The organism is Marinobacter sp., assembly GCF_041595835.1.
Taxonomy (GTDB): Bacteria; Pseudomonadota; Gammaproteobacteria; order Pseudomonadales; family Oleiphilaceae; genus Marinobacter.
This window is the reverse complement of the sequence record NZ_JBFHJO010000003.1, coordinates 1-56,709: the sequence shown is the minus strand read 5'-3', so window position 1 is coordinate 56,709 and position 56,709 is coordinate 1. Positions and strand designations below refer to the sequence as shown.

The 56,709-nt window shown below is 53.0% G+C and carries 56 protein-coding genes (1 of these 56 only partly in view); 25 read left to right on the top strand and 31 right to left on the bottom strand.

Annotation, left to right across the window (positions count from 1 at the left end):
• Positions 1 to 1,753, top strand: partial view of an acyl-CoA dehydrogenase C-terminal domain-containing protein gene (locus ABYA77_RS02340; RefSeq protein WP_372964328.1) — the 3' portion only. Its footprint begins 38 nt before the window's first position; 1,753 of the gene's 1,791 nt are visible here — the last part of the coding sequence; its start codon lies off the left edge, out of view; it ends in the stop codon at positions 1,751 to 1,753.
• A gap of 121 nt (positions 1,754 to 1,874) precedes the next feature.
• On the opposite strand, the gene ABYA77_RS02335 is transcribed toward ABYA77_RS02340, so the two are convergent.
• From ABYA77_RS02335 to leuS, 5 genes are all read right to left on the bottom strand, one after another.
• Positions 1,875 to 2,510, bottom strand: coding sequence for an endonuclease (locus ABYA77_RS02335; protein WP_372964327.1), 636 nt, complete (start codon positions 2,508 to 2,510; stop codon positions 1,875 to 1,877).
• A 188-nt stretch (positions 2,511 to 2,698) separates the two neighbouring features.
• Positions 2,699 to 2,962, bottom strand: a complete 264-nt coding sequence (locus ABYA77_RS02330) for a hypothetical protein (protein ID WP_372964326.1) — start codon at positions 2,960 to 2,962, stop codon at positions 2,699 to 2,701.
• Between the two features lie 112 nt (positions 2,963 to 3,074).
• Complete coding sequence (gene holA / locus ABYA77_RS02325; protein WP_372964325.1) at positions 3,075 to 4,085, bottom strand: DNA polymerase III subunit delta; 1,011 nt, start codon at positions 4,083 to 4,085, stop codon at positions 3,075 to 3,077.
• Positions 4,082 to 4,660, bottom strand: coding sequence for an LPS assembly lipoprotein LptE (lptE, locus tag ABYA77_RS02320; protein ID WP_372964324.1), 579 nt, complete (start codon positions 4,658 to 4,660; stop codon positions 4,082 to 4,084). Before lptE ends, holA begins: the two co-directional genes overlap by 4 nt.
• A 1-nt stretch (position 4,661) precedes the next feature.
• Entirely contained in the window at positions 4,662 to 7,247 is a 2,586-nt protein-coding gene (leuS, locus tag ABYA77_RS02315) for a leucine--tRNA ligase (protein ID WP_372964403.1), read from the bottom strand.
• A 201-nt stretch (positions 7,248 to 7,448) separates the two neighbouring features.
• On the opposite strand from leuS, the gene ABYA77_RS02310 reads away from it, so the two are divergent.
• Positions 7,449 to 7,997: a zinc ribbon-containing protein gene (locus tag ABYA77_RS02310; protein ID WP_372964323.1), complete on the top strand. Its 549-nt coding sequence runs from the start codon at positions 7,449 to 7,451 to the stop codon at positions 7,995 to 7,997.
• A gap of 12 nt (positions 7,998 to 8,009) precedes the next feature.
• Here the strand turns inward: ABYA77_RS02310 and lnt are convergent, their stop codons facing one another.
• The 5 genes from lnt to miaB all read right to left on the bottom strand — a co-directional run bounded on the left by lnt (position 8,010) and on the right by miaB (position 13,293).
• Positions 8,010 to 9,557: an apolipoprotein N-acyltransferase gene (lnt, locus tag ABYA77_RS02305; RefSeq protein ID WP_372964322.1), complete on the bottom strand. Its 1,548-nt coding sequence runs from the start codon at positions 9,555 to 9,557 to the stop codon at positions 8,010 to 8,012.
• Positions 9,547 to 10,392 carry an HlyC/CorC family transporter gene (locus ABYA77_RS02300; RefSeq protein ID WP_372964321.1) on the bottom strand — a complete coding sequence of 282 codons (846 nt, stop codon included), beginning with the start codon at positions 10,390 to 10,392 and terminating at the stop codon, positions 9,547 to 9,549. The genes lnt and ABYA77_RS02300 overlap by 11 nt, the downstream gene beginning before the upstream one ends.
• Positions 10,389 to 10,862: an rRNA maturation RNase YbeY gene (ybeY, locus tag ABYA77_RS02295; protein WP_372964320.1), complete on the bottom strand. Its 474-nt coding sequence runs from the start codon at positions 10,860 to 10,862 to the stop codon at positions 10,389 to 10,391. The genes ABYA77_RS02300 and ybeY overlap by 4 nt, the downstream gene beginning before the upstream one ends.
• Entirely contained in the window at positions 10,859 to 11,845 is a 987-nt protein-coding gene (locus ABYA77_RS02290) for a PhoH family protein (RefSeq protein ID WP_372964319.1), read from the bottom strand. Before ABYA77_RS02290 ends, ybeY begins: the two co-directional genes overlap by 4 nt.
• 101 nt (positions 11,846 to 11,946) lie before the next feature.
• The gene (gene miaB / locus ABYA77_RS02285) at positions 11,947 to 13,293 is read right to left on the bottom strand and encodes a tRNA (N6-isopentenyl adenosine(37)-C2)-methylthiotransferase MiaB (RefSeq protein WP_372964318.1); all 1,347 of its coding nucleotides are present in this window, start codon (positions 13,291 to 13,293) and stop codon (positions 11,947 to 11,949) included.
• Positions 13,294 to 13,638: 345 nt separating this feature from the next.
• Between miaB and trmH the strand changes: the two genes are divergently transcribed.
• Entirely contained in the window at positions 13,639 to 14,451 is an 813-nt protein-coding gene (trmH, locus tag ABYA77_RS02280) for a tRNA (guanosine(18)-2'-O)-methyltransferase TrmH (RefSeq protein WP_372964317.1), read from the top strand.
• Here the strand turns inward: trmH and ABYA77_RS02275 are convergent.
• The 4 genes from ABYA77_RS02275 to ABYA77_RS02260 form a co-directional block, all read right to left on the bottom strand.
• Positions 14,399 to 15,415, bottom strand: coding sequence for a nucleoid-associated protein (locus tag ABYA77_RS02275; RefSeq protein ID WP_372964316.1), 1,017 nt, complete (start codon positions 15,413 to 15,415; stop codon positions 14,399 to 14,401). The genes trmH and ABYA77_RS02275 overlap by 53 nt on opposite strands.
• Positions 15,416 to 15,558: 143 nt before the next feature.
• Positions 15,559 to 17,199, bottom strand: coding sequence for a sulfate adenylyltransferase subunit CysN (gene cysN / locus ABYA77_RS02270; protein ID WP_372964315.1), 1,641 nt, complete (start codon positions 17,197 to 17,199; stop codon positions 15,559 to 15,561).
• A gap of 1 nt (position 17,200) precedes the next feature.
• On the bottom strand, positions 17,201 to 18,109 hold the full coding sequence (gene cysD, locus ABYA77_RS02265) for a sulfate adenylyltransferase subunit CysD (RefSeq protein WP_372964314.1): 909 nt from the start codon (positions 18,107 to 18,109) through the stop codon (positions 17,201 to 17,203).
• A 171-nt stretch (positions 18,110 to 18,280) separates the two neighbouring features.
• A complete protein-coding gene (locus tag ABYA77_RS02260; protein WP_372964313.1) occupies positions 18,281 to 18,736 on the bottom strand; it encodes a PilZ domain-containing protein in 456 nt (151 codons plus the stop codon).
• A 261-nt stretch (positions 18,737 to 18,997) separates the two neighbouring features.
• On the opposite strand from ABYA77_RS02260, the gene rimO reads away from it, so the two are divergent.
• Positions 18,998 to 20,338 carry a 30S ribosomal protein S12 methylthiotransferase RimO gene (gene rimO, locus ABYA77_RS02255; RefSeq protein WP_372964312.1) on the top strand — a complete coding sequence of 447 codons (1,341 nt, stop codon included), beginning with the start codon at positions 18,998 to 19,000 and terminating at the stop codon, positions 20,336 to 20,338.
• A 48-nt stretch (positions 20,339 to 20,386) separates the two neighbouring features.
• On the opposite strand, the gene ABYA77_RS02250 is transcribed toward rimO, so the two are convergent.
• The 4 genes from ABYA77_RS02250 to gatC form a co-directional block, all read right to left on the bottom strand.
• Positions 20,387 to 21,052 (bottom strand): carbonic anhydrase, encoded by a 666-nt coding sequence (locus ABYA77_RS02250; RefSeq protein WP_372964311.1) that lies wholly within the window; start codon positions 21,050 to 21,052, stop codon positions 20,387 to 20,389.
• Positions 21,053 to 21,143: 91 nt separating this feature from the next.
• Positions 21,144 to 22,595 carry an Asp-tRNA(Asn)/Glu-tRNA(Gln) amidotransferase subunit GatB gene (gene gatB / locus ABYA77_RS02245; RefSeq protein WP_372964310.1) on the bottom strand — a complete coding sequence of 484 codons (1,452 nt, stop codon included), beginning with the start codon at positions 22,593 to 22,595 and terminating at the stop codon, positions 21,144 to 21,146.
• Between the two features lie 22 nt (positions 22,596 to 22,617).
• The gene (gatA, locus tag ABYA77_RS02240; protein WP_372964309.1) at positions 22,618 to 24,075 is read right to left on the bottom strand and encodes an Asp-tRNA(Asn)/Glu-tRNA(Gln) amidotransferase subunit GatA; all 1,458 of its coding nucleotides are present in this window, start codon (positions 24,073 to 24,075) and stop codon (positions 22,618 to 22,620) included.
• Between the two features lie 72 nt (positions 24,076 to 24,147).
• The gene (gene gatC / locus ABYA77_RS02235; RefSeq protein WP_372964308.1) at positions 24,148 to 24,435 is read right to left on the bottom strand and encodes an Asp-tRNA(Asn)/Glu-tRNA(Gln) amidotransferase subunit GatC; all 288 of its coding nucleotides are present in this window, start codon (positions 24,433 to 24,435) and stop codon (positions 24,148 to 24,150) included.
• 420 nt (positions 24,436 to 24,855) lie between these two features.
• Between gatC and ABYA77_RS02230 the strand changes: the two genes are divergently transcribed.
• Genes ABYA77_RS02230 through ABYA77_RS02200 form a run of 7 tightly spaced genes read left to right on the top strand, consistent with a single transcriptional unit; the run spans position 24,856 to position 33,957 of the window.
• Positions 24,856 to 25,899 carry a rod shape-determining protein gene (locus ABYA77_RS02230; RefSeq protein WP_372964307.1) on the top strand — a complete coding sequence of 348 codons (1,044 nt, stop codon included), beginning with the start codon at positions 24,856 to 24,858 and terminating at the stop codon, positions 25,897 to 25,899.
• A gap of 29 nt (positions 25,900 to 25,928) precedes the next feature.
• Positions 25,929 to 26,795 (top strand): rod shape-determining protein MreC, encoded by an 867-nt coding sequence (gene mreC, locus ABYA77_RS02225; protein WP_372964402.1) that lies wholly within the window; start codon positions 25,929 to 25,931, stop codon positions 26,793 to 26,795.
• Positions 26,795 to 27,271, top strand: a complete 477-nt coding sequence (mreD, locus tag ABYA77_RS02220) for a rod shape-determining protein MreD (RefSeq protein WP_372964306.1) — start codon at positions 26,795 to 26,797, stop codon at positions 27,269 to 27,271. The genes mreC and mreD overlap by 1 nt, the downstream gene beginning before the upstream one ends.
• Positions 27,272 to 27,275: 4 nt before the next feature.
• Entirely contained in the window at positions 27,276 to 27,878 is a 603-nt protein-coding gene (locus ABYA77_RS02215) for a nucleoside triphosphate pyrophosphatase (RefSeq protein ID WP_372964305.1), read from the top strand.
• Positions 27,875 to 29,356 carry a ribonuclease G gene (gene rng / locus ABYA77_RS02210; protein ID WP_372964304.1) on the top strand — a complete coding sequence of 494 codons (1,482 nt, stop codon included), beginning with the start codon at positions 27,875 to 27,877 and terminating at the stop codon, positions 29,354 to 29,356. Before ABYA77_RS02215 ends, rng begins: the two co-directional genes overlap by 4 nt.
• 41 nt (positions 29,357 to 29,397) lie before the next feature.
• Positions 29,398 to 33,117 (top strand): YhdP family protein, encoded by a 3,720-nt coding sequence (locus ABYA77_RS02205; RefSeq protein WP_372964303.1) that lies wholly within the window; start codon positions 29,398 to 29,400, stop codon positions 33,115 to 33,117.
• A gap of 15 nt (positions 33,118 to 33,132) precedes the next feature.
• Entirely contained in the window at positions 33,133 to 33,957 is an 825-nt protein-coding gene (locus ABYA77_RS02200) for a carbon-nitrogen hydrolase family protein (RefSeq protein ID WP_372964302.1), read from the top strand.
• Positions 33,958 to 33,969: 12 nt separating this feature from the next.
• Here the strand turns inward: ABYA77_RS02200 and yjgA are convergent, their stop codons facing one another.
• From yjgA to ABYA77_RS02140, 12 genes are all read right to left on the bottom strand, one after another.
• Entirely contained in the window at positions 33,970 to 34,497 is a 528-nt protein-coding gene (gene yjgA / locus ABYA77_RS02195) for a ribosome biogenesis factor YjgA (RefSeq protein WP_372964301.1), read from the bottom strand.
• Positions 34,498 to 34,514: 17 nt separating this feature from the next.
• Positions 34,515 to 35,876 (bottom strand): magnesium transporter, encoded by a 1,362-nt coding sequence (gene mgtE, locus ABYA77_RS02190; RefSeq protein WP_372964300.1) that lies wholly within the window; start codon positions 35,874 to 35,876, stop codon positions 34,515 to 34,517.
• A gap of 86 nt (positions 35,877 to 35,962) precedes the next feature.
• A complete protein-coding gene (locus ABYA77_RS02185) occupies positions 35,963 to 36,232 on the bottom strand; it encodes an HPr family phosphocarrier protein (RefSeq protein WP_372964299.1) in 270 nt (89 codons plus the stop codon).
• 6 nt (positions 36,233 to 36,238) lie between these two features.
• Positions 36,239 to 37,123, bottom strand: coding sequence for an RNase adapter RapZ (rapZ, locus tag ABYA77_RS02180; RefSeq protein WP_372964298.1), 885 nt, complete (start codon positions 37,121 to 37,123; stop codon positions 36,239 to 36,241).
• Between the two features lie 41 nt (positions 37,124 to 37,164).
• Positions 37,165 to 37,635, bottom strand: a complete 471-nt coding sequence (gene ptsN, locus ABYA77_RS02175) for a PTS IIA-like nitrogen regulatory protein PtsN (protein ID WP_372964297.1) — start codon at positions 37,633 to 37,635, stop codon at positions 37,165 to 37,167.
• Between the two features lie 102 nt (positions 37,636 to 37,737).
• Positions 37,738 to 38,040, bottom strand: coding sequence for a ribosome hibernation promoting factor (gene hpf, locus ABYA77_RS02170; protein ID WP_372964296.1), 303 nt, complete (start codon positions 38,038 to 38,040; stop codon positions 37,738 to 37,740).
• 73 nt (positions 38,041 to 38,113) lie between these two features.
• Positions 38,114 to 39,649, bottom strand: a complete 1,536-nt coding sequence (locus tag ABYA77_RS02165; protein WP_372964295.1) for an RNA polymerase factor sigma-54 — start codon at positions 39,647 to 39,649, stop codon at positions 38,114 to 38,116.
• 171 nt (positions 39,650 to 39,820) lie between these two features.
• The gene (gene lptB / locus ABYA77_RS02160; protein ID WP_372964294.1) at positions 39,821 to 40,546 is read right to left on the bottom strand and encodes an LPS export ABC transporter ATP-binding protein; all 726 of its coding nucleotides are present in this window, start codon (positions 40,544 to 40,546) and stop codon (positions 39,821 to 39,823) included.
• Between the two features lie 14 nt (positions 40,547 to 40,560).
• Positions 40,561 to 41,082 (bottom strand): lipopolysaccharide transport periplasmic protein LptA, encoded by a 522-nt coding sequence (lptA, locus tag ABYA77_RS02155; RefSeq protein ID WP_372964293.1) that lies wholly within the window; start codon positions 41,080 to 41,082, stop codon positions 40,561 to 40,563.
• A complete protein-coding gene (gene lptC / locus ABYA77_RS02150; protein WP_372964292.1) occupies positions 41,066 to 41,665 on the bottom strand; it encodes an LPS export ABC transporter periplasmic protein LptC in 600 nt (199 codons plus the stop codon). The genes lptA and lptC overlap by 17 nt, the downstream gene beginning before the upstream one ends.
• Positions 41,662 to 42,231: a KdsC family phosphatase gene (locus ABYA77_RS02145; protein ID WP_372964291.1), complete on the bottom strand. Its 570-nt coding sequence runs from the start codon at positions 42,229 to 42,231 to the stop codon at positions 41,662 to 41,664. The genes lptC and ABYA77_RS02145 overlap by 4 nt, the downstream gene beginning before the upstream one ends.
• The gene (locus ABYA77_RS02140) at positions 42,231 to 43,220 is read right to left on the bottom strand and encodes a KpsF/GutQ family sugar-phosphate isomerase (protein WP_372964290.1); all 990 of its coding nucleotides are present in this window, start codon (positions 43,218 to 43,220) and stop codon (positions 42,231 to 42,233) included. Before ABYA77_RS02140 ends, ABYA77_RS02145 begins: the two co-directional genes overlap by 1 nt.
• A 204-nt stretch (positions 43,221 to 43,424) precedes the next feature.
• Between ABYA77_RS02140 and ABYA77_RS02135 the strand changes: the two genes are divergently transcribed.
• From ABYA77_RS02135 to ABYA77_RS02085, 11 genes are all read left to right on the top strand, one after another.
• Positions 43,425 to 44,237 carry an ATP-binding cassette domain-containing protein gene (locus ABYA77_RS02135; RefSeq protein ID WP_372964289.1) on the top strand — a complete coding sequence of 271 codons (813 nt, stop codon included), beginning with the start codon at positions 43,425 to 43,427 and terminating at the stop codon, positions 44,235 to 44,237.
• Positions 44,234 to 45,016, top strand: coding sequence for a lipid asymmetry maintenance ABC transporter permease subunit MlaE (gene mlaE, locus ABYA77_RS02130; protein WP_372964288.1), 783 nt, complete (start codon positions 44,234 to 44,236; stop codon positions 45,014 to 45,016). The genes ABYA77_RS02135 and mlaE overlap by 4 nt, the downstream gene beginning before the upstream one ends.
• Before the next feature lie 22 nt (positions 45,017 to 45,038).
• A complete protein-coding gene (gene mlaD / locus ABYA77_RS02125) occupies positions 45,039 to 45,488 on the top strand; it encodes an outer membrane lipid asymmetry maintenance protein MlaD (protein WP_372964287.1) in 450 nt (149 codons plus the stop codon).
• Positions 45,489 to 45,507: 19 nt separating this feature from the next.
• Entirely contained in the window at positions 45,508 to 46,161 is a 654-nt protein-coding gene (locus ABYA77_RS02120; RefSeq protein ID WP_372964286.1) for a phospholipid-binding protein MlaC, read from the top strand.
• Positions 46,158 to 46,475, top strand: a complete 318-nt coding sequence (locus tag ABYA77_RS02115) for a lipid asymmetry maintenance protein MlaB (protein WP_372964285.1) — start codon at positions 46,158 to 46,160, stop codon at positions 46,473 to 46,475. The genes ABYA77_RS02120 and ABYA77_RS02115 overlap by 4 nt, the downstream gene beginning before the upstream one ends.
• A 60-nt stretch (positions 46,476 to 46,535) precedes the next feature.
• On the top strand, positions 46,536 to 46,784 hold the full coding sequence (locus ABYA77_RS02110; RefSeq protein WP_372964284.1) for a BolA family protein: 249 nt from the start codon (positions 46,536 to 46,538) through the stop codon (positions 46,782 to 46,784).
• A 19-nt stretch (positions 46,785 to 46,803) separates the two neighbouring features.
• On the top strand, positions 46,804 to 48,066 hold the full coding sequence (gene murA / locus ABYA77_RS02105) for a UDP-N-acetylglucosamine 1-carboxyvinyltransferase (RefSeq protein WP_372964283.1): 1,263 nt from the start codon (positions 46,804 to 46,806) through the stop codon (positions 48,064 to 48,066).
• 30 nt (positions 48,067 to 48,096) lie between these two features.
• The gene (gene hisG / locus ABYA77_RS02100; RefSeq protein WP_372964282.1) at positions 48,097 to 48,741 is read left to right on the top strand and encodes an ATP phosphoribosyltransferase; all 645 of its coding nucleotides are present in this window, start codon (positions 48,097 to 48,099) and stop codon (positions 48,739 to 48,741) included.
• A gap of 35 nt (positions 48,742 to 48,776) precedes the next feature.
• Positions 48,777 to 50,081, top strand: coding sequence for a histidinol dehydrogenase (gene hisD / locus ABYA77_RS02095; protein ID WP_372964281.1), 1,305 nt, complete (start codon positions 48,777 to 48,779; stop codon positions 50,079 to 50,081).
• A gap of 84 nt (positions 50,082 to 50,165) precedes the next feature.
• The gene (gene hisC, locus ABYA77_RS02090) at positions 50,166 to 51,227 is read left to right on the top strand and encodes a histidinol-phosphate transaminase (protein WP_372964280.1); all 1,062 of its coding nucleotides are present in this window, start codon (positions 50,166 to 50,168) and stop codon (positions 51,225 to 51,227) included.
• Positions 51,228 to 51,292: 65 nt separating this feature from the next.
• Complete coding sequence (locus ABYA77_RS02085) at positions 51,293 to 52,036, top strand: Nif3-like dinuclear metal center hexameric protein (protein WP_372964279.1); 744 nt, start codon at positions 51,293 to 51,295, stop codon at positions 52,034 to 52,036.
• 29 nt (positions 52,037 to 52,065) lie between these two features.
• Here the strand turns inward: ABYA77_RS02085 and ABYA77_RS02080 are convergent, their stop codons facing one another.
• Positions 52,066 to 52,500, bottom strand: coding sequence for a YhcB family protein (locus ABYA77_RS02080; protein WP_372964278.1), 435 nt, complete (start codon positions 52,498 to 52,500; stop codon positions 52,066 to 52,068).
• 233 nt (positions 52,501 to 52,733) lie between these two features.
• On the opposite strand from ABYA77_RS02080, the gene zapE reads away from it, so the two are divergent.
• From zapE to ABYA77_RS02065, 3 genes are all read left to right on the top strand, one after another.
• Positions 52,734 to 53,831 carry a cell division protein ZapE gene (zapE, locus tag ABYA77_RS02075; RefSeq protein ID WP_372964401.1) on the top strand — a complete coding sequence of 366 codons (1,098 nt, stop codon included), beginning with the start codon at positions 52,734 to 52,736 and terminating at the stop codon, positions 53,829 to 53,831.
• Positions 53,832 to 53,888: 57 nt separating this feature from the next.
• On the top strand, positions 53,889 to 55,073 hold the full coding sequence (locus ABYA77_RS02070) for an acetyl-CoA C-acyltransferase (protein ID WP_372964277.1): 1,185 nt from the start codon (positions 53,889 to 53,891) through the stop codon (positions 55,071 to 55,073).
• A 329-nt stretch (positions 55,074 to 55,402) separates the two neighbouring features.
• A partial coding sequence (locus ABYA77_RS02065) for a DUF1302 domain-containing protein (RefSeq protein WP_372964276.1) occupies positions 55,403 to 56,709 on the top strand: 1,307 nt, incomplete at its 3' end.

Below are 56,709 nucleotides of genomic sequence, written 5' to 3'. Positions count from 1 at the left end.
CGTATTGAACGAAATGTTTGATGCACCCGCATTGTGGGCATCACTGCCAAGAATTGCCGAGAATGTTGATCCGGAAACGGCTGATGCCATTCTGGAGGAAGCTGGAAAAATTACCAATGGCGTTCTGGCTCCCTTGAATCGCGAAGCCGACGAGCAAGGTTGTAAGTGGAACGAAGGTGAAGTGACCAGCCCTGAAGGCTTTAAAGAAGCTTACCAGACTATTGTTGAAGGTGGCTGGAATGGTTTGGGTGGTAACCCGGAGTTTGGCGGCATGGGTATGCCGAAAACGCTGGTCGCGCAATTTGAAGAAATGATGCAGGGTGCCAATATGGCTTTTGGCCTGGCCCCCATGCTGACAGCTGGCGCTTGCCTGGCGTTGAACGCCCACGGCAGCCAGGAGCTGAAAGAGAAATATCTGCCCAATATGTACTCCGGTGTCTGGTCTGGCGCTATGGACCTGACTGAGCCGCACGCCGGTACCGACCTGGGTATTATCCGCACCAAGGCTGAGCCAAATGACGATGGTTCTTTCAATGTTACTGGCACCAAGATTTTCATCACTTGGGGCGAGCACGACATGGCGGAGAACATTATCCACCTCGTTCTGGCCAAGTTACCGGATGCACCGAAAGGGCCGAAAGGCATTTCCCTGTTCCTGGTGCCGAAGTTTATGGTGAATGACGATGGTTCCTTGGGCGAGCGCAATAGCTTCAGTTGTGGTTCCATCGAGAAAAAAATGGGCATCAAAGCCTCCGCGACCTGTGTGATGAACTTTGACGGCGCGAAAGGCTGGTTGGTCGGTGAGCCAAACAAAGGTCTGAATGCCATGTTCACCATGATGAACTATGAGCGCCTGGGCGTGGGCATCCAGGGTGTCGGTGCTGCTGAGGCATCTCTGCAGAACGCCCGTGAATATGCAAACGACCGTATTCAGAGCCGCGCGCCTACCGGCGCCCAGCAGCCTGAAAAAGCAGCTGACCCGATTCTGGTACACCCGGACGTACGCCGGATGCTGCTGACCATGAAGAGCTACGTAGAAGGTGGTCGCGCTTTCTCTACATACGTTGCCAAATGGCTGGACATCTCAAAGTATTCTGACGATGACGAACAGCGCAAGCATGCCGAAGGTATGGTTGCCTTACTGACGCCTGTCGCCAAAGCCTTCCTGACCGACCGTGGCCTGGAAACAACTATCATTGGCCAGCAGGTCTTTGGTGGTCACGGGTTCATTCGTGAGTGGGGCCAGGAGCAGTTAGTTCGCGACTGCCGTATTACTCAGATCTACGAAGGCACCAACGGCATCCAGGCGATGGACCTGATGGGCCGTAAAGTTGTTGCCAGTCAGGGTAAGCTGTTTGAGTTGTTCGCGCAGGACGTTGGCGCATTCATCGAAGAGAATGCTGGTGACGAAGCTCTGAAACCTTATCTGGAGCCGCTGGCAGCCGCCTTGGAACGTCTGGCCGATATCACCGAAAACGTAATTGCCCAGACAGCTAAAACCCCCAACGCCATTGGGGCTGCTGCGGTCGACTATCTCGATATGTTCGGCTATACCGCATTAGCATTCATGTGGGCAAAAGCGGTTAAGGCTGCTGCTCCGAAGGCTGAAGGCGACACTTCCGGTTTCTACACTGGAAAGCTGAAAACAGCGCGGTTCTACTTCGAGCGTTTGTTGCCGAAAACGGTGTCTCTGGCTGAAGGGATCCGTAGTGGTAGTGATGCCATGATGGCGCTGGAAGCTAACGAAATCTAAGCAGATTTCCGATCTCTGGTAAGAAAAAAAGCAGGCCGTGATGGCCTGCTTTTTTTTATGGGCGTTACTGACGAATCTGTTTGAAAGAGCCAGGAACCCCTCGCTCTTTCAAGCGAATTACTCAGAGCCTGTTAATAAGATCCGGGTTGGTCACAAACGGATTCTCGTTACCCTGAATTTCGGCAATTCTCCGGTGTCGGGTCAGTTCCTGATCATCCGGAGGGTCAAGGCGGCTCCAGTCTTTAAACACTGGAGGCGAACCGAGCCATGGCAAGCCATAAGTATCTGCCATATAAGCCATAGTCCGGGCTACATCGCCTTTAATGCGCTCCGGCGGCTCAAAAAACAGATGACTTTCCCGAATGCCACACTCATCCATCGCGATTGTTTCCCCGAGATTTTCGTAGCGAGCGGTGCGACGTCGCATTTCCAGGCGATTACGCACAGGCACCATGTTGTGCAAATCAGAGGCAATCTGGCGATAACGGTTATCCTGTTTGCACTGCGAGTTCGTACCGCAATCCAAAGCCGTACGAATGTCGGCCAGAGGATAGATATGCCCGTCTGTCATCATAAAACCTTTGGTTTTAAACGGCGTATTGCAGAAAAACGAGGTTCCGCCTTCGGAATAGAGGTTGCCCCAGAACTCGTCTTTAACGACCGTCTCGGGATCACTGAAACGAGTATTCTGGCCAATCACCAGACCCGTGGAGAGTATTAAGGAAAGTGTGGTAGGGATAGAGATTATTTTTTTCATAGGACCCATATACCTCACAAAATACGTCTTGTACCTTACCAGTCAGATACCTGGTTGGTGGCAAAATGATCAAGCCGACAAAATCATGACGACTTGATCATAAATTACTGTGAAGTATGGCACAGTGGCTGTGTGATAGAGCCGACTGAGCACTGTTTGATGTGTATATTTGTTAACCAGGTTATATTTTATTTCAACTTGTTGCGGATGTTCTCATAGCCGGCTTTAAGGTCTTCCCCCAGTTTTCGGGCAGTGTCTTTGGCTTCCTGACTTGCGCTCTCGGCATCGTGGAGGACCTGATCCAACCGGGACCGAAACTTATCCCAATCTCTCTCCAGATCGTCCCACTCATCTTTGACGTCTTCTTTAGCCAGGTGGAGCTGCACCTTTGTTTCGTCCCGGTACTGTTTGATCTTGTCGGACAGTTTTTGGAATTCATCGTGTAAGCTCATTGTACTTTCCCTTCCTTGATGGGTGGATTATAAACAATGCGCTTGATTATCAATGAGAGTCAATAGTATGCGTGAATGACGCAGCCGAAGAGTGTAGCTGGATTGACGCAGGTCAGAGTTGAGCGCCAGCAAGAAGAGCTGCAAGGTCTCTGAGATGGTGCCATGGAGGAAGGTCTCCAAACCCCTTTGCTGCACGGTCAGTTACGCTGCACAGTTGGATAGCCTGATGCAGTTGATGAAGGTTCAGACGCCGGGCCGCCTGCTGTATTGCAGATGACCGCCGGGGTTGAAAAACACCTCTTTTTTTCAGGAAACCTGCAGGGTTTTCACCGGCCGGGAGCGCTGTTTTTAATTCAATGATGAGATGAAGGTCGCGAATTAACACGCTGAGCAAGCCCAGCGGGTTTTCACCTTCTTGCTGAAGTATCCCTATGATCTTGCCGGCATGAGCTGCTTTTCCGGCTAATAGCTCTGTGACCAGTTCAAAGCCGCTGAATCGCGCGCTGTCCTGAACCGCCATTTCAATGGTTTCTTCATCGATCGTCTTGCCGTCAGCAAGCAGGGCCAGGCGATCCAGTTCCTGACTGGCCGCCAGCAAATTGCCCTCGAGTCGCTCGGCAAGCATAGCAAGGGCACCTCGGGTGATGTGCAGCCCCTGGTTGCTTGCCCGTTGTTGAAGCCAGCCAGAAAATTTGTCGGCCTCAACTGGCCAAAGGGGCACATGAACCCCTTTGGCTTGCAAATCCTTGTACCACTTACGTTTGGTCTCTGCAGCATCAAGCTTTGCGCTGATCAATAACAGAGTCACATCTTCGGGGGGAGATTGAAGAATCTGTTCCATGACCTTTCGGCCATCGCCCAGTTTGCCTGTAGGTAAATGGATTTCAATACGCCGTTTTTCGGCAAAGAGGGACATTGCATTGCATTCGTTTGCAACGGAGTTCCAGTCCAGTTGCTGGTCAGCATGATAGCTGAGCCGGTCTAGGAAGCCAGCTTCCCTTGCTGCCTTACGGATCTGGTCGCAACATTCCTGAACCAGAAGGGGCTCATCGCCGGAAACCAGATAAACAGGTGCCAGGCCTTTTTTGAGTAACTGAGGTAGTTGGCCGGGCTGGATTTTCATGGCTGTTCGGTTTGTTCTTTGCTGTTGGAGTGTGCCTGGATAAGTGTGTTAATGCGTTCCTGGCTCATCGGTGTCAGTCTAAAAATAACCTGCTGGGCCAATCGGTCGTCGAGTTGTTCGCGGAGATCGTCCTCTTCTCGCTGTTTGGCGAGTACGCTGGTCTCGTCATAGCGATAGGTTTCGCTGGCGGTCAGGCTCGTTGCTGCAATCAGGGGCGCCCGTTCTGCGGTTAACAGTTCGATAGTCACAGTATGGCGCAGACGATATTCTGCGGCAGCAGCCTGGGCCGTAATCGCCGATGCCCTGCGATCCTGATTATAGTCACGAAGCCGCAGAATATAGTTTGCTTCTGCGGACTCTTTGAGCTCTATACCACCTAAGGTCAGCTGGTCCCGAATGGACTGGCAGAACCGCCCCGGCAGGGAAGTGGAACAATCCACTGCAAGGGGCTGTAGGGCCGCCGGGACGGGGGATGTACCCCGCAACTGAAAACTACAACCGGCAAGAACTGCTGTGGTCAGCACCGCTAACAGCAGTAACGGCAGTGTTTTCAGTAATGGGGGCACAGACGGCATGTCAGTTAGCTACCACGTTAACCAGTTTTCCTGGAACCACGATCACTTTGCGGACGGTTTTGTCCTCAGTGAAGCGTTGAACGTTTTCGTTCTCCAGGGCCAGTTTTTCCAGGTCGGCTTTGCTGATATCAGCCGGAACACTTTGTTTGGCGCGTACTTTACCGTTCACCTGCAGCACAACCTCAATTTCGCTACGCACCATGGCACTCTTGTCAGCGACAGGCCAGCTTGCATCAACAACGGTCTCAGTATGTCCCAGAGCGTACCAGAGTTTGTGACATATGTGCGGAACAATAGGTGATAGCACAAGCACGGCGACATCCAGTGCTTCCTGGCGAACGGCGCGGCTTTGCGGCTCATCGCCAGCCAGTTTGCTGACTTCGTTGAGCAGCTCCATCACCGCGGCAATAGAGGTATTAAACGTCAGACGGCGACTGATGTCGTCACTGACTTTGGCTATCGTTTCATGGGTCTTTCTGCGCAGACCTTTTTGGGCATCTGACAGGCTGGCGGTGTCCAGTGCCGGAATGTCGCCGCCGGCAGTATGCTCTTTAACCAGACGCCAGAGTCGTTTCAGGAAACGGTGAGCACCTTCAACACCACTGTCTGACCACTCCAGAGACTGCTCAGGCGGAGCCGCAAACATCATGAACAGTCGCACTGTATCCGCGCCGTACTGGTCGATAATAGATTGTGGGTCAATGCCATTGTTCTTGGACTTGGACATCTTGGTGACGCCGCCAATTTCTACCGGTTGCCCATCGGATGTGAGTACCGCCCGAACGACCTGGCCTTTGCCGTCACGTTCTACCGTTACATCAGCTGGGTTATACCAGGACTTGCCGCCGTTTTCTTCATCACGGTAATAGGTCTCAGCCAGCACCATCCCTTGTGTTAGTAACTGTTTGAAGGGTTCGGAACTGTTCACCAGCCCAACGTCGCGCAGTAACTTATGGAAGAAGCGGGCGTATAGCAGGTGCAGAATGGCGTGCTCGATACCGCCGATGTACTGGTCAACTGGCAGCCAGTAGTTGGCTGCTGCCGGATCCAGCATGCCCTTGTCATAGTTAGGGCTGCAAAAACGCGCGTAGTACCAGGACGATTCCATAAAGGTATCGAAGGTATCGGTTTCAAGTGTGGCTGCCTGGCCGTTAAATTCGGTCTTGCACCACTCAGTGTCCGCCTTAATAGGTGACTGAACACCGTCCATCTCTACGTCTTCTGGCAGGCGTACAGGTAGCTGATCGTCCGGAACCGGCATTTCAGTACCGTCTTCCAGTGTCATCATCGGGATGGGAGCACCCCAGTAGCGTTGGCGCGAAACGCCCCAGTCCCGCAAACGGTAATTGACTGTGCGCTTACCAAGGTTGTTGGTTTCCAGAAAACCGGCAATTTCTTCAAAGGCTTCATCGCTGGTAAGGCCGCTGTACTTGCCGGAAGAAACCAGAATACCTTTTTCGGTATAGGCCTTTTCCTGAACGTCAATTTCTTTGTGGTCGCTTGGAGCGATGACCTGCTTGACCGGCAGTTTATATTTGAGCGCGAACTCGTGGTCGCGGTCATCGTGGCCAGGCACTGCCATCAACGCGCCAGTGCCGTAGTCCATTAATACAAAGTTGGCGACCCAGACTGGAATTTCTTCGTGCGTCAGCGGGTGAATAGCCTTGAAACCGGTATCGATACCCAGTTTTTCCATGGTGGCCATATCTGCCTCGGCAACCTTGTTGTTGCGGCACTGTTCGACGAAGCCGGCAATATCCGGGTGTCGTTCGCTGGCCGCTTTAGCCAGCGGATGCTCGGCGGCCACAGCCATGTAGCTTACGCCCATCAGAGTGTCCGGACGGGTGGTGTAAACGGTCAGGCCATCTTCACGTCCCTTCAACTGGAAGGTCAGCTCGATACCAGTGGATTTGCCAATCCAGTTGCGCTGCATGGTTTTGACCTGTTCGGGCCAGCCTTCCAGATCGTCCATGTCGTTCAGCAGTTCTTCGGCGTAATCGGTAATGCGAATAAACCACTGAGGAATCTTCTTCTGTTCAACCAGTGCACCGGAACGCCAGCCGCGGCCGTCAACAACCTGTTCATTGGCTAGAACGGTCTGATCAACAGGGTCCCAGTTAACGGTGGACATTTTTTTGTACACCAGGCCTTTTTCGTAAAGGCGAGCGAAGAACCATTGTTCCCAGCGGTAGTATTCAGGATCACAGGTGGCGAGTTCACGGCTCCAGTCGTAACCAAAACCTAGCTGCTTGAGCTGGTTTTTCATGTATTCAATGTTGGAGCGGGTCCACTTGGCCGGAGCCGTTTTATTGGCGATGGCTGCGTTTTCGGCGGGTAGGCCGAAGGCGTCCCAGCCCATGGGCTGCATTACGTTTTTGCCCTGCATACGCTGATAGCGGGAGATAACGTCGCCGATGGTGTAGTTGCGGACGTGTCCCATATGTAGCTTGCCACTAGGGTAGGGAAACATGGACAGGCAGTAGTACTTGGGCTTGTTCGGGTCTTCTACAACCTTGAAGGTTTCGTTGGTTTCCCAGTAGTCACGGGCGGTCTGTTCTACATCACGTGGGTTGTATTGCTCGTCCAGTCCTGCCATTACCTAAATTACCCTGTGTCAGAATGATGTTCGAAAAGGCCGAACATTCTAACGCACCCGCAGCTTAACAGGTAGTCTGCCAATTTGTTCTACTTGTGCCAGACTTAATGTATTGGGAATAAGTTGCTGCTGGGCATGGTTTCCCGAGACACTGGCCCATACTCCGGAACTGAAACAGAGTTGAGGAATAACATGACCAAACCAGAACGCAGCCACCTATCAGGCAAGGCTCTTGAAGCTTATGACAGAATGCTCGAGCGGGTGCAGTCCCGTTTACATGTGCTTCAGGAAACGTCGTTGCAGACACTGGAGGATGAAGTCCAGAAAGCCGTTGAATTTGAGTACGAACTCGAAGAAATGACCCGGGAAGAGGCCGACTTGTTAGGGGCCTATCTGACAAGAGATCTTGAGCACCTGATGCAGTTCGTTGAAGAAACCGGGGAAGGCCTGAAAGAATGGCTCCAGCTGGATATCTCTTTGCTGGAGCAAACCCTGGCCGACAGGTTACTCTCAGTGGCTGATAAAACTCTGGTAGACGCACTAGAGCTCAGGCAAAAATTGGAAAATGAAGATGTAGGGCGCTACATATCAGGTGAAGTGGCTACTGCCGGCATGTTTCGTTGCCTGAATTGTAACCACATGCTGTGCTTGACGAAAACCAGCCATCTGCATCCTTGTGAAGCCTGCGACTCTCATTATTTTGAGAGGGTTACGAGTCGCTGGCCACACAAAGATGAGTGATGATATGGGGCGTCAGTTCCTGGGAATTACCCGTTCGCGAACGAATACAATCAGGGTGACAGCCAGGGTGAGGATTGGCCAGGAGCCGGTTTGCATATAAGGCGTGCTGCCGTGAGCGGTGAATACTTCGCCGGTCAGCACGGCCCGCTCAAACTGGGGGATGCGCTTGGCGATTTCGCCCTTTTCATTGATGATGGCTGTAACGCCATTGTTCGTACCCCGGAGCATGTAACGGCCCGTCTCCAAGGCTCGCATTCTGGCAATTTGCAGGTGTTGAAGCGGGCCGATGGAATCACCGAACCAGCCGTCATTACTGATCGTCAGTAATAAACCTGAATGGCGTGCGTTAAACGCGACAAAATCCGGATAGGCCACTTCGTAGCAAATGTAAGGCATGACATTAGTTTCGCTGGCCCGCAGCGGTGATTGGTTTTTCGGACCGGGTGAGAAGCTGCTCATCGGCAGGTCGAAAAAGCCGATCAGGCCCCGGAGTATCTCCTGGAACGGAACATATTCCCCAAAAGGTACCAGCTTTTGCTTGTGGTAAATTCCGTCGCCGTTTCCAATGGCTATGATGCTGTTGTGGAAAGTGTTGTCGTCAATCTGCGCGCTGTAGCCGTACCATGGAATACCGGTAATCAGAGTGCTTTGCTCTCCTAGTTGTTCCTGGATATGAGCAATGATCTGGCCAGCCTGCCCCTGGGGGATGGGGATAGCAGTTTCCGGCCATAGGATAATGTCGCTTTGCCAGTGTGCTTCGGTCATGCCGAGATAGGTAACAATCTGATCTCTCAGGAAATCCGGGTCCCATTTGATTTGCTGGGGTATGTTGCCTTGCATGGTGGCGAAGGTTTGGGGTTCGGTGCTGAGCTCCGTCCAGTCGGCCTTCTTCAAAACTGGTGCAATAAGCCAGGGCAACAGGATAAGAACAGCGGTGGCGAGTGCCGCTTTGACCCGGCCGGCCCGAAACATCCACCAAAGGGCATAAGCCGCTGCGCCCGTCGCCGCGATCCAGAACGTAACCCCGTGCACGCCCAGAATCGGTGCCAGTCCGCCAAGTGGGCCGTCTGTGTGGGCTGTGCCCAGATAAAGCCAGGGGAAACCGGTTAGCAGCCAGCCTCTGAGCCAGTCGCCTAAAATCCAGATAGCCGGAAATAATATCAGACGCCTTATTTGATGTTGTTTCGCCAGCTTGCCCCAGAACCAAAAGGCCAGCCCATGGAAGAGTGCCAGGCCGGCAACGAACAGAACCATCAAGAGGATGGCAATAGGAATAGGTGTGTTGCCATGTTCGCTGATGCTGACGTAGACCCAGCTCACTCCGGATGCAAAAAGCCCCAGCCCTACCAGCCAGCCGGAGCGAAAGAGTTTGTCTGAGGTCTGATGGAGGGTGACTGACAGAACCAGAAAGACAGAAACCGGCCCCAGCCACCATAGATGGAATGGGGAAAATGTGAGTGTTTGTAAAGCCCCGGCGATCAGGAGGGTCGCCGGGCCGAACCAGGGGTTCGCAGTAAATTTAGGGTTCAGAGGGTGGTGTAGGCTGGACTCATGGTTCACTTCGGGTTACCTGCAACAAACGGATGACTCGGTTATCGGCGTTGGCAATAGTAAACTTCAAGCCGCCGAATTCAACCGTTTCACCGCGTCTGGGCAGGTGGCCAAATTCTTTAAGAACCAGTCCGCCGATGGTGTCGAACTCTTCTTCGTCCATACCGGTTTGGAAGAATTCATTAAAGTCATCAATCGGAGTGACTGCTTTGACTGTGTAGGTTCCATCGCTCCGGGCTTTGATGTGGGTTTCTTCGTCGATGTCGTGTTCATCTTCGATCTCGCCCACAATTTGCTCGAGGACATCTTCAATGGTGATCAGACCGGCGGTTCCACCGTATTCGTCCACCACAATCGCCATGTGGTTGCGGTTTTCTTTGAACTCTTTAAGCAGCTGATTCAGGCGCTTGCTCTCGGGCACAAAGGTGGGGGGGCGCAGGACTTCCCGGATACGGGACCAGGCTAACTCGTTGTTGAGAGCGAGAGGCAGTAAATCCTTGGCCAGCAGAATGCCAATAACATCATCCTGGCTTTCGCCAATGACAGGGAATCGACTGTGAGCAGAGGTCATTATTTCCGGCAGGAATTCTTTAGGGTCCTGAGAGGCTTTGACAGTGATCATCTGAGAGCGAGGAATCATTATTTCCTCCACTCGCATATCAATCACTTGCATTGCACCTTCAATGATACTCATGGAATCGGTATCAATGATTTCCTGGGCCTCTGCATCTCTCAGAATTTCCAGCACGTCCTCGACGGACTCCGGCTCACTGGAAAAGGCCTGTGATATACGCTCCAGCCAGGACTTTCCGCCCTGGCTGCGACTCGACTGATCGTCGCTCATGAGTCTTTTTCCGTTTCCTCTGCTTCGTAAGGGTTGGCAAACCCGAGTTGCGCTAGCAACTGGATTTCGAGGCTTTCCATAACCTCGGCATCTTCATCATTAATATGGTCGTAGCCCTGAAGGTGCAGCATTCCGTGTATTACCATGTGAGCCCAGTGGGCTACAGGTTCTTTATGCTGCTCCTGAGCTTCTTTTTCAACAACCGGGGCACAAATGACAAGATCTCCGGCCAATGGCAACTTTATACCCGCTGGTGCTTCAAATGGAAAGGATAAAACATTCGTGGGTCTATCCTTTCCTCGGTACTGAAGGTTCAGCGCCTGGCTTTCTTCAATACCAACGATGCGAATCGTAACCTCAGACGGCGCAGCTCCGCGCCAGGCACGTTCGGCCCAAGCCTGGAAGCCGGGCTTGTCTGGCACGCCTTCGCCTTCATAGACTTTCTGGAAGTCGACGGTCAGCTGGCTCATGAGTGTTTGCTGCTCCCATCGCCAATGGAATCGTAGGCTTCTACAATGCGTTGTACCAAGGGATGGCGAACAACGTCTTTGGAGTCAAACCGTGTAAAACCAATGCCCCTTACATTGCTCAGCACGCCGGCAGCATGAATAAGCCCGGAATCCTGTCCGCGAGGTAAGTCAACCTGAGTGGTGTCGCCCGTAATCACTGCTGTAGAGCCAAACCCGATCCGGGTCAGAAACATTTTCATTTGTTCCCGGGTGGTATTCTGGCTTTCATCGAGAATAATGAACGAGTTATTGAGTGTTCGGCCACGCATAAACGCGAGTGGTGCAATCTCGATCACACTTTTCTCAATCAAGCGGGTGACCTGCTCAAAACCGAGCATTTCGTACAAAGCGTCATACAGTGGCCGCAGGTATGGGTCGACTTTTTGGGCTAAATCACCAGGCAAAAAACCGAGCTTTTCACCGGCTTCGACAGCAGGACGTACCAGTAGAATTCGTTTTACTTGCTCATCTTTCAGTGCTTCCACTGCGCATGCTACAGCCAGCCAGGTTTTACCTGTTCCTGCGGGCCCGATGCCGAAGTTTATGTCGTGGGTACGGATGCTGTGCACATACTTTTGCTGGTTGGCTCCACGAGGTTTGGCGGTCAGCTTCGGTGTTTTGATGATTGTCATTTGCCCTTCGTTATAGGGCACATCATCTGGCAGCCTTTCTAATCCGGTTTCACGGATAAATAGGTGTACGGTTTCCGGGGGGATGTTGCTGGAGGCTTCGGTTTCCCGGTACATGTGGCGGATAACTTCCGTGGCTGCAGCCACGTTTTCAGTTGGTCCTTCCACCCGGAAGTGATGGCCGCGGCGGCCAATTTTTACCTGAAGACGTTTTTCAATCATCTTCAGGTGTTCATCAAATTGCCCGCACAGCGTGGTGAGTCTTCGCTGGTCAACGGGGTGCAGGTCAAATTGTCTGCTGTCTTGAGTGTTCAATCTTACTCCGTATTGGTTTGCTCCCGTTGAACTCTGGTGCTTGGGTTCGGGGAGATAGCATTTCTGTGTTTGGTGCTATGGGCTAGATGCGGGGCCGAAACTTAGTACATCGCCGAATCCACAGGCACGCCACGTAAAGAGTTCGCGTAAGCTTCGACAATCTCCACATCGATAAAGTGCCCGACAATTTCGGGGTTCTCATGGCGGAAGTTTACAATCCGGTTATTCTCGGTACGGCCGGAATATTCCCCAGGATCTTTCTTGGAAAGCCCTGTTACCAGAATACGCTGAGTTGATCCCACCATTTTACGGCTGATATCCATCACCGTCTGGTTGATTCTGTCCTGCAGGATTTTCAGGCGCCGCTTCTTCACTTCCATCGGCGTATCGTCGGGCAGGTCGGCCGCTGGAGTACCCGGGCGGGCGCTGTAAACGAAACTGAAAGACATATCAAAGCCGATGTCGTTGATTAGCTTCATGGTGTCTTCGAAATCTTTGTCGGTTTCACCCGGGAAACCAACAATGAAGTCAGAGGAGAAACTGATATCCGGACGAATCTTCCGTAACCGGCGCAGTTTGGATTTGTACTCCAGAGCTGTATGACCACGTTTCATGGCGGCCAGAATGCGATCAGAACCGCTTTGCACCGGTAGGTGCAGGTGGCTGACCAGTTCGGGTACACGCTCGTAAACTTCGATTAAAGCGTCGCTGAATTCCACCGGGTGGGAGGTGGTGTAACGGATGCGGTCGATGCCGTCGATGGAGGCGATCAGCTCGATCAGTTCGGCCATGTCCATGACATCGCCGTCGTGGGTTTCGCCGCGGTAAGCGTTGACGTTCTGGCCCAGCAGATTTACTTCGCGCACACCCTGGTTGGCCAGATGGGCGACTTCAGCAATGACGTCGTCTACTGGACGGCTGACTTCTTCGCCTCGGGTGTAGGGTACGACGCAGAAAGTACAGTACTTGCTGCAGCCTTCCATGATGGAGACAAATGCGGAGGGGCCATCAGCACCGGGATCCGGCAAGTTATCGAATTTTTCAATTTCCGGGAAACTGACGTCGACTACGCCTACGCCGTCACCCTTAGTGCGTATTTCGGTGATCATTTCTGGCAGGCGGTGCAATGTTTGTGGTCCGAAAACCATGTCTACAAACGGGGCACGGTCGATAATGGCCTGGCCTTCCTGGCTGGCAACACAGCCGCCAACGCCGATGATCATGTCAGGCTTTTTGTTTTTGAGTTTTTTCCAGCGGCCGAGCTGGTGGAACACTTTGTCCTGAGCTTTTTCACGGATAGAGCAGGTGTTTAGTAGCAGGATGTCGGCGTCATCGGGCGAATCGGTCATTTCGACGGTTTCGCCGGTTTTGAGCAGGTCTGCCATTCGGGCGGAGTCGTACTCGTTCATCTGGCAGCCGTGGGTTTTGATGTACAGCTTTTTGGCCATGGGTCTCACGCAGTTTGGTGTGTATTGCGCCGGGTGTGGTGTTTTTGGCGCTGGCAAAAATTGGACGGAACATTATACCGGTGTGATTAAACTTCAACCACCGTTGTCTCGGTATTCCTTACCCACACTGTGCTATTATTTTCGGCCTTGGTGTTAGAAGGTTTTTTGGGTGGGTTTTCCAAAAACCGCTACGAGCACATCCATGTGCGCTTCTCTCCGGCCATCCATGGCCTACGAAATTTTTGGAAAACCCACCCCAAAACCCTTCCCTGACAGTTGGAGCTGGAGTCCTCAAAATATTTGTTTGCCTCGTGATCGCTCCTGTAACTTTACGAAAACAGAAACATGACCCCTGAACGCCTCGCCCGAATCAAACACATCCTCGACACTCGCCAGCCAGACCTGCGGGTGCTGACCGATCAGGTGCATAAGCCCCGAAATCTCTCGGCCATTATCCGCTCCTGCGATGCTTTTGGGCTGGCCAATATGCACGTGGTGTGGCCGAAAGAAGGTTTTCGGGCGTTCAGGAAAACAGCCGGTGGCAGTTATCATTGGGTGACCACTCATACCCACCCGACCATGAAAGACGCAGTGGCTGAGCTGAAAGGGCTGGGGCATAAGATTTACGCTGCGCAGTTGTCAGACCGCGCCGTAGATTTCCGGGACGTGGATTTCACAGTGCCCTGTACGATTGTAATGGGCAATGAAGTGGATGGGGTGAATCCGGTTACCGCGGAGCATGCCGATGAGCATATTGTGGTGCCGATGATGGGGATGGTGGAGTCGCTGAACGTGTCGGCAGCCTGTTCGATTATTCTGTCGGAAGCACAGCGGCAGAGAAAACTGGCGGGGATGTTTGACCAGCGGCGGATGCCCGAAGATGAGTACAACCGCCTGCTGTTCTCCTGGTGTCAGCCCACGGTCAAACGATACTGCGACGACCGCAACCTGCCGTACCCACCGATAGATCACGAAACAGGTGACCTCATCGATGGCGTTGGCTGGATGCAAGAAGTCCGACAACTAAGAGCCAACCGCCCCAGATGGGACGATGAAAAGAATCCTCACCCCGCAACCCGCCCCCAAACCTTGAAGGCTACCGAAATTAGTCCTCGCGAGCCTCAAGATACCGCTGCAACTGCTCCCGCAAAGCCTTAGGCAAACGCGTAATCGTCAGTGCGTCTTTGTCACGATCGTAATACACGGCCTGATTCACCAGATCTGATGAAAATGAAACACTCATGCCGCCGCCAGAACCAGCGATGCGCACGAGTTTTTTAACCTTGCGGTGATCCGGATGCAGCACGCCGGTTTCCGGCATCTCTACATTTTTGCTGGCAAACTCCTTGAAGCGTTCGGGCTGGTTTTCGTCTAAGTAGCCGGACAAAGCTTCAATGGCAACCGGCTCTCCCAGTGCATGCTGGTCTTTACAGAACTCGTAGGCTTTGGCACGTACTTCACCGGCCTTCTCTGGCTCACTGGACTTAGCGAAAGCTTCTACCGCGTCCAGAAAGGTCGTGGTTTCTTTTTCTACGTCTACGCTATTGGTAAAAGCGCACAGCCGCAGAAATAGTTCGCCGGGGTCGCCTGTGCCTCGTGCGTGGACAACCGTCATGTAGTTGTCGCTGTCTTTTCCGTCACGCCAGTCATCCAGTTCGATTCGTGCTGCCAGGTTCAATCGAGACAGGCTGAGGACTTCCGTTGCATCCAGTTTTTGGCTGCCATCGAATCGCATAGCGCTGTCGGTTTCCAGAATGAACAGGTAAACCACTTCTGAATCAGCCAGTACATCGTGGGCAATCATCAAGTGGCCGTCGAATTCTTCTTGGCAGCCATTCAAGAGCTCCTGCCATTGTCCAAATACTCGATCGGTCATGGCGGCGAAGGTTTGTTTGTCTTCAAGATAGTCTTTGAGCCAGGCGCTGAAAGGGCTCTCACCGACATCTTCGGAGAAGCGGCCGTACTTTTTACCAGGTTTGCTGTTGAACAGGCGTTTCATCTGCTTGTGCAGCGCTTCGTAATCGCCACCGGGCTCCTGCAGGGCCTCACCGGCAACAAGGCGAGCGGGTTGGCCCGGCTGGTATTGGCTGGCGAAAGCAGTGCGGAGGTGTTTGATGGCCATATTACGATCCTGTCGGGTTTACGGGAGATTCAGATGGCGGTGATGATGCCACGGATCGGAAAGGGATTCATTTGCAGATTGTACGGAGTAGAGATCCTCACCCCGGCGGCCCGCCCGCCAGGGTATGGGAACCCCTGTTTAGATCAGAGTGCCCGAAGCAGCCTGGAAACTGCCTCAGTAATCTCTGCCTCGGAATCTGCGCTGACACTGGTATTGGCAATGTCAGTGCCGAGATTTACTGCAACGGCAATCAGGCCGTGAGCAGTAAGAAGCTGAGCCATGCGGCGGCGTTCATCAGCATCACCGGTGTTTTCTTCGGAAACCACCACAGCCGTCCGGCCCTGATCGAACAACGCGCGCTCGACCGCCAAGGCTAAAGCCGGGGCTTGTTTGCCGCCACACGCAATGATCGCTGGCTTCTGGGCCAAACGACGCTCACGCTCTTCCGAAGTGACCGGGTCCAGCGACTCAAGCCCATCGGCCAGGCCGGCGATCATACCCGCGCCGACAGTGACGTTGGTCAGGCGGTCAATGATAATGAAGCTGCCGGTAGCGTGGTTGCGCTGGTACGCATCAAACGCGATGGGCTGGTTCAGGGTCAGTTCGCACAGGCCAATTTCGTTGAGCTGCAACTGGCTTGGACCGGAATTCTGCTCCAGCGTGTTTACATCAGTCTGGTAGTGAATTGTTTTCACGGTACCAGAGGTGAAGGTGGGGCCGAGTTTAATGTCGTACAGACGGCCGGTTTCCAGTGGTGCGTCTGTCATCCAGACGATATTGGCGTTGAAGCGGTTGGCTACTTCGGGTTCGTCTTCCGCTTTTACCAGCATGTCGCCCCGGCTGATGTCTATCTCATCTTCCAGCGTCAGGGTAATGGCCTGGTCGATATAGGCCTCATCCAGCTTGCCATCAAATGTCACTATCTCCTTCACGGTGCTGGTGCGCCGGGAGGGCAGTGCCATAACCTTTTCACCAGGACGGATGACACCGGACGCAATGGTGCCGCAGAAACCCCGGAAGTTAAGGTTGGGGCGGGTGACGTACTGCACAGGGAAGCGGAAGTGTTCGAGATTCTTGTCGCGGGACACTTCAACGGTTTCCAGGATTTCCATCAGCGGCTGGCCGGTGAACCAAGGCGTGTTTTCACTTCGGTTCACCACGTTGTCTCCATCCAGCGCGGACAATGGTACAAAACGAACGTCTTTGAGACCAAGTTTGGTAGCAAACGCCAGATACTCTTCACGGATTTCGTTGAAGCGTTCTTCGCTGAAGTCCACCAGATCCATCTTGTTCACAGCCACTACAATGTGGCGAATGCCCAGTAGCGAGGCGATGAAGGAGTGACGACGGGTCTGGGTCATTACGCCATGGCGAGCGTCGATCATCAGGATTGCCAGCTGGGCGGTGGAGGCACCGGTGGCCATATTGCGAGTGTACTGCTCGTGGCCTGGAGTGTCGGCGATGATGAATTTACGCTTGTCGGTGCTGAAATAGCGGTAGGCCACATCAATGGTGATGCCTTGTTCACGTTCTGCCTGCAAACCGTCCACCAGAAGCGCCAGGTCGAGCTTTTCCCCGGTGGTGCCCATTTTGGCACTGTCGGTTTTCAGGGTGGCCATATGATCTTCATAGATCATCTTGGTGTCGTGTAGCAGGCGGCCGATCAGGGTACTTTTGCCATCGTCTACGCTGCCGCAGGTGAGAAGTCGTAGCAGTTCTTTGTTCTCGTGCTGTTTCAGGTACGACAAAATGTCGTCGGCAATTAATTCAGACTGGTGTGACATCTTAGAAGTACCCTTCGCGCTTTTTCTGTTCCATGGATCCGGCTGAATCGTGGTCGATAACCCGCCCTTGTCGTTCTGAGCTGGTGGCGAGCAGCATTTCCTGAATGATTTCCGGTAATGTATCGGCTTCAGACTCGATCGCGCCGGTGAGGGGGTAGCAACCCAGGGTGCGGAAACGCACGGACTTCATCATGGGTTTTTCTCCTTCCATCAGGGGCATGCGGTCGTCATCCACCATGATCAAAGTGCCGTCTCGTTCCACCACCGGGCGGACGGCGGAGTAGTACAGGGGAACGATATCGATGTTTTCCAGGTAGATGTATTGCCAGATGTCCAGCTCGGTCCAGTTGGAAAGAGGGAACACACGTATGCTCTCGCCTTTGTTAACTTTGCCGTTGTATGTGTTCCAAAGCTCCGGGCGCTGGTTTTTCGGGTCCCAGCGGTGGTGTTCGTCCCGGAAGGAGTAAACGCGCTCTTTGGCCCGGGACTTTTCTTCATCTCGGCGGGCGCCGCCGAACGCCGCATCAAATTTGTACTTGTTCAAAGCCTGCTTGAGTGCCTGGGTTTTCATCATGTCAGTGTGCTTCGCGCTGCCATGACTAAACGGGCCAATGCCTTGCTTTACGCCTTCCTCGTTGGTGTGCACGATCAGGTCCAGCCCATAGCGGCTAACCTGCTTGTCCCGGAATTCAATCATCTCCCGGAATTTCCAGGTGGTGTCTACATGCATCAGAGGGAAGGGAGGTTTTCCTGGAAAGAATGCCTTCAGGGCAAGGTGCAGCATGACAGCTGAGTCTTTGCCAACGGAGTAAAGCATGACGGGGTTATCAAACTCGGCCGCCACTTCCCGGATTATGTGGATGCTTTCAGCTTCCAGCTGTTTCAGATGGGTGAGATTGTATGTGGTCATGATTATCCGTTGCCCTGAAAGGCTTTAATGGCTGTAAATCAGAAGGGCAACTATAACAGGGTGCAATAGGGTATAAGAAGGTTGTCGGTAAGAATTTTAGGTTCTAATAATATAGCGGCGAGCCAGTCACTGGGGTGGTCCTGGTTTGTTTCAGTTGTATTTTTTTAGGGGTTAGTTGCTGGTGGCGTCAGCCAGGAGTTTGGCTATATACCGATCGATGTATTCAAAGCCATTTCCTTCGAAGCTCGAAAATTGAAGGCCTATCTGGAAGTTGTTTCTGGCAATTCGGCGGATGTGAACAAGGTTGCTTTCGGCCACAACCGTAACGGGTTGATAGGGAAGGACTGGAACTGAAAAGCGAGCGGTAACATGAACCGGGTTTTTGGGCGCAGGAGGTAGCATGCCTGGTATCAAGGATTTTGCTATTTCCCCGTCGCACTGAATCATGGCGCCTGTGCGGGAAATGTTTGAAACCTTGCAGGTGAGCTGGCAACCATCTGGCTTTTCGAGGGTGATCTCGGTGGACACGTCTGCTCGCTGTTGGTTTCTCAGGTTTGGCTTTGCTGGTACCGGCTTCATGTTGGCTCTTTTGGCGCGTGACGTATCGAAAGAGATTGCTTGTCCCATAATGTCTTCCTGAGAGCTGCATAATTCATTGAAAGATTAGCTGCTCAAAAAATAAGCAAACCTGATATTGCAGGAAATTATGGCATTTTGGCAACAATAAATATGAACAAAGTGTCACAAAATGCGACTTTGTTGACGAAAGGAGCCGTAGTATCCACTGCAATAAGTGTTACATGAATGGCTGCAGTCGGTGAGTTCCTGGGGTAAAATCGCCGCCTACATTCATCAGGGGCATTGCTCCGGGATTCCTGCAGAACCGTTATGACCGAGAAGACAGAAAGTGCCGCTAAAGGCGGAAAAGTAGGCTTTATCAGCCTTGGTTGCCCAAAGGCGTTGGTTGATTCTGAACGTATCCTCACCCAGTTGCGCCTGGATGGTTATGATGTGGTACCAACCTATAACGACGCTGATATTGTGGTGGTTAACACCTGCGGGTTTATCGATGCTGCTAAGCAGGAATCCCTTGATGCCATTGGCGAAGCCATCAGTGAAAACGGCAAGGTCATCGTAACCGGTTGTATGGGGGTTGAAGCTGACAAAATTCGAGAAACTCACCCTGGTGTGCTGGCGGTTTCCGGCCCCCATGCCTATGAAGAAGTGGTAGGTGCGGTACATCAGTATGTACCGCAGCAAAAGACTCATGATCCCTTTGTAGATCTGGTTCCTCCTCAAGGTGTCAAGCTGACACCCCGGCATTATGCCTATCTGAAAATATCTGAAGGCTGCAACCATCGTTGTACCTTCTGCATTATTCCCTCCATGCGAGGCGATCTGGTTAGCCGCCCTGTTGGCGATGTAATGGATGAGGCTCAGCGCTTGGTTGATGCTGGTGTTAAAGAGCTTTTGGTCATTTCGCAAGACACCTCAGCGTATGGTGTGGATATTAAATATCGGACTGGCTTCTGGCAGGGCCGTCCACTGAAGACAAAAATGCAGGCGCTTTGTGAAGCGCTCGGTGAGATGGGCGTGTGGGTTCGATTGCACTATGTTTATCCTTACCCTCATGTGGATGACATTATTCCATTAATGGCCGCAGGAAAAATTCTTCCGTATCTGGACATCCCGTTCCAGCACGCCAGCCCGAAGGTGCTCAAGGCCATGAAACGTCCGGCTCACGACAGTAAAACGCTGGAGCGTATCCGGAAGTGGCGGGAAATCTGCCCGGAACTGACGATCCGTTCTACCTTTATTGTTGGCTTCCCGGGTGAGACCGAAGAAGACTTTCAGTATTTGTTGGATTGGCTGGATGAGGCGCAACTGGATCGCGTTGGCGCATTTACTTACAGCGCGGTAGAGGGCGCTAAAGCCAACGAACTGGAAGGTGCGGTTCCTGAAGATGTGAAAGAAGAGCGTCTGGCTCGGTTCATGCAAAAGCAGGCAGAAATCTCTGCGGCAAGGTTGCAGGCTAAAATCGGAAAGATCCTTGATGTGCTGATTGATGAAGTCGACGAAGAAGGCGCGATTGGCCGGTCAAAAGCTGATGCTCCGGAAATCGACGGTATGGTGTACCTGAACGGTGTGACTGATCTGGAGCCTGGGCAGATCGTTAAAGTTGTTGTTGAGCATGCGGACGAACACGATTTGTGGGCATCTTTAGTGTGACCTGAAGCATAAACAAAAGGCCCCGAATTTCGGGGCCTTTTGTCAGGGTTACTCTTTAGCGAGATTCACTATGTAGTCGGAGTAGTACTCGTTGAAGTTCTTGAATTCCATGCTGTTGTGACCACAACAGCGAATGTCCCCCGATTTGATATCGTACACCCAGCCGTGAACCTCAATCTTTCCTGTCGCCAACTTGGCCGCGACCACCGGATGAGTGCGCAAGTGTTGGACCTGCTGTAACACGTTTTCTTCAATGGCTTCGTTCAAGTACATCGTATCCAGGCGTTCTTCACTCGGAATACCATGCCTTTCCCGGACAATCTCCATAGCTGAGCGACAGTGCCCCAGCCATTCTTTGACATGCGGGAGGCCCTTTAGTGCGGGAATGTCCAGAGCTCCCTTAATGGCTCCGCAATCCGTGTGGCCGCATACAATGATGTGGCGAACACCTAATACTGCGACTGCGTATTCGATGGATGCCGTCATACCCCCTGTTTCATTGCTGTGGGGCGGGATCACATTACCGGCATTGCGGCAAATAAACAGGTCTCCCGGGATTGAACCAGTCATCATGTTTGGGTCTATACGGGAGTCCGAGCAGGTAAAAAACAAAACGTCAGGGTTTTGACTGTCGGCAAGAGCACCAAACAGATCTTTGTGTTCCGGATAAACGTTCTTCCGAAAATTCAGTACGCCGCGAACGATGTGATCCATAGTGTCTCCATTTGCTGACGAGCCAAATATATTTGTTGCTCTGGATTGGGAGACCAGGCCGGAATGTACGATCCCGGCCTGGTCAGAGAGGTCAGCCACCAAGTTTGCGAACAAGAATCTCATTGAACAGCTTGGGGTTGCCCTGACCTTTGGATGCCTTCATCAGGGGCCCCATAAAGCCACCGAGCATCTTTTTGCGCTTTTTCGGATCGTCTTCGCTTTGATACTGAGCTACCTGGTCGGGCATGCCAGTGAGAACTTCGTCGACCATAGACTCCAGTGCACCTGTGTCAGATACCTGTTTCAGACCATTAGATTCGATGATGGCATCCACATCGTCGCCTTCGCCAGACCACAGAGCCTCAAACACCTTTTTTGCGCCGGCGGATGACACTGTGTTATCCGCAATACGGACTACCAATGCACCCAGCTGAGCGCCAGAAATCGGTGAATCGATAACGGATTTATCTTCGGCGTTCAGGCGTGCAGAAAATTCACCCTGAATCCAGTTGGCTGCCAGTTTAGCGTCTTTACCGTGCTCAACGGTTTCCTCGAAAAAGCCTGCCAGATTGGCGTCGGCAGACAAAATGCCTGCGTCATAGTCATTCAGGCCATACTGCTCCTTGAAGCGAGCACGGCGGGCATCCGGAAGTTCCGGCAAGCGGGCACGAGCGTCTTCAATGAAAGTATCGTCGATTTCCACTGGCAGCAGGTCAGGGCAGGGGAAGTAGCGGTAATCGTTGGCTTCTTCCTTGCTGCGCATCGAACGGGACTCATCCCGGTCACCGTTGTATAAACGGGTTTCCTGAATGATTTTTCCGCCGTCTTCCAGTATGTCCATCTGTCGCTCTACTTCGTGAGCGATAGCTTGTTCCATGAACCGGAACGAGTTCAGGTTCTTGGTTTCTGTGCGGGTGCCCAGAGTTTCGGACCCCTTTGGCTTGAGCGAAATGTTCACATCAAATCGCATGGAGCCTTGTGACATATCACCATCACAGATGCCCAGCGAAGTGACAATGCCGTGAAGCTTCTTGGCAAACGCCACGGCTTCTTCTGCGCTGTTCATATCTGGCTCGGTGACCACCTCGATCAGGGGAGTTCCTGCTCGATTCAGGTCAATGCCCGACATACCGTGATAATCGTCGTGCAAAGATTTACCGGCATCTTCTTCAAGATGGGCATGGTGAATGCGAACCCGTTTGGTCGTGCCGTCAGACAAGTCGATATCAATATGACCGGGGCCGACAATTGGTTGGGCCAGTTGCGTGGTCTGGTAACCTTTTGGCAAATCCGGGTAGAAGTAGTTTTTCCGCTCGAACACCGAGCGCCGACCAATTTCGGAATTGGTGGCCAGACCGAACATGACCGCATAACGGAATGCCTGCTCGTTTGGAACCGGCAAGGTGCCTGGCATGGCCAGGTCAACGGCGTTGGCCTGGGTGTTCGGTTCGGCACCAAATGCGGTGCTCGAGCCTGAGAAAATCTTGGTTTTGGTGGCAAGCTGAACGTGAATTTCCAGCCCGATCACGATATCCCACTGCATGTGTTCGTCTCCTTATCCGGGCTTATTGAGGTTCGCGCTGGTGCCAGTCGGTCACCTGCTGGAACTGATGGGCGGCGTTCAGTAACCGGGCTTCGGAGAAGTAGTCGCCGATAATCTGCAGGCCAACCGGTAAGCCGTCAACAAAACCGGCAGGCACCGACATGGCCGGAATGCCCGCCAGGTTGATAGCGATGGTGAATACATCTTCCAGATACATAGTGACCGGGTCGGTGGTTTTTTCACCCTGAACGAAGGCTGGGGACGGTGACACCGGGCTCATCAGTACGTCTACGTCTTTAAATGCGTTGATGAAATCTTGCTGAATCAGGCGGCGTACTTTCTGGGCTTTCAGGTAATAGGCATCGAAATAACCCGCAGATAGTGCATAACTGCCTACCAGGATCCGGCGCTTCACTTCGTTTCCGAAGCCTTCGGCGCGGGTGCGAGTGTACATGTCCATCAGATCTTTGGGGTTTTCGCAACGGTAGCCGTAGCGTGCACCATCGAAACGGGACAGGTTGGCAGAAGCTTCCGCCGGGGCGATTACGTAATAAGCTGCAATGGCCAGTTTGGCGTTAGGTAGTGAAACCTCTTTGACTGTAGCGCCCAGCTTTTCATATTCACGCACAGCATTGCGAACCTGTTCTTCCATAGCTGGAGACAGCTGCTCACTGAAGTATTCTTTAGGCAGGCCTATCTTCAGGCCTTTTAAGGGCTCATTCAGCGTGGCGGTATAGTCCGGGACTTCACGGTCAATGCAGGTGGAGTCTTTGGGGTCAAAGCCGGCCATCACGTTCATCATCAGCGCAGCATCTTCTGCTGTACGAGCCATCGGCCCGCCTTGATCCAGAGACGAAGCAAAGGCAATCATGCCGTAACGGGAAACCCGGCCATAAGTCGGTTTTAGTCCGGTAATGCCACACAGAGCGGCTGGCTGACGGATGGACCCGCCGGTATCCGTGCCAGTAGCTGCAGGAACCAGTCGTGCGGCTACCGCGGCGGCAGAGCCACCGGAAGATCCACCTGGAACCCGCTTCTCGCCTTTGGAGAGGCCCCAGGGGTTGGTGACTGCACCATAGAAACTGGACTCGTTAGATGAGCCCATGGCGAACTCGTCCATGTTGGTTTTGCCCAGGCATACTGCACCGACCGCTTTGAAGTTTTCGGTCACGGTCGCGTCGTAGGGCGGGACAAAGTTATCCAGCATTCTGGATCCGCAAGTGGTGCGAATGCCATTGGTGCAGAAAATGTCCTTATGGGCAAATGGCACCCCGGTCCAGACCGTCGCCTTACCGGCAGCCCGTATTGCGTCGGCCGCTTTGGCTTCGGCCAGGGCCTGTTCATTCGAGATGGTGATAAAGCTGTTGTACTTGCCGTCTTCACGTTTCAGGCGGTCAAGGAACTGTTGCGTCAGTTCCACACTTGAAATTTTTCCGCTCTCCAGCTCTCTGGAAAGCTCTGCTACGGATTTGTTATGCATCATCAATCCTGAAATCTATGATGGTCAGAAAATCTGCCGTATAAAAGGCAGTCGCTGCTCATTTCGTAAGGCTCATTCAATGACCTTGGGAACCAGGTACAGCCCATCCTCGGTCGCCGGCGCAATTGCCTGAAACGCTTCCCGCTGATTGGTCTCAGTGACCACATCCGGGCGGAGCCGCTGTGTGGCATTCAACGGGTGAGCCATTGGCTCAACATTATCTGTATCGGCAGCGCTTAGCTGATCTACCAGATCCAGAATGTTCCCCAGATCTTTTTCTAAAGCTGAAACCTGCTCGTCGTCCACTTTAATGCGGGCGAGCACGGCAACTTTTTCTATGTCCTCGCGGGAAATGCTCATGTTGCCTCCAGTATGTGTGAAAACAATGTAATGAATAACAAAGGGTGCCTCGTCATGCTGTCAATCACTGGATTCGGCGACCCGTTTTTATCTTGGGGATGATTGTGGAAAGCGCCTTCCAAAACTATGCAAAGCCTGGGGTGGCAGAGCTCAAACGCCGCATAGAGGGGCGTGAGGAGCGGGTTTTGGAAGGCGTTTTCCACAATCATTCTTGCACCCGAATGAGACCTGCGAAGAGTCAGATATTCAGGAAGCCCGATATACTAGCAGAATCATGCTCAATATTGGCCCCGAAACAACCCACAAAATGTGCAATTAGTGAGCCGACAGCCCCGATGGCGCCTTGCCTGCACAGGGGGTCACTGATAAAGTTGCGGCATCCTTCTTCGCAACCGCAACTCTCAGGTTGAAACAACACGAATGTTAATTAAAAGACTCCGAGGCCTATTTTCAAGCGACCTGTCCATTGATTTGGGCACCGCCAACACACTGATATACGTACGTGGTCGCGGCATCGTACTGGACGAACCTTCCGTTGTCGCCATCCGAACCAATAACTCCCAGAAGATGGTCGCAGCGGTGGGTGCTGAAGCCAAGCGCATGCTTGGTCGCACCCCAGGTAACATCACCGCTATTCGTCCGATGAAAGATGGCGTGATCGCTGACTTCGTAGTCACCGAAAAAATGCTCCAGCACTTCATTCATAAGGTTCATGAAAACAGCTTCATTACCCCGAGCCCTCGGGTGCTGGTGTGTGTTCCCAGCAAATCTACACAAGTAGAGCGTAAAGCGATTCGTGAATCTGCTCTTGGTGCCGGCGCTCGTGAAGTCTTTCTGATCGAAGAGCCCATGGCGGCAGCCATTGGTGCAGGTCTGCCGGTAGAAGAAGCCAGCGGTTCGATGATTGTTGATATCGGCGGTGGTACTACCGAAATCGCCATTATCTCGTTGAGTGGTATTGTCTATGCCGACTCGGTTCGCGTAGGTGGCGATAAGTTTGATGAGGCCATTGTTACGTATGTGCGTCGCAACTACGGCAGTCTGATCGGCGATTCCACTGCAGAGCGCATTAAGCATGAAGTTGGCTGTGCGTACGAAGGCCTGGAAATACGGGAAATCGACGTGCGCGGTCGTAATCTGGCTGAAGGTGTGCCCCGTGCATTCACCTTGAACAGCGAGGAAATTCTGGATGCTCTGCAAGAATCCCTGGCTCAGATTGTTCAGACAGTGAAGGGTGCTCTGGAGCAGTCTCCGCCGGAGCTGGCTTCCGATATTGCTGAACGAGGCATTGTACTGACCGGTGGCGGGGCTTTGTTGAGAGGCCTGGACAAGCTCATCAGTGAAGAAACCGGCTTACCGGTGATCATCGCCGAAGACCCCCTGACCTGCGTGGCCCGTGGTGGCGGCAAGGCACTGGAAGTTATTGATCGCAGTGGCCTCGGAATGCTCTCCCAGGAGGGTTGATCCCGTGGGGGGAGCTCGCTATTAAGACGATCTTTGTTCAGGGGCCGGTGCCCGGCCTCCGATTTTTTTTCGTGATTATGATATCGGCAGCGTTGATCGCTGCCGATACCCGTTCTGACAAGCTGGCTTTGGCGAGAAGCACCATCGAAACTGGCCTCGCTCCGGTCTATTGGCTCGGTCATGCACCGTCCCGCTTTGGTGACTGGTTCGGCGAGCTGTTTGTCAGCCGCGAAGACCTGGCCCAGAAAAACGAAGAGTTAGAAACCCGCCTGCTCATTCTTGAACGGCGAGCCCTCAAGTACGCTGCTCTGGCTTCCGAGAATAATGAGCTTCGACGCCTGCTGAACTCTGCAGAAGTGCTGGACGACCGGGTTATTGTTGGCGAAGTCGTTGGTATTTCACCCGATCCTTATACCCATGAAATTGTTATCAACAAAGGTCAAAGCGACGGCATAACTGTTGGACAGGCGGTGCTCGATGCTGAGGGTTTGATGGGGCAAATTGTTCAGGTCAGCCAGTTTACCTCCCGGGTGCTGCTGGTTTCTGATAGCAGTCATGCCGTGCCTGTGGAAGTCATCAGAAACGGCCTGCGGGCCATTCTTCTTGGTAACGGGCAGGCTGACAATCTTGATTTGGTGCATGTGCCGGATACTGCAGATATTCGCGCAGGCGATGTTCTGGTCAGCTCCGGTCTTGGTGGCCGTTTTCCGCGGGGTTATCCCGTGGCTGAAATCAGCGAAATTACCAAAGAGCCGGGAGAGCCTTTTGTGACCCTGCGAGCGACGCCAAAAGCACGATTGAACCAAAGCCGGTTGGTGCTTGTGGTATTTCAGCCAGAAACCCGGCAAGAAACGCCAGATTCCGAGGCTGTGGTCGAGGGTGGGGGAGCATCCTGATGTTGTCGGTCATCAGTTATCCGTTGTTTTTGCTGTCAGTTATCCTTTCCCTGGTCCTGAGTATTTCGCTGTTCCCCGTGGAATGGTTTGAATTCCGGCCGGTCTGGTTGGGGCTTGTCGTGTTCTACTGGACCTTTCGGGCACCGGCGCAGCTCGGTGTGACCATGGCGTGGTGCCTCGGGTTGCTTCTGGATACCCTGGAGTCCACTCCTTTGGGGGTTAACGCGATGGGGATGGCTCTGGTTGCATTTCTTGTCCTCACCATTCATCAGCGCCTGAGGATGTACCCATTACCACAGCAGTGCCTGATGGTGTTTTTATTATTGGGTATTAACCAGATGCTGGTGCACTTTATAAAGCAGTTGGTGGGTGCCGAAAGTGCAGGCTTCAGTTACTTATGGCCAGCGGTAACCAGCGCCTTAATTTGGCCATTGGTCAGCAGTGTGCTGGACCATATCAACAGAAAGCTGGGGTAGGGCAATGGCTGATCTGATCCTCGCCTCGGCTTCTCCTCGCAGAGCCGAACTTCTTAAACAGGTTGGCTTACACTTTCATGTACAGCCCGCTGATATTGATGAAACGCCCTTCCCTGGCGAATCTCCTGAGCAGTATGTTGAGCGGTTAGCCCGGGAAAAGGCTTTGCTTATTGCACGCCAGCATCCCGATAGCCTGGTTCTCGGCTCAGATACGTCTGTGATTCAGAATGGCGATATTCTGGGAAAACCGGAATCCAAAGAGCAGGCAGCGGCCATGTTGCAGGCTCTTTCTGGAAATACCCATCAGGTGTTGACTGCGATTGCTTTGGCAAAGGGGGGGCAGTGCCGGTCCCGGGTGGTGGTGACCGACGTGACTTTTCGGGAGCTTTCGCCGGATGAAATTCAGGCCTACGTAGCGACCGGAGAGCCCATGGATAAAGCTGGCAGTTACGGAATTCAAGGTCTGGCCGGTATTTTTGTCAGCTCGCTCAAGGGTAGTTACAGTGCAGTGGTAGGTCTTCCTCTTCAGGAAACCGCAGCGTTGCTCGCGGAGGCGGGTCATCCGGTATTACAGCAGTGGCCGAGTACTAAGGAGTGTCGCCGATGAGTGAAGAAATTCTGATTAACGTCACACCGGTGGAAACCCGGGTCGCACTTGTCGAGAACGGCATGTTGCAGGAAGCCTATATCGAACGCACCAGCCGTAAAGGTATTGTTGGCAATATATACAAGGGCAAGGTGGTTCGTGTATTGCCGGGTATGGAAGCCGCGTTCGTGGATATCGGCCTGGAACGGGCCGCCTTCATTCATGCCTCTGATGTCGTTGCCAGCCAGCCTCCAGCAGAGGAGGTGGTTGATGCGCCGAAAGTCGTTCCGGATATCCGGACACTCCTGAGAGAAGGGCAGTCGCTGGTTGTTCAGGTAACCAAAGATCCTATTGGTACCAAGGGTGCGCGCCTGACAACACAACTTTCTGTGCCATCCCGGTACCTTGTTTTCATGCTCGGGGTTAAACACATCGGCGTCTCCCAGCGGATAGAGGATGACAGCGAACGGGCTCGCCTGAAATCACTGATAGAAGAAGCGTCCTCGGAACACCAAGAGATTGACGGTGGTTATATCATTCGTACGGCAGCCGAAGGTGCGCAGCCGGAAGAACTGATTGCCGATATGATCTACCTGCAACGGCTCAGCCAGTCTATTCATGAACGAATCGCGAAAGTTCAGGCGCCAGCCTCGGTGTATCAGGACTTGCCTTTGTTTATCCGAACCATCCGGGATCTCATCCGCCCGCAAACGGAAAAAGTTCGTATCGACAGCCGGGAAAGTTACCAACGGGTGATGGATTTCGTACACGAGTTTGTGACGGAATTTGCTGACAAGGTGGAGTATTACCCGGGTGAGCGGCCAATCTTTGATCTGTACTCAGTAGAAGATGAAATTCAGAAAGCATTGAGTCGCAAGGTTCAGCTGAAGTCTGGTGGTTATGTGATCATTGATCAGACTGAGGCGATGACCACCATCGACATTAATACCGGTGCTTTTGTTGGTCACCGGAATCTGGAAGAAACGATCTTCAAAACCAATCTTGAAGCGGCCCGCGCTATCAGCCGACAGCTCAGGCTACGCAACCTGGGCGGTATCATCATTATTGATTTCATCGATATGGAAGATCCTGAGCACCAGAGACAAGTGCACCGTATGCTTGAGAAAATGCTCGAGCGGGACCATGCTAAAACCAAAATTACCGGTGTTTCAGAGCTGGGTTTGGTTGAGATGACGCGGAAGCGCACCACAGAAAGCCTGGGGCAGGTACTGTGTGAACCATGCCCGATCTGCGATGGCCGGGGGTTTCTGAAAACGTCAGAAACGGTTTGCTATGAGATCTTCCGGGAAATTCTCAGGGTGAATCGGGCTTATGAGGCTGAGAACTACCTGGTGATGGCTTCCCAGAAAGTGGTGGATCGACTACTGGACGAAGAATCCGATAACGTGGCAGACCTTGAAACCTTTATCAGTAAAACCATTCGATTCCAGGTTGAGCCCTTCTATAGTCAGGAACAGTATGATGTGGTTCTGCTCTGACGCCTGACTGGCGGATCATTCCAGGGAGCTGATGGAGACGTATGTCGAGCCGCAATCCGGACAGTATGCCGGCAGACCTGCCACCCGGGGGAGTGGTTGGCCGGGTATTGGCCATTTTTGCCTCTTTGGTCTGGTGGTCCCTGCTGGTGCTTCTGGTATTGCTGGCGCTGTATGCCGGTATTGGTCGGCAACTGACTGCCAATATTGATCAATTTTCCAGCCAGACTGCGCAAATACTGTCCGAACAGACCGGCCTTGAAGTCACTGTTGGAGGTCTTTCATCGTCGTGGCGGTGGTTGAACCCTTCCGTAACGGCTACCAATATCACGGTTGCCGACCCCAAAACCGGCGACCTGTTAGCGGAACTTGAACACCTGAGCCTGGGGGTGGATTTTATGTCTTCCCTCATGCGTTTCAGAATTGTGCTGGAAGACTTCGATGCCGATGGGCTCTCGCTCATACTAAAGCGCCATGTTGGCAGTGAACCCTCCAGCTCTGTCGAAGAGTTGCTGCAAAGCCCGCAAAGTGGTGACAAAGGCCTGCAACAATGGTTGGAATATGCAGGTGCCTGGCTTTCAGATCCGGAGGTTCGGATCACCCGAGTTAGTCTGACCTTTGACGATGGCAACAATCACCCCCGCCACATTGATATTCCACAACTGGACTTGCTCTATAGCAGGGGCCTTTTTCAAGCCGCTGGTCGAGCTATGCAAAGCGGCACCACAACGCAATTAGCCAGCTTTTCCCTGGTTGGTCAACACTTCTTCCGGGGCGAGTTCACGGGGCAGTTATACCTCGACATTGATTCTGGCCGGTTATTTGATGGCCTGATTGATGATGTTAACTGGCGAGGCATTCGTCTTGAAGGTTTTGACCTGGGGGGAAGGGCCTGGCTGACGTTTGAGGGGGGGCAGCTTCTTCAGGTGCAGGGCCGGGTTCAGACTCCCTACCTTCAGTTGGGTGTGAACCGTCAGTCACTGGCACCGTTGGAGAACATTCACGCCCGGTTCGGGTGGAAGCGGGGCCAGGCCATAATGCTGCAGCAATTGCAGTGGCAGTGGGCCGGCGATGTTGTTGAGCCGTTTAATTTCAGAATTCAACCGGAAGAGTCCGGAGTTGCGTTGGTTGCGGACGCGCTGCCTCTTGAGCCCCTTAGAAGGCTTATTCTGAACCTGCAATTGCTGCCTGAAGTGGCTAACCAGGCTTTGGATCATTACCGCCCTGCAGGTTACCTGGATGACATGCTGCTGAAGTTGCCTGAGCAGGCCGGTGAATACAGCTTGTCGGGACGAATGCGGGACTTGAGCGTTCAGGCCTGGCACGGTGCTCCTGGCGCTACTGGTTTGAACGGCTACTTCGAACTTTCTGCTGCGGGCGGGTTTGTCGACCTGGATGCTTCTGATCCGGTTACCCTCGGCTTTCCATTGTTGTTTCTTGATGACTGGGCTTTTGATTCCCTGACTGGTCGCGTGTCATGGCTGACCTCGGGGTCTGTAACCCGGATCTATGCCGATCAGATTCAGTTTGGTTATCAGGAAAAAACCGTACTGAATGGGGCTTTTGATCTGAAGCTGGATGCCCAGGGTGAGGACAGCCTGGGACTGCGTATTGGTGTTGAAGAGGGTGGCGCCGAAATGCTTGCAGCATTTGTCCCTGTCCATGCGGTGGATGAAGGGCTCTATCAGTGGCTCACGACCAGTATCCTGCAGGCAGATATCCGTAACGGAGAATATTATGGCCATGGCCGGATCGGTTTGGATGCACCCAAGGGCTCGTTTGTGTCTTCCATGTGGTACGAGTTCGAAAATGCCCAAGTACGCTATGACGAGCGTTGGCCCTTAGTCGAAAAATTATCGGGGCGGGTGGAAGTTCAGAACGGTGATACGTTAGTAACGCTTAAAAAGGGTGTTACAGGTGGTCTCCCGGTTGAACAAGGGCTGGTGCGAGTGGTGCCCGGACGGGGTGAGGCACCCGCCCGGATTCTGGTGGATGCGTCTGCGCAGGTGCCGGGCGAATCGGTGACCTGGTGGATGGAAAACAGTCCGCTGGGTGAAATGGGGGGTGCGACAGTGGCCGGTGCTGAGTTCCTGGGACAATTTCAGGTGGGGCTCAGCATTGACCTTCCCCTGAGCGGTGAGCTGCCGGTTTCTGTTGAGGCCAGAATTCAAACAAAAGACGCAGGATTCGGGCTTCCCGAAGCCGGTTTGAACTGGAGCAATATCACTGCCGACCTGACTTACCACACTCAGAACGGGTTTTCTGGCGGGCCAGTTACGGCACAATTCATGGAGCAGCCCGTTACGGTTCGGTTTGGGCACAGTGGCCAGGGTGAAGCTTTGTCTATAGAGCAAAGCGGCAAACTGCTACTGCCGTCTTTTTTGCAGCAGCTTGAGTTGGGCGTGGGCGGCTCATTCGGCCTGGATGGTTCAGCTGCCTACATCGCAAGTCTGACTGTGGGGGCTGAGGGCGTCTCTCCTGTTTCGGTCTCTTCAGACCTTGTTGGGTTGACGGTGGATTGGCCGGAGCCACTGGGTAAAGCTGCATTGGATAGTGCACAGCTGAGTGCACAGATTGATCCATTTACCAGCGACGGAGTAAGGGTCTCTGGAGAGTGGGTGGACAGGTTGGGGTTTGATTTGAACCTGAAAGAATCGGGTTTCGATCTGAGTTTTGATCATTTGTATGTTGGACGTCACAGGCTTTCGGATATCAATGTTAACGCCCTGGATCTGGGGAATCGCTGGGTGATTAGCACGGATTCCGAAAGAGTCACCGGGCGTGTGACTATTCCGGAGAGTGGTGGTGTTATTGATGTTGATCTGCAAACCTTGCGTTTGAGTCGGCAAGGGCAGAAAGAAGAATCTACCGATACTCCGGAATTGTTGACCCTCGAAGAACAATTAGAGGCGTTTCGGGAAATGGATATCGGCAGTTGGCCAGATATCGATGGTCGAATTGCTGACTTGCGCCTGGGTAACGAGTCTGCTGGGCGCTGGGCGTTCAAACTGCGGCCCGAGAATCACCAGTTAAATGTGACGGGTATTGAAGGCCATGTTGGCTCTCTGGTGCTGTCCGGAGACATGACGTGGAGCGTGCTGGATGGTCGGGAGGTCACCCAGTTTAAAGGGCGGCTGGATGGCGGCGGGTTGAAAGATCTTGAGGCACTGAAAGGCAGTTCTATTCCGCTGGACAACGAAGCGACAGCTGTTGAGTTGGATATTGATTGGCCCGGGAGTCCGGATGATCTTGCACTCAGTAAGCTCAGCGGCACGGTCAGTGCTCGTCTGGATGATGGCGTGATTTTGCAACAAAACAGCTCAGCTCAGTTGTTTCGCATTTTTAATCTACTGAATACTGATACTTTGTGGCGGCGTTTGCGACTGGATTTTTCTGATCTGTATGAGCGTGGTGTGGCGTTTGATGCAATTTCGGGTAAGGCAAGCATCAATAGTGGATTGCTCACACTGGACCCGGAACTACAATTGGTAGGTCCTTCCGGCGCTTTTAAGATCAGTGGCACCACCAATATGGCGACAGAAGATCTCGATATGCGCCTGGTGATGGTTTTGCCTATTACTCAGAATTTGCCCTTAGCTGCGATACTGATGGGCGCCAGCGCACCTATTGGCGGAGCGCTGTTTGTGTTGGATAAGATACTGGGTGATCCCCTAAGCAAACTCACCAGTGCAACCTACAATGTAACGGGCAGCTGGAATGAGCCTGAAGTTGAGTTGCGGGGCGTATTTGATACCGGCGAGTAATTCAGGAGTCTGGGTATGACAAGGGTTGCAGCAATTCAGATGGTCAGTGGCCATGATACCGTTGCTAATCTGGCAGAAGCCGCCCGCCAGCTGAAAACAGCAGCGGAAAAGGGCGCCAGAGTTGCCGTGTTACCGGAAAACTTTGCGGTACTGGCCACAAGCCAGATGCAAATTTGCGGTGAACAGGAAGCAAGTGGCTCCCCCCTGATACGACGTTTTCTGGCAGAACAGGCCAAAGCGTTGAAGCTATGGATTGTGGGTGGCTCTATGCCTCTGGCGAACCGGCCAGATGGGTCGGGTATAACGAACCGGGTTCGAGCCAGTTGTCTGGTTTACGATGACAGTGGTCAGGAGGTCGCTCGTTACGACAAAATCCATCTTTTTGATGCGATGATCGAAGATGCTCATGGCCAATACCGGGAATCTGATGCCTTCGAGCCAGGAGAGGCGGTCGTTACGATAGATACACCCGCAGGGCGGTTAGGTCTCGCGATTTGCTATGACCTTCGTTTTCCGGAGTTGTTTCGTGCCTTGAGAGCGCAGGGGGCCGACTGGGTATGTTTGCCAAGCGCTTTCACCTGGCAAACCGGAGACGCTCACTGGCACGCTCTGATTCGGGCTCGCGCTATAGAAAACCAGGTGTGGGTTGTGGCGGCCGGGCAGGGTGGTCAGAACAGTGAGCGGAGAAAGACATACGGCCACAGTCTTATTTGCGACCCATGGGGTAAAGTGGTTGCTGAAATCGATGAGGGGCCTGGCGTGATTCTGGCAGACCTGAATCCGGAGCAGCTTGAGCAAGTGAGAGCGAGCATGCCGGTGTGGGAGCACCGGCGCTTATAGTTGCAGGCGGTTCTACTGCTGCTCCGCTTCGTCAATCCATTCCCGAAGGGCTCGGAAAAGTTTGCGAGCCTGGCCGGTGTTATTCTGTTTCTCTACTTCTTTGCGGGCATTCCGTACCAGGTTTCGAAGGTGCTGAACGTCTGCAACCGGGCAGTAGTCCACAAACTCACCAACCACTTTGTCGCCCTCAGAGATCATTTTATCTCGCCAGCGCTCAGCCAGATGATGTCGCCGGGTGTGTTCTTCGCTGCCAGCATGGAAGGCATCAATAGCCTTGCTGATTGCTTCAGGGTCATGCTCCTGACGAATCACCTTACCAATATATTGCAGATGCCGACGACGGGCTTCCCGTTGGGTGATACGCCGCGATTCCATAATCGCCCGGTGCAGAGTGTCACTGATCGAGAGTGTGGCCAGCTGTTCGTCATTCAGATCCAGCATACGCTTGCCCAGATCCTGCAGAGCATGCATCTCCCGTTTGAGTTGGGATTTGCTGGGGCCCAGATATTCCGGGAGTTCGTCGTCAGTATGATCAGTCATTGTGTTTATCGATTCTGTCAGGCGTAAAAAAGAGTGGCCAGTCCAAGAAAGGCCATGAAACCAACAACATCGGTCACCGTTGTCAGAATAACACCCCCTGCAAGGGCGGGGTCAATGTTCCGGGATTTCAGGAACAGGGGCAATACCGTGCCTACCAACGTTGCCGCGACCAGGTTAATAATCAGTGCGGCCGCGATAACGGCGCCGATCATCCAGTCCCCGAACCAGAGGACCGCTGCAGTGGCAACCACCACAGCCCAGAGCAGGCCGTTAAGAATACCGGAAAGTAACTCACGGTTCAGGAGCCAGCCGACATTGGCGCTACTGATCTGCCCCACTGCCATGCCTCGGATGACCAGTGTCAGAGTCTGGCTGCCGGCAATGCCTCCCATGCTGGCGACAATGGGCATCAGCACCGCCAAAGCAACCACTTGGGCGATGGTTTCTTCAAACAGGCCAATCACGGCTGAGGCGGTGAACGCTGTTAACAGGTTTATGCCCAACCACACTGCTCGTCGGCGCGTGGTTTTCATTACTGGAGCAAAAGTATCCTCGTCTTCGTCAAGGCCCGCCATACTCATCAGTGAGTGGTCAGCGTCTTCACGGATAACGTCGACCACGTCATCAATGGTGATGCGGCCAAGAAGCTTGTTGTCTTCGTTAACGACTGGAGCAGAGATAAGGTCGTAACGCTCGAATAAAGTGGCGACTTTAGTGTCTGGCAGGGTTACCGGAATAGGCTCAATATCGGTATCCATCACTTCCCGGACGGTCGATGCGGGGTTGGAAACCAGCATTCGGGTAATGGCCAGTGTGCCGATAAACTCATCCCGCCGGTTTACCACAATCAGGCTGTCGGTCATCGGCGGCAGGTTACGGTGCCTGCGAAGGTAGCGCAAAACAACGTCGATACTGATGTCCGGGCGCACCGTTATGGTGTCCGTGTTCATCAGGCCGCCAGCGGTGTCTTCCGGGTAGGAGAGAACCTCTTCTACACGCTGCCGGTCCTGCTCGTCCATGGTATCCAGAACTTCCAGGATTACCGTGTCCGGCAGTTGCTGCAGAAGGTCGGCCAGATCGTCCGACTCGAAGTCTTCGATCATGTCGGCGAGTTCCTGAGCATTGAGCTTGCTCAGGAAGTAGCCTCGAATGTCGTCTCCCAGGTATTGGAGAACGTCACCCTCAAGTTGTTTGTCGACCAGGTTCCACAGTAAAGCCCGCTGACGAGGCGGAGAGGATTCCAGAAGGTGGGCTATATCGCTGGGACTAAGACCGCCATTCAGGATGCGAGCAACCTGTTTGAGCGCGCCACTATCCAGAGCTTCGCTGAGGGAGCGGAGCCTCTGGTGGGCCTGACTTTGTTCCAGAATATCAGACATGGGTCCACCTACGGTCAGAAAACCTTTGTATTATAGCGGAGTTAGGTTGTTCAGGTGAGGAAGAGTTGTAGGTGAATAACGAAGAATTATCCCCCTTCACCAAAATAATCTTCGATGAGGGTAACCAGTGCGTCGATAGCCTGTTGCTCGTCCGAACCATCTGCGATGAGTTCCACCGTAGTGCCCTGATTAGCGGCAAGCATCATGACTTGCATAATGTTTTTGGCATCTACCTTGCGGCCTTTACCACAAACCCATATTTGGGATTCGTAGGCAGAGGCAGTGGCCACCAGCTTGGCAGTAGCTCTGGCATGCAGGCCCAGTTTGTTGATGATGGTAATAGAGCGGCAGATCATGACGAATCAGATCTCCCCCCGGGCTTGCAGGTGCGGCAGTTCCGAGTGGCGAACCTGGACGTTTCGGTATTTTTCCAGAAAGTGTTTTTTCAGCTGTTCGGATACATACACAGAGCGGTGCTGGCCACCGGTGCACCCCACTGAAATAGTCATGTAGCTGCGGTTGCTGTCGGCAAACGAAGGCAGCCAGGTCTCCAGGAATCTGACGATGTGGTCTATCATCTGCCTGGTCAGGGGCTCCCGCTCCAGAAACTCGATAACCGGTTGGTCCTGGCCTGTGTATTTTCTAAGGCTGCTGTCCCAATAGGGATTGGGCAAACAGCGCACATCAAAAACATAATCGGAATCGACCGGGACACCATGTTTGAAGCCGAAGGACTGGACAAGCAGTGCCAGTTCCTGGTCTTTCCGGCCCACCACCCTTTGTTTGACCATGTCGCGCAATTCATACATGGAAAGGCCTGTAGTATTCACGTAAAGGTCGGCCAGTTTCGACAGTGGCTCCAGCAGCAGTTTTTCATTGGAAATGGCTTCGCGCAGCGAGGTCTTGTCATCGCTCAGTGGGTGTTTGCGCCGGGTCGCATGGAAGCGTTGTAAAAGGGACTGTTCATCGGCGTCGAGAAAAATGATTTCGACTTCGACCTGGGTGCCTTTTAGCTGATGGTAGATTGTTTCGAAATTAGCGAGTTCACCGGACAGATTGCGGGCATCAATACTGACGGCCATTTTTCGCAGACGGTTTGGCGCTTCCTGAGAAGTGGCCTCTTGGGTGAGCGGGAAAAGCAGACCAATGGGAAGGTTGTCTATGCAGTAGAACCCCTGGTCTTCCAGTACGTGTAAAGCGGTACTTTTGCCTGATCCAGAGCGACCGCTGACGATGATCAGCTTCATGACTGAATTCCTCCCATACTATGCCTTAGGCATCAATAACGTCAGTGGCGGCTGGTGGTCATGGCCTGGTAGAGAGTGTCGGCATCCTCGCACTGGCGCAAGCGCTCACAAAATGAATGTTCGTTAAACTTTTCGGCAAGTTGGCTTAGCAGTTCCAGGTGTTCGCTGGTGGCTTCCTTAGGAACGACCAGAGCGAAGACAATGTCTACAGGCTGGTTGTCGATGGCATCGAAGTCAACGGGCTCTGCCAGCGTCATCAATACGCCAATTACTCTGTCCAGTCCTTCCAGGCGGCAGTGGGGAATGGCGATGCCTTCTCCAATGCCGGTACTGCCCAGTCGTTCGCGGGAAACCAGATTGTTAAAGATATCTGTATCGCTCAGAGTCTCATCCTGAAGATGAATGTGTTCAGCGATAAACTCCAGTACACGCTTTTTGCTTGAGGCCGTAAAACGGCACAGCGTAAGTTCCGGAGCCAGAATGTTGTCGATAGTCAGGGATGGATCGCTCATAGATCGACTTCATTTCCGTAAAAAAAAGGCTGCGGCCGGTTTTGCCTGCCGCAGCACGTCTTATTGAAACGCTCGGTTTGGTTTCACTCTGAGTAGAGAGCGTTAACTGTTACCGTGCATCCGGTCTACTGTCTTTTCTTTATATTTGAGGATCTGACGGTCCAGCTTGTCCACCAACGCATCAATAGCTGCGTACATGTCCTCGTTTTCAGCCTTTGCGTGAAGCTCACCACCACTCACGTGCAGGGTAGCTTCGGCCGTCTGGCGAACTTTCTCAATTTCCAGCGTCACCTGACAGTTACTGATCTGGTCGAAGTGGCGCTCAAGCTTATCAAACTTGGTGGTTACATACTCTTTCAGCGCGGGAGTCAGTTCTACATGATGGCCTGAAATGTTGAGTTGCATAGGCTTCTCCTGTTGTTATCGAGCCGGCCTTGTGGCCGGGCTGAATGCCAGTACCTCTTGTACTGGTGAAAGCTTAAACCAATCGTTTTCGTTCGTTTGAGGGAGGTATCTGCATGGCCTCCCTGTATTTTGCCACAGTGCGCCGGGCTACGTTGATTCCCTGTTCTCCTAGCATGGCTGCAATTTTGCTATCGCTCAACGGCTTTTTGGGCGTTTCATCTGCAATCAGTTTTTTGATCATCGCACGAATCGCTGTGGAGGAACATTCTCCACCCTCTGCCGTACTGACATGGCTGGAAAAAAAGTACTTCAGCTCGAATATGCCCCGGGGTGTATGCATGTATTTTTGCGTGGTTACCCGAGAGATGGTGGACTCATGCATATCCACAGCCTGGGCAATGTCCGAAAGAATCAGCGGTTTCATGGCTTCATCGCCATGATCCAGAAAGGCCTGCTGATATTCAACAATGCGGGTGGCTACCTTCAGCAGGGTTTCGTTTCGGCTTTGCAGGCTTTTGATAAACCATTTGGCTTCTTGCAATTGGTCGCGCATGTAGGTGTTGTCAGCACTGCTGTCAGCTCTTCGGATGAGCGAAGCGTAGCTGGTGTTAACGCGTATCCGTGGTGCAATCTCGGGGTTTAGCTCGACTCGCCACCGGCCCTCGTGTTTGCGCACGATGACATCAGGAATGACATAGTCTGGTTCTGAGGAGTCTATGGCATCGCCAGGCCGGGGGGTCAGGCTTGTGATCAGCGCCAGCACTTCTTTCAGCTGGTCTTCTTTCAACCGGCTGCGGCGAAGGAGCTGAGCGTAGTCGCGATTGCCGAGCAAGTGCAGGAACTGGGTAACGACCAGTCTCGCTTGCCGTAACCATGGAGTTTCCGGCGGCAGCTGATTCAGTTGGATCAGCAGGCAGTCTTGCAAATCGCGGGCGAATACTCCGGGTGGATCAAAATGTTGCAGGCGGTGGAGTACCGCCTGGACTTCATCCAGCTCCAAAGGATCGTCTTCCGACTCTTCGAACAGGCCGGCGTGAATCTCTTCGACGGATGATGTCAGATACCCGCGTTCATCGACTGCGTCCAGCAATGCATGGGCAATGGCCTGATCCCGTTCGTTCAGGGGGGTCAGGTTCAGTTGCCACTCCAGATGATCCTGCAGTGTTTCACTGGGGGAATTGCGGGTTTCAAAGTCAGAATCATTCTCGTCGTCGCCCCGGCTAACCGGTGCTGGCGCCGATTGATAGATGTCTTCCCAGGCCGTATCAACCGGGAGGTCTTCGGGAATGTTGTCAGGCGTCTGATCTTCTGCAGACCAGTCGGGAGCGGTTTCTGATTCATCCCAGTCTGAGGCAGACAGGTCCGATGGGATATCGTCCTGTGAGGACCCTGCATCATCATTCTGGATGTCGTGGTCGTTACCTTCGGGTTCTGCCGGGCCGAGCTGGTCGTCATCTTCGGATGTCTCCAGCATTGGGTTGGATTCCAGTGCCTGCTGGATTTCCTGTTGAAGGTCCAGTGTGGAAAGTTGCAGCAGCCGAATGGCTTGCTGCAACTGGGGGGTCATGGTCAGGCTTTGGCCCATTTTAAGCTGTAATGAAGCTTTCATAACCATGGCTCAAAATCCATAACGTGCCTGCATCCCGGTAAAACTGTTGCTTGCGTATAAAAAAATGTTGTGTGCTGGTAACTTGCGCCGCAAGGGCAATAATCTAAGCAAGTTCTCTGCCGAGTTTACTTGCTAGCGTTCAGCAAAACAATCTGGCCCGTGGTTTACGGGCTAGAGGTGGAATTCATTGCCCAGGTAAACTTCCTTGACTTGTTGATTTGCCAGAATTGCCTCGGCGTTGCCCGAGGCAATGATATGGCCTCCGGAAACGATGTAGGCGTTTTCACAAATATCCAGTGTCTCTCGTACGTTGTGATCCGTGATGAGCACTCCAATGCCTTTGTCGCGAAGGTGCCGGATGATGTGCTTGATGTCGCTGACAGAGATGGGATCTACGCCGGCAAATGGTTCGTCCAGAAGGATGAAAGCCGGCTCCATGGCCAGCGCCCGGGCGATCTCGACCCGGCGGCGCTCGCCACCGGATAGCGCCATGCCAACGCTATCGCGGATGTGGGTGATGTGGAACTCTTCGAGCAGTTCTTCCATCTTGGCTTCGCGGTCTGCCCTGGAAAGTGCTTTGCGGGTTTCCAGGATAGCCATGATGTTGTCTCGAACGGTCAGCTTACGGAATACCGATGCCTCCTGGGGCAGGTAGCCAATCCCCTTCCTTGCTCGTCCGTGCATGGGCAGGGGGGTGATGTCGTGGTTGTCGATAGTAATTCGGCCGTGATCCGCCGGAACCAGTCCAACAATCATGTAGAAACACGTGGTTTTGCCTGCCCCGTTGGGGCCTAGTAACCCGACGATCTCGCCTGAGCGGATCTCCAGTGATACATCCAGAACCACTTTTTTCTGTTTGTAACTTTTGGCCAGATTGCTGGCCCTGAGAACTGCCATCAGAACGCTTCCCGTTATTGACCTGAACTTCGAGGCTGAATCACCATTTCGACGCGGCCGGAACCTTCCCCGGATGAGTTGCCACCTTCAGCGGTGACAACCCGGTTCACGGTATTGTAGTGAATCACGTCGCCGCGAAACGTATTGCCCCCTTGTTCGATCAGCGCTTGCCGCTCAAACGTGAGCTGGTTATCTCTGGCTGACCAGGTGATGTTCAGGGCTCTGGCGTTGGTGACCCCGCTGCCATCCTGAGCGGGCTGGCGGTAGTGAGCGGGAGTGCCGCTGGCTTCTATGCGGCTCAGCCCTTGTGGATTACGGTACAGGACAACCCGCTCAGCGTTCAGCTGCACTTCTCCCTGGGTCAGCTCAACATCACCGGAATAAATGGCGGTGCCTGCGCTGTCATCAATACGGGCAGAATCGGCACTTACCTTTATGGGGGTGTCCGAGTCCAGATTGAAGGCGGATGCAGGGCCGGCCAGAAGTGTCGCGGCCATCATCAGCGGGAAAAAAAGTCGATTACCTGATGGGTTCATAATGCCCTTCCACTTGGGAATTGAGTTCCAGAATGCGGTCGTCTATCCAGGCTTTCATGCCTGTCGCCTGAGTGGTTCCGTGTGGTTCAGAAATGGTCACAGGTCGGTCTGTGTACACGGTGCGCTCAGTGTTGTTCAGAGTGAGTTCCTGGGTTGTAAGTGTCGTTTCATCGCCTTGCAGCTGGCGGTTGATCACAACATTACCTTTCAGGTTGACCAGCTCATCGCCTTGCAGAAGGCTACCTTCATCGGCCTCAATTATCCATGGCGCCGGATCGCCTTCGCCCTGAAGTATGGCGCGGGGCCGTTCCATTGTGGCTGTATTGCTACTTTCAAATTGCTCAATTCTTGGGCTGGTCATCCGGATTTTGAGGTTGCCTTGTGCATCCCAGGTACGGTAATCCGCTTGCACAATGAACCCGTCGGGTTCAGCGGGGCCGCGCAAATCTGCAGCATCGTCCCGGGCGCCTGGCGGTTCGTCACTTTGCCACATCAGAAACATAGTCGCTGCCAGTGTGATTCCGAGTGCCAGCATTCTGGCCCAGGCTTTCCCTTTTCCAGGGCTGAACAGGCGGGCTATCATGAACTGGCACCCATGTATGGCGTGAGTGTTTCCCGGAGTTTGTTCTGAGACCACAGGAGCAAGTCGCAGGCTTCTCTGACAGCGCCATTTCCACCAGCAACCGTTGTGCAATAGTCGGCATGCTGTTTTACCAGCCAGTACCCGTTGGGAACAGTGATGCCAAGGCCAGCGAATTGCAAGGCTGGAAGGTCTGGCAGATCGTCGCCCATGTAGGCGATCTGTGCAGGCGATATATCCATATCAGCCACGAGTTCCTGCAGGGCAGTTCGTTTATCTTCCCTGCCTTGCATGAGATGGTTTATACCCAGGTCCTTCATGCGCTTTTCTGTCAGGGGAGAGCGTCTGCCGGTAATGACCGCCACGGTAATGCCAGCGTTCATCAGTTGCTTCAGCCCTAAGCCATCAAGAATGTTGAAAGTTTTCAGTTCATCACCGTTGGCGCTGAAGTACAGTTTGCCGTCGCTCATGATGCCGTCAACGTCAAAGGCGGCGAGTTTGATGGCAGCCGCTTTGACGCGCAGTTCATCGCTCCAGTCCGGACTGATCGGCGGAGTATATCCGGTCATCAGATAACTCCCGCTCGTAACAGGTCGTGCATGTTGATGGCCCCAACCAGATTGCCATTGCCGTCGGTAACCGGTAGTGCGTTGATTTTCAGTTCTTCCATGATATTGAGTGCTTCTGCGGCCAGCTGGTCAGACTGAATGGTTTTGCCGTTGCGAGTCATGATCTGATTGATGGTGGTTGTGTGTACATCAACGGATTTGTCCAGAGTTCTGCGCAGGTCGCCATCTGTGAAAATGCCCGTCAGTTCGCCTGCGGCATTCACTACGGTGGTCATGCCTAGCCCCTTGCGGGTTATTTCCAGAAGAGCGCCGCTCAGTGTGGTCGTTTCAGGTACGCGGGGGACCTGATCACCAGTGTGCATGATGTCTGAAACCCGTAGCAGTAAACGCCGGCCCAGCCGACCTCCCGGATGGGAGAACGCGAAATCTTCGGCGCTGAATCCGCGAGCTTCCAGCAAAGCCACTGCCAGCGCGTCGCCCATAACCAGTGTGGCTGTAGTGCTGGACGTGGGCGCCAGCCCAAGCGGGCATGCCTCGATGGCAACGCTTACGTCCAGATTAGCTTCAGCTTCTTTTGCCAGTATGGAGTCCGGATTTCCGGTCAGGCTGATCAGGGGGGCGCCCATACGCTTGATTAAAGGTAGAATGGTCACCACTTCGCTGGTGCTGCCGCTATTGGATATGGCGATAACAACATCCTGGGGTGTGATCATTCCCAGGTCCCCGTGACTGGCTTCGCCCGGATGAACAAAGAACGATGGCGTGCCAGTGCTCGCCAGGGTTGCAGCAATCTTGTTTCCGATATGGCCGGACTTGCCCATGCCAGTGACGACTACCCGGCCTTTGCAGGCCATGATGATGTCGCAGGCGCGGGTGAAATCCCCGTTGATACGGTGTTCGAGTGCTTCGATTGCTTCACGTTCAATCCGGATGGCCCGAATAGCTGAATTATGGTAATCCGGGGCGCTGGAAGTGTTTGAATCTGTCATCGCGGCTGGCTTTTGCTCGGTCGGTCTGTGAACCCGGCCCTGTTAGGGGGTCGGATGACTATGGCAGGAAGTATATCATTGATATCCGGTAGGGCTGCCAATGTTCAGGGAATCTGAACGTTGTGATCAGGACATTTTAATAAGCCGAGATTGAGCTCAGGCGACGCTTATCATAATGTAGGCGCTCCGCGAAAAGGATGGATTATGGAGTCATCTGCATACATAACGTTAAAGGATGTGGTGTTTTCCCGTTCCGGGCGGCGCATTTTTGATGGCATTACCCTGGATATTCCCGAGGGTAAGATCACTGCCATTATGGGGCCTAGTGGTACGGGTAAGACGACATTGCTTCGGGTTATCGGTGGTCAGCTCAAGCCTGACTCTGGTCAGGTAATGGTTGCTGGCCATGAGGTTCCGAAGCTCAAACGCAAGGATTTGTACCAGTTGCGTGAAAAAATGGGCATGCTCTTTCAGAGTGGTGCGCTGTTTACCGATATCAGCGTCTTCGAGAATGTGGCTTTTCCATTGCGAGTACACACCTCTCTGCCGGAAGACATGATCCGGGATATCGTTTTGATGAAACTGGAGGCTGTAGGTCTGCGTGGCGCTCGCAATCTGATGCCCTCAGAACTTTCTGGCGGCATGACACGTCGTGTTGCGCTGGCCCGAAGCATTGCCTTGGATCCGGAATTGATCATGTACGACGAACCCTTTGCCGGGCAAGACCCGATCGCGATGGGTGTACTGGTGAAGCTGATCAGGGATCTGAACAGCTCCATGGGGCTGACCAGCGTACTGGTTTCTCATGACGTGCCGGAATCTCTGAGCATTTGTCATTACGCCTGTATTATTGCCGATGGCAAAGTGATTGGCGCAGGTACGCCGGATGAGTTGCGAAACCATCCTTCGGAGCTTGTCCGGCAGTTCCTGAGCGGTCAGCCTGATGGTCCTGTGCCGTTTCACTATCCGGCCAGTGATCCCGCCACTGACTTTGGCATCAAGGGAGCTTTGTTATGATGGATCGCGTTGCTGGATTGGGGCGCAGTAGTCTGGAAGTGGTGGGTTCGCTGGGTCGTGCAACCCAGTTTTTAGTGGGCGTGCTTGCCGGGGTGCCGAAGCCGGCAACCGGCTTTCCGCTGTTGGTCAGGCAGCTTTATACCGTGGGCGTGCTTTCGCTGGCGATCGTTGTTGTTTCTGGTTTGTTTATTGGCATGGTCCTGGCATTACAGGGGTACACCATTCTCAGTGATTACGGTTCGGAGGCCGCTATTGGTCAGATGATCTCGTTAACGCTGGTGAGGGAGTTGGGGCCAGTGGTGGCGGCCTTGCTGTTTGCCGGCCGCGCGGGGTCGGCACTGACGGCGGAAATTGGTTTGATGAAAGCGACAGAACAGTTGTCCAGTATGGAGATGATGGGTGTCGATCCATTGCGGCGGGTTATTGCGCCTCGTCTCTGGGCTGGCTTTATTGCGATGCCGATATTGGCGATGATTTTTTCTGTCGTAGGTATCTGGGGAGGGATGCTGGTTGGTGTTGAATGGCTGGGCGTATTTGAAGGTTCTTTTTGGGGCAACATGCAGTCTTCAGTCGACTTCATAGACGATGTGATGAACGGCTTTATTAAAAGCGTGGTCTTCGGGTTTGTCTGTGCCTGGATAGCGGTATATCAAGGCTATGACTGTGTGCCGACATCGGCAGGTATCAGTTCCGCGACAACCAAGACCGTTGTTTACTCATCACTGGCGGTTCTCGGTCTCGATTTTGTGCTGACCGCCGTCATGTTTGGCGATTTTTAACCAAGGATTCAGGGAGCCTGTTATGGCGCAGAGAACAACTGAAATAGTCGTAGGTCTTTTTATGATTGCCGGGCTGGCAGCTTTGCTGTTCCTGGCTTTACAGGTAAGCGGGCTGTCACCAAAAGCGGCGACGGCTACATACACCGTTTATGCTAATTTCAATGACACCGGTGGTCTGACCCCTCGGGGGAAGGTTTCTATGGCGGGTGTTACCGTTGGTTCGATTGAGTCTATCAGTCTGGACAAGGATACCTTTCAGGCAAGAGTTGCGATGTCTATTCATGCTGATGTCGATAACATTCCGGCAGACAGCGCTGCAGTTATACGTACATCCGGACTGCTGGGAGAACAGTACATTGATATATCCGTTGGTGGCGATATGGAATCGTTAAATGCGGGCGACACCTTTTATTCCACGCAGTCTGCTATGAATCTGGAAAGGCTGATCAGCAATTTTGCCTCTGGCCGCTGATGTTGTACTGGAGAACAACATGTTTGGTTTGAAACAACGAATTTTTACTGTTTTTGCCGTGCTGACACTGGTGGCCGGACAAGTCTGGGCCGGAGGTGAGGACGACCTGAAGCGGTTTGTGGATGAAAATACCCAGAAGCTCGTTCAGAAGTTGCACGCGGAAAAGGGGCTCTACGAAGAAGATCCGGAAGCCTTCTATACCAGCATGGAGGAGGCGCTGACTGATTTTGTGGACTTTCGACGGATAGCGGCCAGAGTAATGGGGCGTTACGCCCGACAAACTTCCCGTGCGCAGAGGGATGAGTTTGTCGTGAAATTCAAGCGCAGCTTGTTCGACAGTTACGCCAAAGCTTTGGTCACGGCTGATAACTTTGAGATAGACGTACTGGAAGCGGTCATTATGCCCGAAAACGAGAATCGAGCCTCGGTGCAGTTGGTTGTTGTCAGTGCGGCGGGCAATCGTTATCCGGTCACTTATTCCATGTATAAGAATGCCGAAGGTCGTTGGTTGATGGAAAACGTAATTGTTGAAGGTGTGAATATCGGTTTGGCTTTCCGGGATCGCTTTGCGCAGGAAATGGAAGAGAATCGGGGCCAGGTGCAGGTCGTTATTGATGGCTGGAGTGACTCGGTGAAAAACCTGAATCTGGAAGAAGATGTTAACCGCTCATGAGTAACTCATCCCCGACTGTTACCCTGCAAGGCAATGTGCTGAACGTGGCTGGCGAAGTGGATGCAAACAGTGTTGTGGCACTGCGCAATCAGGGCGAGAAGCTGATTAGCGGGCTGCAAGGTTCGTTGACGGTTGATCTTACCGGGCTATTGACCGCTCATAGTGTAGTGCTTTCCATGCTGATGTGTTGGTACCGTTTGGGGTCATCAAAGCAGCTGTCGATCTCTTTCAAAGGAGCTAACGAACGCCTGCGGTCTTTGGCGGCGCTCAGCAATCTTGATGACCAGCTTCCGGGATTTTCCGCTCATAGCTGACCGCTGCCCGGGAATTGGTTACAATTCCGCTCCTGATTTTAATACAGCTGAGGAATTCCTATGGACGCCGCCCAGGTTACCGAGCTTGTCAAAGCAGCCCTGCCCGATTGCGAGGTTCAGGTACAAGTTGATGGCAGCCACTACATGGTTATTGCAGTGGGTGACGTGTTTGAGGGCCTGCCCACGATTAAAAGGCAGCAGATGATCAACAAGGTACTGTTTCAGCACGTTATGGACGGCACCATTCACGCTCTTCACCCGAAGGCATTCACTCCGAGCGAGTGGGCCGAGCGGCAGGCCAACGCCTGAACAGAACAGGATTATAATTGTGGATAAACTTCTGATCAGGGGGCGCAAGCCTCTGGATGGCGAAATTCGTATTTCCGGTGCCAAGAACGCAGCGTTGCCCATACTGGCGGCGACGCTGTTGGCAGATGAGCCTGTCACCGTTGGCAACCTGCCGCACCTGAATGACGTCACCACCATGATCGAACTCCTGGGTCGCATGGGTGTCGAGCTGCTGATTGATGAAAAAATGAGCGTGGAAGTGCACGCCAATACGATTGAGCACTTTCACGCGCCTTATGAATTAGTGAAAACCATGCGAGCCTCTATTCTCGTGCTGGGGCCTTTGGTTGCTCATTTTGGTGAGGCTGAAGTCTCACTGCCGGGCGGTTGTGCCATTGGTACCCGCCCGGTCAACCTGCACATTCATGGCCTGGAGCTGATGGGTGCAGAGATCAAAGTTGAGAACGGTTACATCAAGGCAAAAACCAATGGCCGTCTGAAGGGCGCGCACATCTTCATGGACACCGTAACGGTTACTGGTACGGAAAACCTGTTGATGGCTGCGACTCTGGCTGATGGCAAAACCATTCTGGAAAATGCCGCCCGGGAACCAGAAGTTGTTGACCTGGCCGAGTGCCTGATCGCAATGGGGGCTGATATTAAAGGCCATGGTACCGCGACCATCGAAATTAATGGTGTTGAGCGCTTGCACGGTTGTCATTACAACGTATTGCCAGACCGCATTGAGACCGGCACATACCTGGTTGCGGCTGCTGCAACCGGCGGCAGGGTGAAACTGAAAGATACCCGTGCAGATTTGTTGGATGCGGTATTGCTCAAACTAGAAGAAGCCGGCGCTCACATTACCACCGGGCCGGACTGGATTGAGCTCGATATGAAAGGCCAGCGCCCGAAAGCTGTCAGCATTCGTACAGCGCCTTACCCCGCTTTTCCAACCGACATGCAGGCCCAGTTTGCGGCCATGAATGCGGTGGCAGAAGGCACTGGAACGATTGTAGAGACAGTTTTTGAAAACCGTTTCATGCACCTGCAGGAACTGATCCGCATGGGTGCTGATATCACTCTGGAAGGCAATGCAGCGATTATTAAGGGTGTGGAACATCTGACCGGAGCGCCGGTTATGGCGACGGATCTGCGTGCATCGGCCAGTCTTGTGATTGCTGGCCTGGTTGCGGAAGGCGATACCATTGTTGACCGTATTTACCATATTGATCGCGGTTATGAGTGTATTGAAGAAAAGCTGCAGCTGCTGGGCGGAAGTATTCGCCGTTTGCCTGCTTAACCAATTATCAACGGGAACCCGGAAAGACCCATGACAGATTCCATCACCATCGCCTTGTCGAAGGGACGAATCCTTGAAGAGACTCTGCCGCTGCTTGCCGAAGCTGGCATTGAGTTGGTGGACGACGTTAAAAAGTCCCGCAAGCTGGTGTTCCCGACAACGGATCCAGGCGTGCGAATTCTGATTATTCGTGCAACAGATGTCCCGACTTACGTTCAATATGGTGGCGCTGATCTTGGCGTAACCGGCAAGGATGTATTGATGGAGCATGGCGGGGAAGGTTTATATGAACCACTGGATCTGAATATTGCCCGTTGCCGGTTAATGACAGCGGGTAAGAAAGGCGAGCAGCCGCCGGTGGGCCGTATTCGGGTGGCAACGAAGTTCGTTAACCTGGCTCGGCGTTACTACGCGTCCCAGGGGCGGCAGGCAGATATCATTAAATTGTACGGTGCGATGGAGTTGGCGCCGATTCTGAATCTGGCGGATGAGATTGTGGATATCGTGGATACCGGTAACACTCTGAAGGCTAATGGTCTTGAGGCCCGGGAGCTGATTGATCATATCAGCACCCGGTTGGTGGTGAATCGGGCGTCTATGAAAATGAAGCATGGGCAGATTAATCCGATCATTGAGAAAATGGCGGCTGCTGTGGATCGTCGCCGTTCCGAGTAAAACATTTGTTTTCAATCCAATGCAGGATTTGAGTTATGACCGATAAGATCACCAGGCTAAACACCACCCAGGGCGACTTTGACAGAGCGTTGGCCGCTCTGTTGGCGTGGGATGATAGTGTGGATCATCAGGTGAATGAGTCGGTGCGGCATATCCTGCATGAAGTGAAAACCCGCGGTGATGCGGCGGTTCTGGAGTTTACGGAGAAGTTTGATCGCCTGAAAGTCAGTTCTATGGCCGAGCTTGAGATGGGGCAGGATCGTTTGCAGGCTGCTCTGGCTAAAATTCCTCAGGATCAGCGGGAAGCCCTTGAAAAAGCTGCGGAGCGGGTTCGTGACTATCATGAGCGCCAGAATCAGAAATCCTGGCAGTACCAGGACGAAGACGGAACGATTCTGGGGCAGAAGGTAACGCCCCTGGACCGGGCTGGCTTGTATGTTCCAGGCGGTAAGGCGGCATATCCTTCTTCAGTTTTAATGAACGCCATTCCTGCCAAAGTAGCGGGTGTCGGCGAGTTGATTATGGTTGTGCCGACGCCGGATGGTGTGGTGAACGATATGGTTTTGGCTGCTGCCGCCATTGCAGGCGTAGACCGGGTGTTTGCCCTTGGTGGTGCGCAGGCGGTTGGTGCTTTGGCTTATGGTACGGAAACAGTGCCAGCGGTTGATAAGATTGTGGGCCCGGGTAATATTTTTGTGGCGACAGCCAAGCGTGAAGTGTTTGGGGTGGTTGGAATTGACATGATTGCCGGCCCGTCTGAAATTCTGGTGATCTGCGACGGTAAAACCGACCCCGACTGGATCGCGATGGATTTGTTCTCGCAGGCTGAACACGATGAGCAGGCACAAAGCATTCTGGTAAGCCCCGACGGGGAGTTCCTGAATGCTGTAGAAGCAAGTATCAACAAGCTTCTGCCAACGATGGAGCGTGAAGAAATTATTCGCACGTCCATGACAGGCCGTGGTGCGCTGATCAAGGTGGCGGATCTTAAAGAGGCCGCTGAAGTTTCTAACCGTATCGCTCCAGAGCACCTGGAGCTGTCGGTAGAAGACCCTCAGGCAATGCTGGACGATATTCGTCATGCTGGCGCGATCTTCATGGGTCGCTATACCGCAGAAGCTCTTGGTGATTATTGTGCTGGCCCGAACCACGTGTTGCCTACTAGCGGTACCGCAAGGTTTAGTTCTCCCCTGGGCGTTTATGACTTCCAGAAGCGTTCGTCGCTGATCGGCTTTACACCTGAAGGTGCAGATCGCATGGGGCGTGTGGCTTCCGTGTTGGCGCGGGGCGAAGGCCTGACGGCTCATGCCCGCTCGGCCGAGTATCGTATTAAAGACTGATCGATTTTTTCGGCAGCAAACGCTGCTGCGGCCCGAATTAAAACAACCAAACCGACTCCCGCACCAATCCGGAGTGCAGTAATCATGAGTAAATACTGGAGTTCACTGGTCAGTGAGTTACAGCCGTATGTGCCGGGTGAGCAGCCCAAAATGGCAAATCTGGTAAAACTGAACACCAATGAGAACCCTTATGGCCCATCTCCAAAGGTGATCGAAGCTATTCAGAGGGAGTTGAATGATAATCTTCGTTTATACCCGGACCCGGAAGGCCTGGCTCTGAAAGAGGCCATCGCGTCTTACTACACTGATTTCGGCATAGAAGAGAATCAAGTGTTCGTTGGCAACGGGTCCGACGAAGTACTGGCTCACATCTTCCAGGGCCTGCTGAAACAGGATAAACCAATTCTGTTCCCGGATATTACTTACAGCTTTTATCCCGTGTATTGCGGTTTGTATAAAGTTGAAAGCAATATTATTCCGCTGACTGAAAACTTTGAAATCAATCCGGACGACTACAAACGAGACAACGGCGGAGTCATCTTCCCGAACCCGAACGCTCCCACCGGGCGCTATTTGGGCCTGCAGCACGTAGAAGCAATCCTGGAAGCCAACCTCGATAGCGTCGTGGTCGTAGATGAGGCTTACATCGACTTTGGTGGTGAAACCGCTATCCGTTTGGTGAACCAATACCCAAACCTGGTCGTCTGCCAGACTCTGTCCAAGGCTCGCTCTCTGGCCGGTCTGCGAGTAGGTTTTGCTGTCGCTAACGCAGAACTCATTGAAGCATTGAACCGGGTCAAAGACAGCTTCAACTCATACCCGCTGGATCGTTTGGCACTGGTCGGTGCCGTAGCCGCATTCGAAGACCGGCAGTGGTTTGAAGACTCCTGTAATGGCGTTATTCGTGAGCGTGAGAAGGTTACTAAAGGATTGGAAAGCCTCGGTTTCGAAGTGCTGCCATCAAAAGCCAACTTCGTATTTGCCCGCCACCCTGATCACGAAGGCGCAGAAATTGCGGCAAAACTCAGAGAGCGGGGCATCATCATTCGCCATTTCAATAAACCTCGGATCAGCGAGTTTCTCCGAATCACAATTGGCACCAGTGATCAAAACAGCGCGTTGATCAAGGGCTTAGACTTTCTCTGAATTGTTTTGACGTTTGACCGAAGCGCCGTCCGGTCCGGACAGTCTGAAGAACAGAGGTAGACAATATGGCAAACCGAAGTCAGATTCTGGAGAAAATAAACGAATGGCTCCAGCCCGAAACCTTTCAGGACTACGCCCCGAATGGCCTGCAGGTTGAAGGCAAAGAAGAGATTCGAACGATTATCTCCGGAGTAACCGCTTCCCAGGCTCTGATTGACGCTGCTGTTGAACAAAACGCCGACATGATTCTCGTGCACCATGGCTACTTCTGGAAAGGCGAAGACCAGACCATCTGCGGAATGAAAAAACGCCGCATTAAACAACTCCTCGACCACGACATTAATCTGGTCGCCTACCACTTGCCACTGGACGACCACCCTGAATACGGCAACAATCGCCAATTGGCAAACGTGCTGGGGGTCCAAAACCCACGTCCGGCAGGCGGACTGGTCTGGCAAGGCGAACTGGCCGAGCCGACAACTCCCGAAGCTTTTGGTCAACATATCGGAGCTGCACTAAACCGACAGCCACTCCATGTAGGCGAGGGCGCTGACCTGATCAAAACCATCGCCTGGTGCACTGGCGGGGCACAAGGATTTATCACTAAAGCGCTTGAACTAGGCGTTGATGCCTACATCAGTGGCGAAATCTCCGAACCAACCACTCACACAGCCCGGGAATCTGGTATCCACTACTACGCCGCCGGTCACCACGCCACAGAGCGTTATGGTGCGAAAACACTGGGCGAGGCTGTGGCGAAAGAATTCGGATTAAAGCACCAGTTCATTGACTGTGATAACCCGGTGTAGTGGCAGACTATAAAAGTGCTTAACGCATATCAAACAGGCCGTTTCTCACCCTTAGGCAGCCCGAAATCCTCAGCCAGTGTACCCTTCTCCTCAGGGTCAGCCTTCGGCGCATAATCCCGTGGCGGCTCAGATGAATCGCTTTCAGAGTGCTCAAGACGGCCGGATGATTCCTGGCTTAATGCCTCTGGCCATTCTTCATCATTGCAAAGGCGATTCGCCCCCCGTGCCATATGCTGGTTCACATCACGGTAGGCATCATTGAATCGCTCCATCAAATGGGCAGACTCAATAAAGTGCTCATTAACCTGAACCTGGTAGCGTGTGAATTCGCCTCGCAACTCATCAATCTTTTGCTCAGCCCTACGCTGGCGCAGTGAGCCGCCCTGGCCAGAACGGCCAACCAGAACCCCGATGATAATGCCAACTACCAGCGCGGCAGCTGCCGCCAGAATCAGGTTCGTCATATAACAATCGTCCTTTTAGTACATGCGAGTGAGCTAAAACTCATTCAAGGAGTATAACTCCCTGAACCACAGACGCCCATGATGAAACACTGCGCCAATCGTCGTATTGCTCCATGACCTTAGTGGCGTGGCCAAAAAGCGTGAAATGAGCGACAATACCGCGCCTCGAAAACCCACCAGATGGCAGGAAAACCCTGATGACAGAAGCCGTGTCCACCGAAGCTGTTGCGAACTTGACTCCTTGGCAGCGTTACCAGAAGGATCTTGAACGCCCGGATTTTCATAAGGACCCGGCTCAGGAAGATGCTGTTCGCCGCCTACAAGCACTGTACGACAAACTGGCAGAAGCTGAAAGGGAGCGAGATAAAGGCCTGTTCAAACTGCGTCGCAAGCTCAAAAAAGGCAAAGAAGAACCCATAAAGGGGTTGTACTTCTGGGGTGGTGTCGGGCGCGGAAAAACCTATTTAATGGATACCTTTTTCGAATCATTGCCGTTCGAACGCAAGATGCGAGTGCACTTCCATCGTTTTATGCAGCGCGTTCACAATGAGCTGAAAAAGCTGAAAGGCAAGAAAAATCCATTAGAAGTGGTTGCCAAAACCTTCGCCGACGAAACGCGAGTAATCTGCTTCGACGAATTTTTCGTCTCTGATATCGGTGACGCCATGATTCTGGCCACCCTTATGGAAGGCTTGTTCAGCCGTGGTGTCACGTTGGTGTGTACATCGAATATCGTCCCGGACGGACTCTATAAAGACGGGCTTCAGCGAGCCCGCTTCCTCCCGGCTATCGAGCTGGTAAAAAAATACACCGACGTTGTTAACGTAGATGGCGGCGTAGATTATCGTTTACGCACCCTTGAGCAGGCTGAGCTTTACCACTTCCCGTTGGGTGAAAATGCTGACCGAAGCCTCCGCAACAGTTTTGAGGCTTTGGCACTTGAAGCGGGAAAACACAGTAAATCCATGGAGATCAACGGGCGTAAAATTCCGGCTCAGGCACACGCAGATGATGTGGTCTGGTTTGATTTCCTGGATGTTTGTGATGGTCCGAGGAGCCAGAACGATTACATCGAAATGGCCCGGCAATTTCACGCCATCATCGTCAGTAACGTACCTGTAATGGGGGCAGAGAAAGATGACCAGGCACGCCGTTTCATTAACATGATTGATGAGTTTTATGATCGGAACGTCAAAGTCATCATCTCCGCTGCCGTGCCCATTACTGAGCTTTATTCCGGTGGAAGCCTGAATTTTGAATTCGAGCGAACTGAATCCCGCTTGCTGGAAATGCAATCACAGGAATATCTGGAAACGCCCCATAAGCCTTGATGGGTCGAGGCGTCATAATCAAATATCAGAAAGAAACCAAAACAGAGAGATCGCAACATGAGTCAAGACAACGTCGTTATTGTTAGTGGTGTGCGCACGCCAATGGGTGGATTTATGGGCTGTCTTGCCCCGGTTTCTGCGCCTGATCTGGGCGCTATCTCCATCGCTGAAGCGGTAAAACGCGCGGGCCTTCAGCCTGCTGACGTTCAGGAAGTCATTATGGGCAACGTATTGCCTGCTGGCCTGAAACAGGGCCCTGCGCGTCAAGCCATGCGTAAAGCCGGGCTGCCAGATAGCACGGGTGCCACAACCGTTAACAAACTGTGCGGCTCGGGCATGAAGGCTACCATGTTCGCTCACGACCTGATTAAAGCCGGTACGAACGATATTATGGTTGCTGGTGGTATGGAAAGTATGTCCAACGCGCCTCACATTCTGCCGGGTGTTCGTCAGGGCTACCGGATGGGTGCCGGGCAAGCTCCTCAGGATCACATGTTCCTTGATGGCCTTGAAGACGCTGAAACCGGTCGCCTGATGGGAGCTTTCGCCCAGGATGTCGCTGATCAGAAAGGTTATACCCGCGAAGCTATGGACGAATACGCCATCACTTCACTACAGCGTGCCAAGAAAGCGATTGATGAAGGCTGGCTGAAAGATGAAATTATCCCGGTTACGATTAAAACCCGTAAAGGTGAAGTGACCATTGTAGATGATGAACAGCCCCATAAGGCCAACATCGAAAAAATTCCGACCCTGCGCCCGGCCTTTGCAAAAGACGGCACAGTGACCGCAGCCAATGCGTCCTCAATCTCTGACGGTGCTTCTGCACTGGTTCTGATGCGTGAGTCTGAAGCTGAAAAGCGTGGCCTGAATCCGATGGCAAGAATCGTTGCTCACAGCACTCAGTCGCAGCACCCGAGCGAGTTCACTTGTGCACCTGTCGGAGCTATCGAAAAGCTGCTTGAGAAAGCTGGCTGGAGTAAAGACGACGTCGACCTGTACGAAATCAACGAAGCCTTCGCTATGGTCGCCATGATGCCCATCATCGAGTTGGGTCTGGATGCTGACAAAGTGAACGTCCACGGTGGTGCGTGCGCTCAGGGCCACCCTGTAGGGTCAACCGGATCCCGTCTGTTGGTTACTCTGATGTATGCCCTGCAGCGTTACGGTAAAAAGAAAGGTGTAGCTGCGCTGTGTATTGGTGGCGGCGAAGCCACTGCCATGGCCATCGAGATGATTTAACGAGTATTTGTTCATCATTGTGCCCGGACCGAAAGCAAGTCGTCCGGGCGCTGTTTGTTTACTTCGAATTTCCCTCCCGGATTCTTCTGATCTGATGGCCACAAACCACCCGCCTCAAAGTGGTTGCAACGTCGAATCTTGTCTATAGTGATGGGGTGCGAGAACGCCGGCTAACAAAGAGTGATAGCAAAATCATACTTTTGACTGATCAAAGCAGCCAATGGCCTTAGCTATAGTGCTAGCATCACGGCAGTGTACTTATGGCCGAAGAATACCAAACAATAGAATAATCGAGCAGCGACTCAGAACAACAACGGAGTAGCCTTCCAATGACAAGAAAAACTCAACCCTGGCAGCGTTTGGCAAAATTACCACTTGCCGTCGCCATCGCCGCAGGTGTATCCAGCCCGGCTTTTGCTGTTTCGTTTGCCCTGGGGGACGCCGGGCAAGCCCAGTTTAATACTACGCTTTCAGCCGGTGTGGGCTGGCGGGTGCAGGATCCGGATCAGCGCCTTATCGCTCAGGGTAACCTTGGCCCAAGCTACGCGTTCACTCAGCAGGGTGCATCTACAAACAACTACGATGACGGTAACCTGAACTTTGAAAAGGGTGATACCTACTCCAAAGTAGTAAAAGGCAACAGCGAGCTTTTCATCGACTTTTCTGTCGACAGTGATTTTTTAACCCGTGTGGGTGGCCTTGTGCGTGGTCGCTACTGGTATGACTTTGAACTCAAAGATGAAGACCGTGCCACTGATGCCGTCGGTCAGCGTCGGTCTCTGAGCCCTGATGGCAAAGATAACGCCTCCGGCGGTGAAATTCTTGATGCTTACATATTCTCAGACTGGTATTTCGGCAATGTGCCCGTCAGTCTGCGTTACGGTAAACAAGTGGTTTCCTGGGGGGAGAGTACCTTCATCCAGGGGGGTATTAACACCATCAACCCGGTAGATATTCCGGCTTTCCGTGCCCCGGGTGCTGAACTGAAAGATGCACTGCTGCCGGTAGAAATGTTCTATATGTCAGCCGGTGTGACTGAAAATATCACCATTGAAACCTTTGTTCAGACCGACTGGGAAAAAATCCGCATCGATGACTGCGGTACTTTCTTCTCTACTAATGACTTTGTTGCTGACGGGTGTGGTCCCGTTCTGCTGGCTGGCCAGTTACCAGACTCTCAGGCATATGCTCAGGGATTTGTGGCGCCGCGCTTAGCTGACCAGGAAGCGGGGTCAAAAGATCAGTTTGGTGTCGCGATGCGCTGGTATGTCCCGGAGCTTAACGACTCAGAGCTGGGCTTTTACTACATTAAATACAACAGTCGTCTGCCATACATCAGTGGCCAGACAAGCGATGCGGCCAATGGCGGCAGGTTCCCGAGCTACTTCATAGAGTATCCGGAAGGCATTGATCTCTATGGCGTGAGTATCAACACTACAACCCCTGGTGGCTGGTCGCTGGGTGCTGAATACAGCTATCGTGACAAACTGCCGATTCAGTGGAACGCATTTGAGCTGATTTACGGTGGCCTGCAGCGTGATACAAGCTTGCTGTACCAGCGTGAAGCGCAAAGGCTCGAAGCTTTGTATGGTACAACTGACAACCAAACCGTTTCCGGCTATGACAAATTTGGTGT

Coding starts and splice junctions, on each gene's coding strand:
- mlaE (WP_372964288.1), top strand. CDS start 44,234: ATGATGGATCGCGTTGCTGGATTGGGGCGCAGTAGTCTGGAAGTGGTG.
- ABYA77_RS02070 (WP_372964277.1), top strand. CDS start 53,889: ATGAGTCAAGACAACGTCGTTATTGTTAGTGGTGTGCGCACGCCAATG.
- ybeY (WP_372964320.1), bottom strand. CDS start 10,862: ATGAGCCAGCTGACCGTCGACTTCCAGAAAGTCTATGAAGGCGAAGGC.
- hpf (WP_372964296.1), bottom strand. CDS start 38,040: ATGCAACTCAACATTTCAGGCCATCATGTAGAACTGACTCCCGCGCTG.
- ptsN (WP_372964297.1), bottom strand. CDS start 37,635: ATGAGCGATCCATCCCTGACTATCGACAACATTCTGGCTCCGGAACTT.
- hisC (WP_372964280.1), top strand. CDS start 50,166: ATGAGTAAATACTGGAGTTCACTGGTCAGTGAGTTACAGCCGTATGTG.
- ABYA77_RS02165 (WP_372964295.1), bottom strand. CDS start 39,649: ATGAAAGCTTCATTACAGCTTAAAATGGGCCAAAGCCTGACCATGACC.
- gatB (WP_372964310.1), bottom strand. CDS start 22,595: ATGCAGTGGGATATCGTGATCGGGCTGGAAATTCACGTTCAGCTTGCC.
- gatC (WP_372964308.1), bottom strand. CDS start 24,435: ATGAGCATTTCCCGCGAGGACATAGAAAAAGTTGCCGTGCTCGCCCGC.
- ABYA77_RS02110 (WP_372964284.1), top strand. CDS start 46,536: ATGGACGCCGCCCAGGTTACCGAGCTTGTCAAAGCAGCCCTGCCCGAT.
- lptC (WP_372964292.1), bottom strand. CDS start 41,665: ATGATAGCCCGCCTGTTCAGCCCTGGAAAAGGGAAAGCCTGGGCCAGA.
- ABYA77_RS02310 (WP_372964323.1), top strand. CDS start 7,449: ATGACCAAACCAGAACGCAGCCACCTATCAGGCAAGGCTCTTGAAGCT.
- ABYA77_RS02275 (WP_372964316.1), bottom strand. CDS start 15,415: ATGGCCATCAAACACCTCCGCACTGCTTTCGCCAGCCAATACCAGCCG.
- rapZ (WP_372964298.1), bottom strand. CDS start 37,123: ATGAAGCTGATCATCGTCAGCGGTCGCTCTGGATCAGGCAAAAGTACC.
- ABYA77_RS02215 (WP_372964305.1), top strand. CDS start 27,276: ATGGCTGATCTGATCCTCGCCTCGGCTTCTCCTCGCAGAGCCGAACTT.
- mgtE (WP_372964300.1), bottom strand. CDS start 35,876: ATGTCTGATATTCTGGAACAAAGTCAGGCCCACCAGAGGCTCCGCTCC.
- ABYA77_RS02260 (WP_372964313.1), bottom strand. CDS start 18,736: ATGGGACAAGCAATCTCTTTCGATACGTCACGCGCCAAAAGAGCCAAC.
- rimO (WP_372964312.1), top strand. CDS start 18,998: ATGACCGAGAAGACAGAAAGTGCCGCTAAAGGCGGAAAAGTAGGCTTT.
- ABYA77_RS02335 (WP_372964327.1), bottom strand. CDS start 2,510: ATGAAAAAAATAATCTCTATCCCTACCACACTTTCCTTAATACTCTCC.
- lptB (WP_372964294.1), bottom strand. CDS start 40,546: ATGGCAGTTCTCAGGGCCAGCAATCTGGCCAAAAGTTACAAACAGAAA.
- ABYA77_RS02080 (WP_372964278.1), bottom strand. CDS start 52,500: ATGACGAACCTGATTCTGGCGGCAGCTGCCGCGCTGGTAGTTGGCATT.
- ABYA77_RS02330 (WP_372964326.1), bottom strand. CDS start 2,962: ATGAGCTTACACGATGAATTCCAAAAACTGTCCGACAAGATCAAACAG.
- hisD (WP_372964281.1), top strand. CDS start 48,777: ATGACCGATAAGATCACCAGGCTAAACACCACCCAGGGCGACTTTGAC.
- rng (WP_372964304.1), top strand. CDS start 27,875: ATGAGTGAAGAAATTCTGATTAACGTCACACCGGTGGAAACCCGGGTC.
- ABYA77_RS02200 (WP_372964302.1), top strand. CDS start 33,133: ATGACAAGGGTTGCAGCAATTCAGATGGTCAGTGGCCATGATACCGTT.
- holA (WP_372964325.1), bottom strand. CDS start 4,085: ATGAAAATCCAGCCCGGCCAACTACCTCAGTTACTCAAAAAAGGCCTG.
- ABYA77_RS02205 (WP_372964303.1), top strand. CDS start 29,398: ATGTCGAGCCGCAATCCGGACAGTATGCCGGCAGACCTGCCACCCGGG.
- lptA (WP_372964293.1), bottom strand. CDS start 41,082: ATGAACCCATCAGGTAATCGACTTTTTTTCCCGCTGATGATGGCCGCG.
- hisG (WP_372964282.1), top strand. CDS start 48,097: ATGACAGATTCCATCACCATCGCCTTGTCGAAGGGACGAATCCTTGAA.
- mlaD (WP_372964287.1), top strand. CDS start 45,039: ATGGCGCAGAGAACAACTGAAATAGTCGTAGGTCTTTTTATGATTGCC.
- ABYA77_RS02145 (WP_372964291.1), bottom strand. CDS start 42,231: ATGACCGGATATACTCCGCCGATCAGTCCGGACTGGAGCGATGAACTG.
- ABYA77_RS02085 (WP_372964279.1), top strand. CDS start 51,293: ATGGCAAACCGAAGTCAGATTCTGGAGAAAATAAACGAATGGCTCCAG.
- cysN (WP_372964315.1), bottom strand. CDS start 17,199: ATGTCACACCAGTCTGAATTAATTGCCGACGACATTTTGTCGTACCTG.
- gatA (WP_372964309.1), bottom strand. CDS start 24,075: ATGCATAACAAATCCGTAGCAGAGCTTTCCAGAGAGCTGGAGAGCGGA.
- lptE (WP_372964324.1), bottom strand. CDS start 4,660: ATGCCGTCTGTGCCCCCATTACTGAAAACACTGCCGTTACTGCTGTTA.
- mreD (WP_372964306.1), top strand. CDS start 26,795: ATGTTGTCGGTCATCAGTTATCCGTTGTTTTTGCTGTCAGTTATCCTT.
- ABYA77_RS02140 (WP_372964290.1), bottom strand. CDS start 43,220: ATGACAGATTCAAACACTTCCAGCGCCCCGGATTACCATAATTCAGCT.
- ABYA77_RS02250 (WP_372964311.1), bottom strand. CDS start 21,052: ATGGATCACATCGTTCGCGGCGTACTGAATTTTCGGAAGAACGTTTAT.
- cysD (WP_372964314.1), bottom strand. CDS start 18,109: ATGACCACATACAATCTCACCCATCTGAAACAGCTGGAAGCTGAAAGC.
- yjgA (WP_372964301.1), bottom strand. CDS start 34,497: ATGACTGATCATACTGACGACGAACTCCCGGAATATCTGGGCCCCAGC.
- miaB (WP_372964318.1), bottom strand. CDS start 13,293: ATGGCCAAAAAGCTGTACATCAAAACCCACGGCTGCCAGATGAACGAG.
- trmH (WP_372964317.1), top strand. CDS start 13,639: ATGACCCCTGAACGCCTCGCCCGAATCAAACACATCCTCGACACTCGC.
- ABYA77_RS02185 (WP_372964299.1), bottom strand. CDS start 36,232: ATGATCTGCCGCTCTATTACCATCATCAACAAACTGGGCCTGCATGCC.
- ABYA77_RS02300 (WP_372964321.1), bottom strand. CDS start 10,392: ATGAGCGACGATCAGTCGAGTCGCAGCCAGGGCGGAAAGTCCTGGCTG.
- ABYA77_RS02230 (WP_372964307.1), top strand. CDS start 24,856: ATGTTAATTAAAAGACTCCGAGGCCTATTTTCAAGCGACCTGTCCATT.
- ABYA77_RS02120 (WP_372964286.1), top strand. CDS start 45,508: ATGTTTGGTTTGAAACAACGAATTTTTACTGTTTTTGCCGTGCTGACA.
- ABYA77_RS02115 (WP_372964285.1), top strand. CDS start 46,158: ATGAGTAACTCATCCCCGACTGTTACCCTGCAAGGCAATGTGCTGAAC.
- ABYA77_RS02135 (WP_372964289.1), top strand. CDS start 43,425: ATGGAGTCATCTGCATACATAACGTTAAAGGATGTGGTGTTTTCCCGT.